The sequence below is a fragment of the Litorivivens sp. genome, from assembly GCF_057445395.1.
This window is the reverse complement of record NZ_JBVBUV010000013.1, coordinates 1-57,671: the sequence shown is the minus strand read 5'-3', so window position 1 is coordinate 57,671 and position 57,671 is coordinate 1. Positions and strand designations below refer to the sequence as shown.

Below are 57,671 nucleotides of genomic sequence, written 5' to 3'. Positions count from 1 at the left end.
CCCGAGGGATTGAGTTCGACGGTCGGATAGCTCTATCAGAACGTCTTCTCCTCGCCGGGGGACTAGCTTTTCTAGACTTCGAATTCCAGGATCACAAATTTGGTACCTGTATTCAGGATCAGGTGCCAGATCAACCGAATGGCATTAACTGCGACTACTCCGGAAAAACTAATCAGTACGCGGCGGACTATTCAGGCAATATTACATTGGCCTATGAGCGCGCCTTTGACGTCGGCTATATGCTCAGAGCTAATCTGGATACTATTTTCACGGATGATTATCACCCTTCGCCCAACCTTGATGAGCGCATTAAACAGGATGCGTACGTGCAATTTAATGGTAGGGTGTCTTTGTCGTCACTGGATGGTTTATGGGAGGTGGCGTTGTTGGCAAAAAACCTGACTGACGAGCTGGTTATTTTATACGGCGTAGACACGCCCGTCGCCAAAAAAGTGATCGCCGGTACAACCACTCACCACGGGTTTGTTAATGCACCGCGCAGCGTTGCTTTGCAAATGAGTTACCGCTGGTAATGCGCTAAAGTTGAGTGGGATATCTGGTCGACTCTCTATTTTTTCATCTAGTAAACGTAATATGTATTTTAAGTCAGGTTGTACAGAACTGTACGCGGGTTATTTAAATTGCCTAAATTCTAACTTGGCAGATTCGCGCCATCCTGTACGTATTGTCGGGCAGACCTCACTTTCAGGTTGTTGCTTGAAACAAGGAAGCTTCGCTGGAGAAGGAGTTCGTCGTCGTGGTACTGCGGCCTATGCTGTGGAAGAAATCCGATGCTCTAAGTTGTTATTTATTCCGACACAATGCTTTATATGAATTTTATAACTGGTTTCGTTGCTACAAAACGCACAATCTAGAGCTAGATATTTTATATAGAGTAAATTTCGGGGCAACGCAAAACAGTTTGCAGGGCGTAGCCGCTCGAAATTGGACTGACGCTTAAAACGGTGACTAAACATCCGCTGCGGGACAGGCCGCAGCTGCTCTTGCAGAGCATTTCGCGGCGGTTGTCCGGTCCTGTTTGGTTCACCACCGCCGAATAGAGGCCGCTGTCGCGCAGTTTCTTGGCGGCCGCATATCCAACTCCAATCAAACCAGGCTGTGACTATATAATTGTTATGTCCGCACGCTCCTTCGTTAGATCTTCTATTTGCGTTTTGCCGTCAGTTTCACCATCAGCTTAGAGTAGCCCCGCACGAAGTTGGACTGCACAAGCTCCGGTTCTCCAACAACCTCAATACTTTCAAACCGTTCCAGCAGCTCTTCCCACAAAATTCGTAGTTGGAGTTCGGCGAGTCGGTTACCCATGCAGCGGTGTATGCCGTAGCCAAAGGAAATATGATTTCGTGCGTTCTTGCGATCAATGATGAGGTGATCAGGATTATCGAACTTGCGCTCGTCCCGATTGCCCGAGGCATACCACATTAATACCTTGTCTCCTTTCTTGATTGTTTGACCTCGCAGCTCTACGTCCTGCGTAGCAACCCTACGCATATTTGCCAGTGGGGTTTGCCAGCGAATGATTTCCGAAACCATATTAGGAATTAGATCCGGGTTTGCCTTCAGCTTTTTGAATTCCTCGGGGAACTGATTCAAGGCCAGTACGCCGCCGCTCATGGAGTTGCGTGTAGTGTCGTTGCCACCAACGATAAGCAGTGCCAGATTTCCGATAAACTCCATTGGCCGGTTGATGAGGTCCTTTGTGTCTTCGTTGCTCTGCAACATGCTGATCAAATCGAAGCCAGGCTCTTCGCCCGCTTTGCGGCGGGCTTCCTTGTCACGCCATAGTGTGGAAAACGCCTTGGCCATGTCTGCCGCATCATTAAACATTGAGTCTTCGTCAGTAAATTCTCCGCCAGTCGCAGATGCTGAACCGGACAAGCGATCCGACCATTCAACTAGTTTGTGACGGTCTTCATAAGGGAAATCCAGCAGCGTAGCCAACATACGCCCTGTAAGTTCTTTTGACACAGCGGGCACCCAGTTAAAGGGTCTATCTAGGGGTAAGTTGTCGAGCACTTCAGCTGCGCGAGAGCGTATTAAGCCTTCCATTTCCTTGAGATTTTGCGGAGCTACCACACCCTGAACTGCCCGACGTTGTACGTCGTGCTTGGGCGGGTCCATAGCAATGAACATTTCTACCGACAGCCCTTCCGGTGGCTCACCCAAGATAATTTGGGGCTCAGAAGAAAACAGTTCATGACTCTTGTCCACGAATAATATGTCGTCATATCGCGTAATCGACCAGAAAGGCCCGAATGGACTATTCTTTTGGTAGTGCACCGGTGCCTCATCACGCAATCGCTTGAAATAGGCGCGCCACTTGTCTTGTCGGTATAAAAATGGGTTGCTGGTGTCGATGTCTTCGAGTGCCAAAGTGTCGACGTCTGGGACAGGCGTTTCGACGAAGTTAACCTGGGGGTGTCGAGAACCTACGGTCTTTTTCTTTGCCTTCATTAACGTCTTCAGCGTTTTGAGTTGCAGATGCATCGGCACGATTTTGGACGAAGCGTTGATTATTTTAGTCTGAAGAGCATCGGTTGAGCTTGTTTTCGTAGACATAGTGTCCTCCATGTTTACATCTGGAATACAGGCAAATGCACGGTCATGCCGTCCATCGCCTCTGTTGTTTCTACCTGGCACCCCAGGCGAGAGGTTTTCGTCCGCTCGGGTGTCATAGACAGCATCTGTTCTTCTGCATCACCCGCAGCGCCGGCATTTTCGAACCATTCGGCTGCCACAATTACGTGGCAGGTGCCGCAATCGCACTCCCCGCCGCAGTCCCCGTCGATGCCGGGAATGGCGTTATCGACGGCGACTTGCATCAGCGTTGTTCCTGCCTCGAATTCCGTGACATGCTTGGTGTTGCCATGCTCAATAAAAATAATTTTGCCCTATGTCTCTCTCCTGCGAGTAACTCACAATTTCATAGTGACTTCGCAAGACCATTTCGGGGAGGTCATTTCTTGACAGGAGGGGGGTCATTTAATGACAATATTCAATATTTTTAGTAGTGGCTCTGATGACGCAACCTGCAGACGCTTGGCAACTCCTGAAAGCCGAAATTCCATCGAACTATTCACGCCTTATTGCCCGAGAATTGGACCTGACGGCCGGCCAATTACCGACGTTGCTGCGTGGTACCGGTATTGAGGTCCAGCAGTTCATGAACGAGGACAGCCTGCTCACGGTGGCCCAGCAGGTAAGGATTCTGCACAACGCGCTGGCGCTGGGCGGTCAGCCCGAATTCGGTTTGCGCCTGGGAAAACGTCTGACGCCGGCTACCCACGGTGCCATGGGTTTTGCCGCTTCAAGCAGCCCGGACTTTTTCAGTGCGCTCCGCGCGATACACACCTTCTTGCCGACACAGCTCGGCGTGATCCAGTTGCATTTGAAGCAGATCGAAGATCACTTGGAATGCAGGCTGGTGGTCCAGGTTATGCTGGACGCCACTCTCGAGCGGTGTTTGTCGGAAACGCTGCTTATGGCGTTGCTTGCATTTGGTGAATTCATTGTCGGGCGTCCGTTACATGAGGCTGAAATCTGCTTTACTCACCCGGCACCCGAATACCATGCGATCTATTCCGAGTATATGCCCGGTCAGATCCATTTTGACTGCGATCAGTTAACGCTCCGATTACCAATAGCGCTGTGCCATGAACCCAACGCCTCTGCTAACCATGAAAACTACAGTCTGGCGCTGCAGCAGTGTGAAAATATGCTTGCACAACTTCAGAATGAGGAGTCAAGCTACCAGCTTCGACTCAAGAAGATGATGCTGTCCCGGCCACCTGGGACCCTCAGTGAGGGAGAGGCCGCAGCCTCCCTATTCATGAGCAAACGCACCTTAGCTCGCAAGCTGAAACAGGAACACTGCAGCTTTCGAAAAATTCGCGACGATATTATGTCCCAGCAGGCGGCAAGCTACGTGTGTGACGGCAAACTGTCGATCGAGGCCATTGCCGCGCTGATGAATTATCACGACAGCGCCAATTTCCGGCGCGCCTTCAAACGCTGGTTCGGCCATTCGCCCGAACAGTACAGGCAACGAGTCGGCTCCCCGGACGCTTTGCCGCGCGCCCCTTTGGAATGACTTGGTTAGCCTACCAAGCGAGTTGGCATGGGGTCTTTTGCACTCTGGAAAGGTAAGGAAGGAGCCGCGCTAAATTGCGATATCGGCAGGGCCGATTTTTAGTGTAGAGTCCGAATAATCTCATCAGAAACGATAGCTCGCTTCCAGCCCCCAGGTTCGCGGAGGCCCCGGAAGAAGCTGTGGTTTTGTTGTAGCGCGGGCAGCGCCACCTCCCTGAACACGCAGTGCCCGCCGTCCTTCGTCAAGGCCGACGATGGTTATTGCGATCTGGTCAGCCTTTACCAGCTCTACGAAAGTTTCGAGGGGCAGGGTGGCCTGCGCGCCGACCTACCACCCATGGAAGCGCGCTACCGACCCGAGCAGATTGATCTGGGCCGCTACCTGTTTTTCGACCCACGCCTGTCCGGCGATGGCACCCAGAGCTGCGCCAGTTGTCATCAACCTGACAAGGGCTTCAGCGACGGTTTGCCACGCAGCATCGGCGCCGGCCAGCGCGAACTGAAGCGCGGCGCGCCCAGCCTCTGGAATATCGGCTTTCAGCACTTGCTGATGTGGGATGGACGCAGCGAGTCGTTGCAGGCGCAGGCGCGATTGCCGCTGTTTTCCGAAGAGGAAATGAACACCACGCCTGAGCAACTGGAAGGGCGCATCAATGCCATTGCCGCCTACCGGCCACTGTTTGCGCAAGCCTTTTCAAGCGTGGGGGGCAGACCGATCACGACGGAGCATATCGCCCAGGCGCTGGCCGCTTTTCAGTCCAGTCTGGTATCGCTGAACAGCCGCTACGACCGTTATGTACACAGCAGTCAAAATGCGCTGAATGAACAGGAAATTCGCGGCCTTAAATTATTTCGCTCGTTTGACACCCGCTGCTCCCAGTGCCATACGCCACCGCTGTTCACCAACCAGCAGCTTGCGGTGACCGGTACACCGGAACCGGAGGGCTTGCCCTTCGACCGTGGCGCAGGCCCGGTGTTTGATGAGCCAACCCTGTTGGGCGCCTTCAAGATTCCGTCCTTGCGCAATGTCGCGCAGTCAGCGCCTTATATGCATTCCGGAGTATTTGCGGACCTCAAGGCGGTGGTGGGCTTCTACGCCAAGGGGCGTGGCAACGCAGCGCCAGTGGGTGTTGATCTGAAGATACACTGGCATATAGTAAATCCCGCTTTGAATGAGCAGGATCAGCGGGACCTGGTGGCTTTTTTGAAAACCTTGAATGATGAGACAGCGATGCCTGTCGAGCCTGATCTATCTCAGGTGATGCTTTATCCCTGAAATCTTCGCGAGCGGGGGCTTTCTTACAAACCCTCACCCTGTCCCTCTCCCAAAGGGAGAGGGAGCCCTCTTTGGCAGCCGAAAAATTACGGGAAACCAGAAATCCTTAATTTGAAAGTTGCTCTTCTGTAATCTGCGCTACAATGCAGATATAGATCATTATCCGCCACATCAACCAAGGGGGTTATCGATGGAAATGACATCTCGCGATTTCCTGCGACCTATGCTGTTTCTGGCGCTCTCCGGCGTGCTTGCTATCTGGAGCATATCCTTCATCGGTTACCACGCGCTTTCTGGAGAGCTCGCCAAGGTATTCGTCCCAACGCTTGGCGTCACGCTGTCTGCGCTTTGGATTCCGATTAGTGGGATACTAGTCTGCAACAAATTTTCCCATTGACTGCCCCCGGATTGGGCTTGGTCCCCTCAACGTAAATCCAGGCATCTCGATATGCGATGGTGACCGGCAGAAATGCATCCCTGTTGATCCGGCTCACCTACACTATATTTCTTCTCTTCCCACCGGTGGATCTTTCAGCCAATCGTCATCCTCCTGCGACCGACTGAAATCCGGCGATACTCCGGGGCCTTCCTTAAAGAATGAATCCCAAACACCCTCGCCTGTTCGGTGCTTGATGATTTCACACCGCGGAATACCGTGCCGGGTGATCTCATACACATCGACCTCTCCACGATCGATACACCCTACTAACTTACGGAATTCCCGCCTGGCCCGCGACAACGGTAGTGAGATACGTTTTGTCGTCACAATAGACCTCCTCTGGTACCTACGCGGTTTCCTGTTTGTATTTGGCATACATATCCAGTGACATAGCCTCGGCTAATTGCTCATCGGCCATATCAATCCCGAAAACCCTATCCGCCATTGCGGGAAACAACACCTCGGTGGGCTTGGCACCAATGAGTGTGGCTTTTTCACTCGTCAGCCTGACCAGAATCTCATTGGTTTGCGGGTTGCCGTAAACTGACCAGCATACCTGCGGGTCCTCTTTATCCTTAACGTCTTCCATGTAGGGAATTAGTTGCTGCGCGGCTTTAAGTGTCTCGAATTCATCGCTTGTCAGATAGCGCATGGTAAGGCTCCTTCAGTGTGTCGACGTGAATGGGTTTGCGGCTAGCGCTGCGTCGGTCCAGCCGGGATAGCCAGTCGTGGAGGTAGTGGCGTTTCTTGGGGTGATACCGCGCTGGCTTGAACATCGCCCGAATGAAGTGGGCAAGCTTGGGCGCATTGCGGTCCAGGGCGGCCAGCGGAGAGGCCAGTAGCTCAAGCCCTGCTGGCTCATGGGGCTGCCACTCCCCGCGTCCGGTGTAGGCGCCAGAGGCATGGGTGACGGTTTTGCCAATGTCGTGGACAACAATCAGCGCCCGCATCAGATCCTGCAGTATCGGCTCAAGAGTCGGCGGCTGGTGCTGCTGGAAGTCAATCAGCATGTCCACCGTGTGCTCAAGCAATCCGCCAGGGAAGGCATGATGGTGTCGACAGGAGGCCGGTACCGTTAACAGCCCGAGCGCGGTATTGGTATTGAGCAACACGTCGACCAGGAAGCGTCGGATCGCCCGGTGACTGACGGCGTTAAGGGACTGCAGCAGCAGGGTTAGTGCGGGGACTTGAGTGGGCACCACCCACGTTTGCGGGAGCAAGGCCTCAAAGCAGATTTCGTCTGGGTCCAGCAATCGGATCCGCTGAATCGCCAGCCTGGGTGTGCCGGGCTCGCGCCGCTGCGCCTCTTGTTCTGGCAAGGCCTTCACAGCCACCACATCACCGTAAGTAAGTGGATACTGCGGGTTCCCGCACTGATCAGGGCGCAACTGTGTTTCCAGCTGGTAGTGGCTATTGGCCAGCGCCAATACTGTGGCAGCCAGCCCGCTTTGGGTCCTGCCAGCACCCATAAACACGATCCGCAGTTGCTCGCGAATCAGTCCGTCAGGCTGCAACGGCGGCCAGACCTCGCCTGTCCCATTCTCCTTGATCATCGTCACACCTCCTCCAGCGCAAGCAGCGCTCGCTGCAGACGCTGCGCCAGCGATAGTGTGAGTTCAGATGGGTAGAAGGCGTAGCGGTCATCTTGAGCACGCACCCAATGGTAGAGGGCGCTCTCACCGCAAGCTGGCTTACCAAGTACCAGTCCCGCCGCTGCCTCCAATTTGTCGCGGTAGAGTGGCCCCGCCACCAGATACGCAATAGTTTCCGCCAGTCTCTGGCACTCAATATCGGTCAGGGGGATTCGCGGCAAACAATCGACGTTCTCCATCTGCGGTGCCCTGCACTGATGGAGTAGGGCCCATTGGTCTTCCAGGTAATCGTCGAAGAGCTCACGCAACCAACCCACGGCATTTGGTGCCAGCGAGGTGTCCTCCTCGGTTCGAGCCACTATCCAGGCACAAGTAGCCGCCAAGTTATCAGCTTCCCGGCCAGTCCCCACCAGAGCCACCAGTTCACGCCCATGAATGTCGTGGCGACCGGCCAGTAGTCGGTGGGCGATATAATCCACGATTTGATGTTCTAGTGATTTCATTCGGCCCCCTTTTCACGTGCGGTGTCGACTCCGTTTAGTGTCAGACGGCTTGCCAATACTCGCTCGATCGCTGAACCGTCTTGCCGGGTCAGGTTGGGCACATAACGTGAATACACATTGAAGAGCATCTGGGTGCTCGAATGGCCCATCTGACGCGCTATCCACTCGGGTGCCTCTCCGGAAGCAAGCCATAAGGTGGCGGCGGTATGTCGGGTTTGGTAGAGCCGGCGGTAGGGTAGTTCCAGCCGGAGAAGAGTTGGTCGCCAGACACGCTTGCCTACAATCGATATATCGAGGGGCTTACCTGTTCGGGTACAAAACACATATTCACCCAGATGAGCTGTCGCCTTGTATTGCTTTTGCAGTGCTTGGTAGACCGGTTCCGACATTTTGATCTCACGCTGAGATCCGTCGTTTTTCGTGTACTCGACCCGGCCCAGTGAGTACGTTTCTCGGACTAGAATTTCGCGCCGGTCAAAATCCACACAACGCCATTTAAGGCCGTGTACTTCGCCGCTGCGCATTCCAGTGAAGAAGCGAACCGTAAAATAGGGTTGGTAGTCGGCGCGGACAGCCTTAAGAAATCGCTCAACTTCGTCCAGGTTTAGCGGTTGAATGTCTTTCTTACGCACGCTCAGACGTTTGAGTCCCTCTCCGGGGTTTGAGAAATTGAAGCGAAGGGAGGCTTCCTTCAGGATGGCAACCAATGTCCCCATGATTTCATTGATGGTCTTCGGGGAGCGCTCGCGAATCCGGTCGCCGCTCTCGATCTCCGCTAAAGTCGACCGAAAGGACATCAGCTCGGCACGCGTAATCTCGTGAACGCGCCGGTGACCGAAGCGCGGCAATAGATGTTTGCGCATGTGGCAGCGATGCATCTTTTGGGTGTTTACTCGCCAAGCGATCTTGTTTTCCGAAAACCAGGTTTCGGCAAAGTCAGCGAAAGGGGGCGTGTCGATTTCGACTGCGGGTGCCGGCAGTTCCACTTCAGCTCTTTGAGAAGCCTGCTGTCGCTGCTTTTTGGTGAATTGCTCTGATCGACGACTACCGGGGAAGAAGGTTGCGTAATCGAAGGTGCCATCGACGATCGCCCGTTCGATTTTCTCCAGCACCTTTTCCATATTGCGACGATTGCGAGGAGTATCCTTGAGTGTGGTTTGCTCGCGGCAGCGAACTCCCATATACCGGAAATCAAAATACAGGCACTCGGTTTCTTTTCGTACGTTCACTCTAGACATGGCAAGCATCTCCCGAAGCCATAGGGATGGCAACGCGATCGTCAACTTCCCCCACCATATCTCGCTCGATATTTTCCCAGAGATATAGAATCTTCCGCCCGCCAAAAGGCCGAATATAGTGAATGCCTTCAAGCAAAACAGAGTCTTTGAGACTGGACCGAATCGTTGATGGCTCGTAGTGAATTCGCTCTGCAAGCGCCTCTGTAGTCAGGTATGTATAACTCATGTATATTCCCCTTCATATGAAGTTCTTTGGTTTCATGTGTAGCCATTTCGCTACACTTAAAGTCAAGAATACACATCAAAAATCAAAATGCAACTTCTTTTGAAGCCTAGTGACTACAAATATAGCGATATGATTAGAATAAAGTTTAAAGAAGTACTTGCTGAAAAGGAGTTTCAGGAGAAGCGTTCGATCACTCTGGGGGAGGTCGCCGAAGCGACAGGAATCCACCGAGTGACACTCTCAAAAATTGCCAACGACCACAGCTACAAACCGGGCCTTGACCTCATTGATCGCCTATTAGGTTACTTTAAGTGCGATTTAAATGACCTGTTGGTATACATTCCGGAAGAGTGACCAGTCAAAACCAACCGGTCAAAATTGATTGTTATTTGTTCAACTCTGAGGTTTGAATTTTGGCTGGTGGTCACAATCTGGGCACAGATTGGTCACAATATGGTCACAGGTGAATTCGGCAGACGAAAAAAAAGAGCTGCATTTCTGCAACTCTTTATTTTTACTGCTTTAAAGATGGTGGGTCGTGCTGGATTCGAACCAGCGACCAATTGGTTAAAAGCCAACTGCTCTACCAACTGAGCTAACGACCCTTAAAGAAGGCGCATATGGTACGGATTTCAGGAAAAAACACAAGCAAAAATTCAAAGAAAATTGCTCGCCGGCATAGAAATCAGCCCCGTGCCGCCCATATCACCGATACCCCAATAGGTTAGCGTAGCCTAACGTGATAGTAATGCCCCTAATAGGCCATTCTCGGTACCTTTCCCGAAAGGTTTAACACGCTAAGGTTGCGTGTTGTCAGCACAATAAAAACAGCAGGCTGCGACCATGTATACCAGACTCAAGCCCTACCAATGCCTTTGGCTAACCTTGGCGATCTGCGCCCTCGTCACAGACCACACTTACGCTCAACTTGAAGAGGTGATAGTTACGGCTCGTCGGCAGGTGGAAAACCTCCAAGATACTCCGGTTGCGGTGTCAGCTCTGAGCGAAACAGCCCTGCAGGAGGCGGGAATATCAACGATCACCGAGGTGAAGCAGGTTGTTCCAAGCCTGCAGATCACGACGAGTGGCGGCAAGGTGCCTACGGTTTATATTCGGGGCGTGGGTCAGCGAGCAGATCGGGCTGACCTTGATCCCGGTGTCGGCCAATACCTCAATGGGATTTTCATTCCCAGAACCGACAGCGCACTGCTCGACGCAGTAGATGTTGCGAGTATTCAGGTGCTGCGAGGACCTCAAGGCACGCTGTTTGGCAAGAACAGCACAGGCGGTGCCATGCTTATCAGCACGATACGCCCAGACCCACTCGAAACGGCGGCGGAACTCTCCGGAAAGATCGGCCAGAATGGCCGGCAAGACGTAAAGCTCAGCGTAAACACACCGCTGTTCGACAACAGGGCTGCGCTTCGCATGAGCATATTGCGCAAGCATTACGATGGCTATCTGGACAACGTAAGCACCAGCGACAGATACGGGGATGAGAACCGCCTTGCCGCAACACTGCGTGTGCTATTTGATATCAATGATAATTTTTCCAGCGATCTGTTTGCCTTCTGGACGAAGCAGGACGAAAACTCCGCTGGACTGACCTGTCGCTTCCAGAGCGACAATAATGTACTGATGGGTAGCGCTGTACTACCGGGGCAAAACCAGTTTGTGTCCATCGCAGAACGCTGCCGCACCAGTGAGCTGCTAGCGCAAGACTACAAGGTTTTGAACAATCCCGAAGAAGCCAGGATTCAGATGGAATCCACCATGCTTGCTTTTACAATACAAGGCCGGCTAGGCGAACTGGATCTGGAAAGCATCACCGCCTGGAGCCACCAATACAGCATAGAGCGCTACGAGGACCAGGATGGCGTAGATATGAATATTATCAGCCAATCCGGCCCCCTGCTGTTCGACCGGATGCGAGCCAGTTCAATCGATGTCCCGGATGAGGATCGCCATCAATACAGCCAGGAATTCAAGTTCAGCGGCAACAGTCTCGATGATCAGTTTGAATACACGCTCGGACTGTTCGGGGCCTACGAAAGCCTCAACAACAGTCCGCGTGCGCGTGGTATCGGTCCGGAGGGAATGTTCGGCCTTGACGCAGCAGACCTCGCCGGCCTGCTGGGGGGCTTCTCATCCGGGCTGCCAATCAATAGCGGCATTGTGCCCCTTGCTCTACCGCAAAACCTGGTGAGCGACCTGACCAACATCAGCATAGCTATATTTTCTCAATTCAATTGGAACCTGCGTCCGTGGCTGCAGCTAACCGCGGGCTTACGCTATACATCTGAAGAGAAAAGAAGAACAACAAAGGTCTACCAGACCGACTATGCAGGCTACGCCGGGTTACTGAATGAGCGACTACGCGCGCGCGGTAGCCTAGCCAGCACGGCGCATCTGGATGGCGGCGTATACAGCCCTATTCCCGTTGATGATTTCCATCTACTGGGGCCTAAGCCGCCGACTCAGATACTGCTGCCAACCCCGATCGAAGCCAAAAGCAGCAAACGGTTCAGCCAGCTTACTCCCTCGTTCACGGCAACCTTCTTTGCCACCGACAACCTGCTCGACTCATTAGCGCTCGATTCAGGCATGCTCTATATCACGACCAGCAGAGGCTTCAAGGCTGGCGGTCTCGACCTGCGTGGCACGGCTATACAGCCATTCGAGGCGGAGCTGGTCAACAACGCCGAGCTTGGAATGAAAGTGGACGCTGCGGACTCACGCGTTCGTATTAACGCAGCACTCTATCGCATGGACTATACCGACATTCAGGTAACGGTCGCCGAAACCGCGGGACTTACCCCGATCAACTATCTGACGAATGCCGGGAAGGCCCTGATTAAAGGAGCTGAACTCGAGCTGACACTCGCGCTAGATCGCTGGATGTTTCATTTAACCGCCGGTTATACCGATGCCGACTACCTTGACTACACCGTGGGCACCACCGAGGGCGATGAGGACAGGAGTGACGAACCATTTCCACTGGTTCCCGAAACCACAGCCTCATTGTCGGCGCACTATACCTTCACTGGCCCCTTTGGCAGTATCACACCGCGCCTGTTTTACTATTGGCGAGACAGTATTTATACCGGGCAAGATGGTGACGGCCCCCTATTTGACAGCACAACCATCGACGGACAGGGGACCCTCGGCGTGCGCATCCAGTACCTGGCTCCCGATGAGAAGATCCGCCTTACCGCGTACATAAACAATGCCACGGATGAGTTTTACTACGGGGGGGGCTTCGGTATCAGCCGTTCCTATGGCGCGGTTCTGCACGCCATCGCGCCACCACGGCAATACGGGCTGGAATTTCAATATCGGTTTTGAACTACTGATACCGGGTAGGATCAGCAACACCGGCAGATTGAAAACCTTGCTGCCGCAAAAAGCAGCTGTCACAGCGTCCGCAAGCGCGCCCCTCACTATCGGCCTGGTAGCACGATACGGTCAGTGCGTAGTCGACTCCCAACGCCTGCCCGCGACGAATGATGTCAGCCTTGCTAAGGTCGATCAGGGGCGTTCGAATGCGCAGGCGGTGACCTTCAACGCCGGCCTTGGTCGCTAGGTTGGCCATATCCTCATAGGCCTGAATATAGTCAGGCCGACAATCCGGATAACCCGAGTAGTCCACGGCGTTTACGCCGATAAAAATATCATCCGCGCCGAGCACTTCAGCCCAGCCCAGAGCAATGGAAAGAAACACGGTGTTGCGTGCTGGCACATAGGTGACAGGGATGCCGCCATCGTCGCTGTGATCCGGCACCGCGATACTGTTATCTGTAAGGGCCGAGCCGCCAATGGCGGTTAAATCCAACGGGATGACCTTATGCTCTGCCGCTCCCTGAGCCTGCGAAACGCGACGCGCCGCCAACAGCTCGGCTCGGTGCCTCTGCCCGTAATCAAAAGCCAGGGCATAGCATTCAAAGCCTTCTGCTTGCGCCATCGCCAGCACCGTAGCGGAATCTAGCCCACCGGAAACAAGAATTACGGCTTTTTTACTCATCGTCAGTGTCCCGGCTCGTCGCTCCAGAGAAGTTTGTGCAGCTGAAGTTGGAATCGCACTGGCAGATTGTCTTGCACTATCCAATCCGCCAGTTCGGTCGCATTCTGCTGTCCAAAGCTGGGAGAAATCAGTACCTGCCCCACTCGGGCTGCGAGGTTGTATTGATCCAGCTGCAGGCGCGCCCAGTCATAGTCTCGTCGCGAGCAGATCACGAACTTCACCTGGTCTTGTGGTCCCAGGTTATCGATATTTTCCCAGAGGTTTCTGGCACTCTCGCCGGAATCCGGTGTTTTCAGGTCCACCACCCGTGATACCCGCGAGTCGACATCGGCGACCGGCAAGGCACCGCTGGTTTCCAACGATACGCTATAACCGGCGTCACATAGCACGCTGAGCAAGGGCAAACACGCCGGCTGCGCCAGCGGTTCACCACCCGTGACGCACACGTAGCGAGGCTTATAGGAAGCCACCTGCGCCAGAATACTGGCCTGTGTCATGCGCTCACCGCCGTGGAAGGCGTACTCCGTATCGCAATAATGGCAACGCAGGGGGCAGCCCGTCAGGCGGACAAACACGGTGGGCAACCCTACCGTCAGCGCTTCGCCCTGCAGGGAATAGAAAATTTCAGTAATACGCAGGCTGGTGTCAGTCATATATACAAAAATCCCGGCAATTGCCGGGATTGGGGTTCCGGGGGGAGCAATGATACCCGATTGTCAGAAATTGTCCTGCAGGAATTGCCGGGCAAATTTGACCGCTGAACGGTTGCTGTCACCGTGCTTGGCAAGCAGCTCGTTCAATATCTTGCGAGATTGGGCCTTTTCGCCGGAGAGGAAATACACCTTACCCAGCTTGTACATGGCATCGGGCACTTTACTGTGGTCCGGGTACTTCTTGAGCAAGGTGGAAAAGGCACTTTCCGCCGATTTTAGATCCCGAGGCGAACTGACCAGTTGCAGCTCACCCTTCCAGTACAGAGCATTAGGCGCATAGGTACCGTCGGGAAACTTCTTCAGGAAAGTGTCGAAACCAACGATGGCCTGATCAAACTGCTTTGCCTTAACCAGCTCGTAGGCCTGTCGATAGGCGTCGATCTCTTCCGAGGGAACCGAGCCAACCGAGTTGCCGCTATCCGGGTCAGATTCAGCGCGCTTGGACTGACCACCACCGCCGGCGATGCGTCGGTCTAGCTCAATGTAGCGATCCAGGCTCTGTTGCTTCAGGGTTCTAAGCTCATGGCCCTGCTCTTCCACAATACCCCGCAGCTCCATCATCTCATTCTGCAGCATTTTAAGTTGCTGGTAGATCTCAAGTTGGAGGCTTTTTTCTTGCGGAATGGGGCTGGCGGACTGAGACTGACGTGGCGTCGTCGCTTGCTGTCGCGGTTGGCTGGCATCATAAATAGGTGCCTGAGCCAACAACAATTGTGCCGGCAGCACGAGGGCTGCCGGCAATAGGACTTTCAGGTTTTTCATGTCGCCTGAAATTAGCCTCTTATTACTTCAGTTCTACACGGCGGTTTTGTGACCAGGCAGATTCGCCTTGACCAAACGCCAGCGGACGCTCTTCACCGTAGCTAACGGTTTCGATGCGGTAGCGAGAGATGCCGTTCAGCACCATGTAGTCTGCAACCGCCTGCGCACGACGCTCGCCCAGTGCGATGTTGTACTCGCGAGTACCGCGCTCGTCAGCATGGCCTTCCAGACGGATCGTGCCAACTGAATCTTTCAGGAATGCAATTTGCGCATCCAGTGCCTGGCGTGCGTCGTAAGTCAGAGTTGAAGAGTCAAATTCGAAGTAAAAAACTGTTTTCAGTTTTTTCATCGCTTCTTCGCGATCAATCTCTGCCTGAGACTTTGCAGGCTTAGCGACAGAACCGTCAAAACCGGACAGCGACTGTCCGCTATCAACTTCCCCGCCTTCTTCAACATCGGTGCTAGAACAAGCCGCCAGCAATACAGCCGCGAACACCACACCCAACACCTTCAATTTTTTGATTTCCATGGACTTCCTCTGTTTCTCAACGAATGTATTGCCTAGACAATGACACACCCTTCAGGGTTGACAGGATGTGTCGGTTTTCGACTACTGTCAACGAAAACTCGTGAAGTAGCCGAGATTTACCATAAAAACTACTGCAAGAACGGCGACCAAGCCGGCTCTCTAACATCTCCATAATTGGACGGCAGCCGATAGTGCACATTGCCATCTACTGACACCGCCGCCAACACGCCTTGCCCCTGATATTTGGTGGCATAAAGCAGGATGGTATTGTTCGGTGCCATACTCGGCGACTCGTCCATCGTGGTCTCGGTCAGGATGGAAACACGATTGCGCTTCAAATCCTGCACCGCTATATGGAACTTACCATCTACGCGGTGCACCATCACGATGCCCTGACCACCTTCCATCACTCTTCCGCGGGCATTGTAATCACCCTCGAAAGTCACGCGCTGAACCCGCCCCGAGCCGAGTTCAACCCGGTAAATCTGTGGTTTGCCACCCCGATCCGAAGTAAATATCAGCGAATCGTTGTCAATCCAGTCCGGCTCTGTATCAATCGCGAAGTGATTGGTCACTCGCTTCAGTGCCTTTGTTGCAAGATCCATCACGTAGATCTCCGGGTTCCCGTCTTTGGACAATACCATCGCCATCGACTTACCGTCCGGCGACCAAACCGGGCCGCCGTTGATACCCGAGAAGTTCGTGAGCTGGACGCGCTGAGCCGTATCCAGGTTATGCAGGTATATCGCTGGACGCGTTGTCTCAAACGACACATACGCAATCAACCTGCCATTCGGGGCCCAAGTCGGTGCGAGTATCGGCTCTTTCTGTTCCAGCAGCACCTGCTCACGCGCCCCGTCGATATCGCTCATTACCAGGCGGAAGAGCTGCTCATTCCCTTGCAATCTGCGCGCAGAAACATACAGCAGTTTTGTGGCAAACGCGCCTTTGATGTTTGTGATTTTTTCATATATTCGGTTGCTTATGGCGTGGGCGATGTCGCGCGTGTTCGCCCGGCCACCCCGCTCCTCGCCGGTCAGCAATTTGCGCTGAAGGTTTACATCAAACAGGCTGTATTCCACCACAAACCCGCCCGACTCGCTGGTACGCGTTTTACCGATGACCAGATAATCCACCCCAATGGAGCGCCAGTCGCGGTAGTACACCTCCTGCTCGGTCTTTGGCTGGGCCAGCATGTCTGCCGGCGGCATGGGCTGAAACTGCCCGGTTCGGTGCAGATCGGAGCCGACGATTGTGGCTATATCCTCCGGCATAACCACACCCGGCTCCCAGCCAAATGGCACAATGGCGATAGACACAGGTTTATCACTGCCCCGGGTAATTTCAATGGTCAGCCCCGCATGCGCGAGGGAACTGAACAGCAGCACACAGGCCAGCAACACTCTCATCGCCGTAAATCCTCCGGTCGAAATTCAAAAATAAATGTTTCGAAATACTGTTTGAAAACCTGGTAGTCCTGGATCTCCTGAAGCTCAGGAAACCCTCCTACCTTTTGCACCGCACGTACAGCAGAACGATCAAATGCCGTATCGCCGCTGCTTTCTATTACCTGTACATCGATCACTTCGCCGGTACGGATCAGCTTAATTCGAAGTTTAACCCGCATCCCATTACGTGCACTCGGCGGCCGACTCCATGCCATGCTTACCGCGCGCGCGATCCTCGCCTCATAGCTTGCAGCCACCTGCCGATTTTCCTGGGCCTCAAGCAAAGCCTCATCTTCGGACAGGGCATTCATCAATTCCCGCTGCTGCTGTTCACGACGTTCCCGCTCAGCTTTTTCCGCCGCCTCCTTCTTGCGCTTCGCCTCCTCATCCACCTTGGGCTTGGGGTCAGGTTTTGGCGTTGGCTTGGGTTCTGGCTTCGGGGCGGGTTTGGGCTCCGGCTTTGGCTCCGGCTTTGGCTCCGGCTTGGGCTCCGGTTTGGGCTCGGGTTTCGGCTTCGGCGCTGGCTTAGGTTTCGGCTTTTCCAGCACCACCAGCTCAGCATTCACAAAGGTGGGCATCGGGCGCGTCAGCAGCTTGTCTTCAGGTGAAGGCAAGCCAAAAATGAGCAGCATGATACCCAAACCATGCATTAACAGCGTTATCAGAAGCGGCAGAAAGAAAGAGCGCCACATGACTATCGTGGGTTCTCGGTAACCAGGCCGACAGAGGGGGCTCCAGCGCCTTGCAGAGCCGCCATCAAGGTTACCACCTCGCCATAACGAACCGCTTGATCACCCCAGACCAGCACCTTGGTCTCCGGCTTTTGTTTCATGACCTTACGCACGCGCTCGGCGATATCTTCGAGCGGCCGCGCCTTTTCGGAGTCACCCATATTAATATAGAGGCTACCGTCCGCCTTGACCGATACGATTAGCGGCTCATCATCCTGCTCACCCATAGGTTCAGCCGGCGCCTTGGGCAGCTCAACCTGAACGCCCTGCATCAGCAGTGGCGCGGTCACCATAAACACAATGAGCAGAACCAACATAACGTCGATATAAGGTACGACATTCATGTCCGCCATTGGCTTACGTTTCTTACGCGAAGCTTTCATGGCTTAAACCTCAGCGGCTGTGTACCTGACGGTACAGGAGACTGGAAAATTCTTCGGCAAAGGTCTGGTATTTGTTTTCCAGCGAGTCAGCCTTGGCAGAAAAGCGGTTAAAGGCCACAACGGCTGGAATTGCCGCAAACAGGCCCATCGCTGTGGCGACCAGCGCCTCAGAGATACCTGGAGCGACTACCGCCAACGTTGCCTGATGCATAGTCGCCAAGCCCTGGAATGAACCCATGATGCCCCACACAGTTCCTAACAGACCAACATAGGGGCTAGTGGAGCCCACCGTTGCCAAGAAAGGCAGGTTCTGCTCAAGGCTGTCATCTTCTCTGGACATAGCCACACGCATGGCTCGCTCTGCGCCATCCATGATCACCTCCGGGCTGGCGTTCTTGCGTCGCAGGCGGCTGTATTCTTTGAAGCCCGACCGGAAAATGCTCTCGATACCAATCGCACGGTAGCCTTTTTCCGCCTTGCCGGAGCCTTCCTGATAGAGCTCACCCAGATCAACACCAGACCAGAATTGCTGCTCAAACTGCCGGTAAGCCCGTTCTGCTGCACTAAAGTAGGACCAACGCTGGACGATGATGAACCAGGACACCACCGATGCCAGCACCAGAATGCCCATAATGCACTGTACAAACAGGCTGGCATTCAGAATCAGATCCATTATCGTCAGTTCGTGGTTCACTTTATTCTCCGTTGTCCAATCGCGCGCGCATATCAGCAGGAATTCTGCGGGGTTTCAAGCTCTGTCGATCAACACAGGCCACCTGAACCGTACCATTACACAAAAATTCAGCACCACGTCTCACTGTCTGTTCGAAGGTGAGCGTGACACCTCGCACCTCAGAGACTGCGGCCGTGACGAGAAGTTCATCATCGAGGGTGGCAGGCTTCAGATACTTGATCGAGGTCTCAGTCACCACAAACATACTGTCATGACTGAAGATGGCTGTTTTACCGTAGCCAGCCGCGCGCATCAATTCGGTGCGGGCTCGCTCCATAAATTTGAGGTAGTTAACGTAGTAGACAATTCCACCGGCGTCAGTATCTTCGATATAAACCCTGACCGGCAGGGAATATTCACGCATTAATCCTCACCCCGTCTATCAGACAGCGGGAGTTGATCCTGCGACTGCGGCAACTTGAGCCCGAAATGACGGTAGGCGCTCTGGGTCACCATACGACCCCGTGGAGTACGCACAATATAGCCCTGCTGTATCAGATAGGGCTCCAACACATCTTCGATGGTGCCGCGCTCTTCGCTTATGGCCGCAGCAAGCGAATCCACCCCCACCGGGCCACCATCAAACCTCTCAATCATGGCCATCAGCAAGCGGCGGTCAAGGCGGTCGAACCCCAGCGCGTCCACCTTCAGCATATCCAGCGCACGGTCTGCTATAGCGCTGTCGATAAAACCGTTACCTTTTACTTCTGCATAGTCGCGCACCCGTCGCAGTAGCCGGTTGACGATACGCGGGGTGCCCCGCGCGCGGCGTGCAATTTCAAGCGCACCTTCATCGTCAATGCCAATGCCGAGAATACCCGCCGAGCGCTTGACGATGTGGGTCAGATCTTTCACCTGATAGAACTCAAGACGCTGCACGATGCCAAAACGATCACGCAGCGGCGAGGTCAGAAGCCCCGCACGAGTGGTGGCCCCGACCAGCGTAAACGGCGGCAAATCAAGTTTGATGGAGCGTGCTGCCGGTCCTTCGCCAATCATGATATCGAGCTGGTAGTCCTCCATCGCCGGGTATAACACCTCTTCCACGTGGGGGCTGAGACGATGAATCTCGTCGATAAAGAGCACGTCGCCCGGCTCAAGGTTGGTCATCAGTGCCGCCAGGTCACCCGCCTTTTCCAGTACAGGTCCTGAGGTGGTTTTCAGGGAAACCCCCATTTCATTAGCCAAAATGGACGCCAGCGTGGTTTTACCCAGGCCTGGCGGGCCAAATATCAGGGTGTGGTCGAGGGGCTCACTGCGCTTGCGGGCGGCGCTGACAAAGATTTCCATTTGCTCGCGCACGGCTTCCTGACCGACATAGTCCACCAGGGTTTTCGGGCGAATAGCGCGATCCAAGTTTTCTTCTTGGGGATCTTGCTGTTCGGGCGCTATTAGTCGGTCTGTTTCTATCATGGTATTCGCTGGGACACTGCTTCACTGAAACACGGGTTGCGGCAAGTGGCATTATCCCTCACCCCGGCCCTCTCCCCAAAGGAGAGGAGTTATTTGCTAATCATAGCCTTCAAGGCCTGACGAATTAAGTCTTCCACCACAAGACCGTCGCCGTCCACCGCGGCAATGGCGCGGGCGGCTTCCTGGGGTTTGTAGCCCAGAGCAATCAGGGCCTCTTCAGCCTCGCTGGCGGCATCCACCTTCAATGCCGCAGGCATCGCAGTCGATGCACCTGCCGCCGGCTCATAGTCTTTCAGCTTGTCGCGCATTTCTATCACCAGGCGCTCGGCTGTCTTCTTGCCAACCCCGGGCAATTTCACCAACGAGGCCGCATCACCCGCCAGCACCAGCGCTACAAACTCGCCAACATCCACCCCAGACAGCACTGTTAGCGCCAGCTTGGGGCCAACGCCGTTCACCTTGATAAGGTCGCGAAACAGGGCGCGACTAGAGTGATCGATAAAGCCAAATAATTGCTGGGCATCTTCGCGAACAACGTGGTGTGTTAGCAGAGTCGTTTCGGCACCCACCTCAGGCAATTGGTAGAGCGTGGTCATGGGCACCAGCACCTCGTAGCCAACGCCAGCGCAATCCACCAGAATTTCAGGTGCGCGCTTTTCAATCAGGGTTCCACGGATCCGACCTATCATTTACCTTCCTTACGACAAACGCCCACGGCGCATACGGCCGCGCACCGTCGGCTGATTCAATTTATTCACGCTGTGCTGACTGTGGGCATGACACAGGGCAGCTGCCAGCGCATCTGCCGCATCTTCCTGCGGGGCCGCCGGCAGCGACAATAGCGTCTTTACCATATGCTGCACCTGTTCTTTATTGGCAGCGCCAGTACCGACCACCGATTGTTTGATCTGGCGGGCAGTGTACTCGGCGACCGGCAAATTGCGGCTGACACAGGCGGTTACTGCCGCACCGCGCGCCTGACCAAGCTTGAGCGCGCTACCCGCACTTTTCGCCATAAATACTTCTTCCACCGCCACTTCGGTGGGGCGGTGCTCGGTCACAATCTCGGAAATACATTCGAAAATAACTTTCAGACGGGCAGGCAGGGGGCCAACGGGCAGGCGGATCACGCCGCTGCTGATATAGGTGTGCTTGCTGCCCTCACAGGCAATCAGGCCAAACCCGGTTTTTACTGAGCCGGGGTCTATCCCCAGAATAATGCGCATTGCCACCGCCTGCGACAGCCGGCCTTTTAGCAGGCCCGCCTTGATTATAACTATGCAGGGAAGTGTATCAGGAAAGCGCTTCCAGCACTGCTTCAGGGATATCGGCGTTGGTATAGACGTTTTGCACGTCATCGAGATCTTCGAGCATATCAATCAGCCCGAGAATGGTTTCTGCGCCACTCTGATCAAGCTCGACCGTGGTCGATGGCTGCATCGTCACCTCGGCATTGGCCGGCTCAAATCCCGCTGCAACAATCGCGTCTTTGACCGCCGTGAAATCTTCCCAAGGCGTGTAAAGGTCGACAGAGCCATCATCATTGGTCACCAGATCATCGGCACCGGCTTCCAGAGCGGCTTCCATCAGTGCATCTTCGTCCACACCGGGCTCAAAGCTTATTTGACCAACGCGACTGAAAAGGTAGGCAACCGATCCATCTGTCCCCAAGTTGCCCCCGCGCTTGCTGAAGGCGTGGCGCACTTCTGCGACAGTCCGGTTGCGGTTATCGGTCATACATTCAACCAATACCGCCACACCTCCAGCACCATAACCTTCATAGGTCACTTCTTCGTAGTTGCTGTCATCACCATCACCGGTACCGCGAGCTATTGCTTTCTCGATGGTGTCTTTCTTCATGTTGGCGGCCAGAGCCTTGTCCATCACCGCGCGCAGCCGGGGGTTATCCTCCGGCAAGCCGCCGCCCAGTTTGGCGGCAACCACAATTTCACGAATGATCTTAGTAAAGACCTTGCCCCGCTTGGCGTCCTGAGCTGCCTTACGGTGCTTGATATTGGCCCATTTACTGTGACCCGCCATGGTTTACCCCTGTTTTTCCTCAGTTTTGCGCAGACGGATATTAAGCTCGGTGAGCTGCTTGCTTTCCACCGTGCCGGGGGCGTCGGTCATCAGACAGGCCGCCGTCTGGGTTTTCGGGAAGGCAATGACGTCGCGAATCGATTTTGCACCGGTCATCAACATGACGATGCGATCAAGACCAAAGGCCAAGCCACCATGAGGCGGACAACCGTATTTCAGGGCATCCAGCAAGAAGCCAAACTTCTCGTCAGCCTCTTCCTTGCCAATACCCAGAATGCGGAATACCGCCTGCTGCATGTCGCTTTTATGAATACGAATGGAGCCGCCGCCCAACTCTGTGCCGTTCAACACCAGATCATAGGCTTTTGACAGGGCTGCACCGGGATCTGCTTCCAGCGCCTCTGGCGTGCAGGTTGGCGCAGTAAACGGATGATGCAGCGAGGTCCAGTTGCCGTTGCCGTCTTCCTCGAACATCGGGAAGTCCACCACCCACAGCGGCGCCCACTCGCGCTCGATCATGTTCAGATCTTCGCCCAGCTTTACGCGCAGCGCGCCCAGAGCCTCGTTAACCACGCTGGTTTTATCGGCACCGAAGAACACGATATCACCGTCGGCTACCGCCAGACGCTCCATCATCTGCAACACGATGTCGTCCGGCATGAACTTAAGAATTGGCGACTGCAGGCCTTCAACACCCTTGGCCAGCTCGTTCACTTTGATCCAGGCCAAACCTTTGGCGCCGTATATACCGACAAATTTGGTGTATTCGTCAATTTCCTTGCGCGAGAGCTTGGCACCGCCAGCCACTTTCAGGGCGCAGACGCGACCCTTGGGATCATTGGCCGGGCCATTAAAGACCTTGAAGTCCACCTGCTTCATCAAGTCTTCAACGTCGGTCAGCTCCAACGGAATGCGTAAATCCGGGCGATCACTGCCGAAGCGCTACATAGCTTCAGCGTATGTCATACGCGGCAGCTCACCCAGGTCCACGTTCAATACCTGCTGGAACAGCTCACGGATCATGCCTTCGGTGATGGCCATGATCTCGTCCTGATCCATAAAGGAGGTTTCCAGGTCGATCTGGGTGAATTCTGGCTGGCGATCAGCGCGAAGATCTTCGTCGCGGAAGCATTTGGCAATCTGGTAATAGCGGTCCATCCCCGCCACCATCAGCAGCTGCTTGAACAGTTGTGGCGACTGGGGCAGCGCAAAAAATTTGCCCGCATGGGTACGGCTTGGCACCAGATAGTCGCGAGCACCTTCAGGTGTAGCGCGCGTCAGGATCGGTGTTTCAATATCGAGAAAACCGTTACCGTCCAGGTAATTGCGCAGAATCGAGGTGATGCGCGAACGCAGGCGCAATTTGTCAGCGATATCGTTACGGCGCAGGTCGAGGAAACGGTAGCGCAAACGCACGTCTTCACCCACATCAGTGTGCGTATCAAGCTGGAACGGAGGTGTTTCAGAGGCATTGAGGATCTCAAGCTCCTTACCCAGCACCTCTATCTCGCCCGTACCCATATTGGGGTTCACAGTGCTCTCGGTACGGGCCCGTACCCGGCCTTTCACCTGCAACACGTATTCGCTGCGAACCTTGTCGGCCCGCTGGAAATGCTCTTCGGTATCGGGGTCAAACACCACCTGCACGATGCCATCGCGATCCCGCAGATCCAGGAAGATTACGCCGCCGTGGTCCCGGCGCCGATCTACCCAACCGCATAAGGTAACTTCCTGATCAATATCTTCCTTGCGGAGAGTACCGCAATAATGGCTTCGCATTCGTTCTGTCCTGTTTGAGTCTGTTTTGCCAGCAATTAGCTGGCGTCGGTGCTGCTGCCACTGGAGGCACCGGCACTACTACCCGAACTATCGCCGGCTATGTTCTTGCGATTACCGGATTTGAAGTCGGTTTCATACCAGCCACCACCCTTCAGGCGGAACGCTGGCGCAGAAATGCACTTTTTCAAGGCTGGTTTATTGCATTGAGGGCAATCCACCAACGGGTCATCGCTCATTTTCTGGATTGCTTCCAGCTCGTGAGCGCAGTCATCACACTTATATTCATAAATTGGCATAACGAGGTCCTCGCTACTTCAATGGGCTTATGGGGGAGGATGCCCCAAAAATGGACGCGGATTATACCGTAAACAACAGGGAGGGATAAATGCCGGAGTGAATCAGGGGGAGAAGCCGGCCCCGAGGGGCCGGCAATCAATCAGGAGGCGTACTCTTTCAGCTTCTTCAGAGGGCGCACTTTCACAGCAATGCTGGCAGGCTTAGCTTTGAAGGTGGTCTCTTCACCAGTGAAGGGGTTGATACCCTTGCGCGCCTTGCGGGCAGGTTTCTTCACGGTTACCACTTTCATCAAACCGGGCACAGTAAACTCACCCAAGCCTTTTTTGGACACGCTGCGAGCAATCAGAGATTCCAGCTCGTCCATCACCGCAGATACCTGCTTGCGATTCAGTTCGGTAGCTGTAGCAATCTCATTGAGAATCTGACTCTTGGTCATTTTCTCTTTGATTGGTCCAGTCGCTTTCTTGGGAGCCTTCGCAGCTACCTTTTTAGCGGGTGCTTTTTTAGCAGCTACCTTCTTGGCAGGTGCTTTTTTAGCAACAGCCTTTTTCTTGGCCGGTGCTTTCTTCTTGGGAGCAGCTTTCTTCGCCATATGTGAACTTTCCGTTTTGTTGTTTGAGTAGGTTTTCCCGACAGGTCGTTAGGCCTTCATACTGGGTGCTATCTGGTGATTTCACACTGCATATATAGAGCCTGCCGAAGATATAAGCCATCCCGCACTGCAATACAAGGGTTTTTCGGAAAAAAAGGATTAAATTTTGAGCTATTTGCGTCTAATAAGCGCCGTTCACAGCAGCGTTTGAAAAAACACTGCTCAATTTCAGTCAAACAGGGCTTTTTGCAACGCAGCCACACGCTCCTTCATTTCATCTGTTGAATAAGGCTTTGCAGGCACGACACCCCACACCGGTTTTGGCCAAGCGGCATCGTCGGTAAAGCGGGCAATATGATGCAAGTGCAATTGCGGAACCATATTACCCAATGCCGCTATATTCATTTTTTCAGCGTTAAATAGCGCCGACATACGCTCAGCAACGCGACTCGACTCCATCTGTAATTGCTGCTGGTCCGCATCCGACATTTCATAGATTTCCCGCAAATTGTCGCGCCGAGGCACCAGAATCACCCACGGATAATGGGCATCATTCATCAACAATACCCGGCACAATTCCAAGTCACCCAGCACTACCGTGTCGGCAGCCAATCGCTCATCCAGTTGAAACATCTCATCTCCTGCTGGTCAGCCCCTAACAATCGCATAGGGGAAGCGTGTAAAATGCGGCAAATTTATCCAGCAAGGCTAAGAGTCCCATGCGAGCCAGTCAATTTCTTATTGCCACCCAAAAGGAAACCCCTGCCGACGCAGAGGTTATCAGCCACCAACTTATGCTGCGCGCGGGACTTATTCGCAAGCTCGCTTCCGGGCTGTATACCTGGCTGCCGGCCGGCCTTCGGGTACTACAAAAGGTCGAAGCCATCATCCGCGAAGAGATGAACCGCAGTGGCGCACTGGAAGTGCTAATGCCCGTGGTGCAACCTTCTGAACTCTGGGAAGACTCGGGGCGCTGGCAGCAATACGGCCCGGAATTGCTGCGAATTAAAGACCGCCACGACCGCGATTTCTGCCTGGGACCAACACATGAAGAGGTCATCACGCACCTGGTGGCCAACGAAATCCGCAGCTATAAACAGCTGCCCATTAACCTCTATCAGATTCAAACCAAATTCCGCGACGAGATTCGCCCCCGCTTTGGCGTCATGCGCTCGCGCGAATTCATCATGAAAGACGCCTATTCCTTCCATCTGGACCAGGCATCACTGGTAGATACCTACGAACTGATGTACCGCACGTACTGCGCCATATTCGATCGGATTGGCCTGGATTTTCGCCCGGTTATTGCTGACAACGGCTCAATCGGGGGCACCGGCTCCCACGAATTTCACGTACTGGCCGATTCCGGAGAAGACGATATCGCTTTCTCCGACAGCAGCGATTATGCCGCCAATATCGAAATGGCCGAGGCGGTAGCTCTGGGTGAGCGCACAACACCGGGCCAAGAGCTGAGCAAGGTATCGACTCCAGCAGTAAAAACCATTGAGGAGGTTTGCAAAGCACTGGTAGTGGAAGCCTCTCGCACAGTGAAAACGCTGCTGGTCAAAGGGGTTAACGACGAAGGTGAAGCAGCGGGGCTGGTAGCGCTGGTACTGCGCGGCGATCATCAACTCAATGAGGTCAAAGCCGAGAAAATGCCCGGCGTACTGGCTCCGCTCACGATGGCCAGCGAAGAAGATATAAAGAAAACGCTTGGTTGCAGCGCCGGTTCGATCGGCCCCATTGGTTTATCAATGCCGGTCATTGTTGATCGCAGCGCCGCTACCCTGACCGACTTTGTCTGCGGTGCCAACGAGGATGACTATCACTACACTGGGGCCAACTGGGAACGCGACTGCGCACTGCCACAAACAGCCGACATCCGTAATGTTGAAGCCGGTGATCCGAGCCCGGACGGCAAAGGCACGCTATCGATCAAGCGCGGTATCGAAGTAGGGCACATATTCCAGCTGGGCTTGAAGTATTCCGAAGCTTTAAACGCCAAAGTACTGGATGAGTCCGGTAAAGAATCGACCGTGACCATGGGCTGCTACGGTATTGGCGTGACCCGCGTTGTCGCCGCCGCCATCGAACAGAACCACGATGCTCAGGGCATTATCTGGCCAGACGCCATTGCCCCCTTCCAGCTGGCACTCGTGCCGCTGAATATGCAGAAATCCGAACAGGTAAAAGAGACGACCGAAAAGCTCTACCAGGAACTCAGCGCTGCCGGTATCGACGTGTTGATGGACGATCGCAATGAACGCCCCGGCGTGAAGTTTGCCGACATCGAACTGATGGGCATTCCCCACCGCATCGTTATTGGCGATCGCGGTTTGGAAAAAGGTACACTGGAATACCGCCATCGCCGCGCCGATGCTAACGAGGATGTAAGCCTGACCAATGTTGTTAGCTTTATTAAGGAAAAACTGGCTGCTGCGTAGCCGCTCCTTGTCCAGACTGTTTCTGACGCTTGTACTGGCACTAACAGGGGCCGCGCAGGCGCAGATATCACCGGACACACAGGAAGGCGCTGAGCTACGCGCCTTCCTGCTAGATACCATCAACGAAGCCAGTAGCTTCAAAGACCGCTTCGACGCAGAAGTCTGGCTGCTGGATATGTCGGGCCGCCTCGAACGCTTCATCGACGATCCCCAACACCGCCTGGATCTGCTGCGCGCAGTGCACCAGGAAGCGCAGGCAGCCAATCTGAAACCGGACCTGGTACTGGCGTTGATCGAAGTGGAAAGTGCGTTTGACCGGTTCGCCGTGTCCAGCGCTGGCGCCCAGGGCCTGATGCAGGTAATGCCCTTCTGGAAAAACGAAATTGGTCGCCCCGAAGACAACCTCACCGATCCCTACACCAATTTGCGCTATGGCTGCCGGATTCTGCAATTCTATGTGGAAAAGGAAAAAGGTAACCTGATGCATGCGCTGGCACGCTATAACGGCAGCTATGGAAAATACTGGTATCCACGGCGCGTAATGGACGCCTGGGACCGTCGCTGGCGTGCGGGAAATTTGTAACTTGTGATAGACAGCTAGCGTTCGCGGGTCAGGAGCACTAGCTACGAGCCAGTGCGCCTACCCCTGAAATTCATAACGCCAACTATGGCCTTCCAGCCAACAGCGATTGCGCGCGCCCGGTACTGACCCATCGCCAATTTCGTATCCCGCATCTCCGGCGTAGAGCATACAGATTGTGTCATCCACGCTGGTCATTCGCGGCTCAATATAAGGCACCTGGCGCTGCTGATAGAAGGCTGCTGCCTCAGCGGTGGTGCGGCAGGCGGCCAATTCAGTCAGGGTAACAATGGTCGGAGGCAGCATCTTCAGTTCACCCGCCCGGTGGTCGTCAATCGCCTGAGACGGCGCACACCAACGATAGGCATCGATCTCTTGGTTATCTACCACGATTTCGCCGACTGACTGAGCACTGAGAAAAAACCAGGTAGAAAAACGCTTTTTAGACACCTCCGGTGCATCAGGTGTTGTCCAGTGAGAAATGAGTTGCAGCGACTCAGGCGCGACTTTAATGCCTGCTTCTTCCTGCGTCTCTCGCACAGCAGCCGCACGGGCCGCAATTTCTTCGTTATCACAGCTGGCATCCTGCTTTTCCACCACCCCACCGGGAAATACCCACGCCCCCTTTCCGCTTTTGCTTTTACGACGCAGCAGCAGGGTTTCAAGTGTGTTGGCCTGCTCGCGCAGCAATACCAATGTCGCAGCAGGTCGAATCAGGGGCTTATCAGTCATGCGTTTGCAGCTCCGCCATTCAATACCGCCAGAAACTCGGCGGGTTCAGGTCTTACACGGTAATTATCAGTCAGGTCACAATAAAGAATGCGACCCTCTTCATCGGTCATGATCACGGTGGGAAGCACCGTATCGGCCCCGTAGCCTCCGACACCAGCAGCAATGCCGTTTCGATGGAAGATATCCAGTGTCTTGGCTGCTCGAGCATTACGATCCACGCAAAACTGCATGGGCGCATCAAACTTTTGAGCCAATTCGCGGGTTTTCTTGTGGGGCTGAGGGCTGACCATCACAACCGTCACCCCAAGCTGCTCCAGCTCGCGGTATTGCCCAGCGATTTCTTTAATCTGGGCAACACACAAAGGGCACCAGTTGCCCCGATAAAACAGCAGCAACAGCTTACGGCCTAGGAATTTGCTGGAAGATATCGCATTGCCCTCAATATCCTCCAACTCGAACGCCGGAAGTTTCTCACCTCTAACCAGCACGCGATTAGGATCGCGCCCTAGGCGGGAATACCAGAACACATAGGCGACCACACCAACCACGCCGAGCAACCAGACATAAATCATGGCCAGTGCCGGCCGCTCGCCCAATAAGCTGATCACTGCAGCCAACGCAACCGCCCCGAGCTGCCAGGGCATCAGCGCTGAAGTACGCGCACGGGAAAATACGCCGAGGTAAATCATAAAGCCCAGCATGGGCCAAAGCGCCAGTGCCGCGCCATACCAGGCAGGGTCTGCCGGCTGCTGCGCAACGAGCACCCACAGCACATGTGCACTGCTTAACATGCAAGCGAGTAGATAAGGCACTACAAAATAGCGTTTCAGCGAATGCATCGGCCAGCCCCTATTATCGTTATGGGTTCATTATTCCCGACTGTGCGGGCTATTGCCAATTGTCTGCGGCGCCGCTGCGCGCCGCAGACATCCCCAATATGCCGGACTATTGAGGGAAGTAGCGGCTGATGGTATCCACCACACAGGCGGGTTTATCCTGCCCTTCTATCTCAACGGTAACGCGCACCACCGACTGAATACCGCCTTTTACTTCGTCGACCGACACCAGCTCACCACTGCCCCGGACTTTGGAGCCGACAGGCACCGGAGACGGAAAGCGGATTTTTTCGCAGCCGACATTCACGCCCATGGAAATCCCCTGCACATCGATGATTTCTGGCAGAAACTGGTTCACCAGCGACAGGGTCAGATAGCCATGCGCGATACATTTACCGAAAGGCCCGTCCTTGGCGCGCTCTGGATCAACGTGAATCCACTGGTGATCACCGGTTGCTTCGGCAAAAAGGTTGATGCGATTCTGGTCAATCTCCAGCCAGTTGCTGTAACCAAGATGTTCGCCAGCGGCGGCCTTCAGGTCGGCCGGGTGTTTGAAAACTCTGGTCATGCTCCCTTCCTATATGCTGTTTTTCAGATGGGCAGCACTATAACACCGGCACCTAATAGCGAATATCGTCCGTTTTTGCCATTCCAGCCTAACAGCGGCACCGCCTCGCAATAGCGCGTACAATAGCCTGCGCAAGCGGTAATTAGTCGGTAAGCCTCCGGTAATGATCACCCCTGCTGACCGTGCTATAACGCACTGTATTAAAATGAATTTTTCCGAGAGCGTCCCGTGGGCCAATTGTTCAAGAGTTTTTTCATCTCAGCCGTTATCCTCGGCTTGGCCATAGCGGGCGCCGTGACCCTCTATCTAAACCGTCCGGAGCCGGCAAAAGTCGAGATCGAAGCGACGCCGCTGGTCGTAGACGTCGCCGAAGTAGTAAAGCAGGACGTACCCGTCTCGGTGTCATCCCAGGGCACCATTAGCCCACGGACCCAGACCATTCTCATCGCCGAAGTGGGCGGGCGGGTAGTGAAGGTTTCTCCCAAATTCAAAGCCGGTGGTTTTTTTGAAGCCGGCGACATGTTGCTGCAAATTGATGATCGCGACTACCGCGCAGAACTAAAACGCGCTGAAGCCGCTGTCGCCAGCGCCCGCAGCAACCTGGCGCTTGAAAAAGGGCGCGCCGAAGTGGCCTATCGCGATTGGCTCAAGTTTTCCAACGGTGTAAAACGCAATGGTGAAGCCGACGCACTGGCACAGCGCAAACCGCAACTGGCCGAAGCCCAAGCCAGACTCGATTCAGCTGAAGCCGACCTGATTCGCGCCCGGGATGATCTGGATCGCACGACCATTCGCCTGCCCTACGCGGGCATGGTTCAGCAAAAGCAGGTCGATATCGGTCAGTACGTCACGCTAGGCACCCAACTCGGCAAGACCTTCGCCGTCGATGTAGCAGAGGTTCGGCTGCCCATTCCAGACGACCGTCTCAACTATGTGAACCTGCCAGCCATCAACGGCGATCTCACAACAGCGCCCTCTGTCACCCTGAGTACAACGCAAGGTGATCAGATCCACGAATGGCAGGCACAACTGGTACGCACAGAGGGCGTTCTGGACGAACGCAGTCGAGTACTGTTCGCCGTGGCGGAAATCAATGATCCCTACGGCCTGAAAACCCCGCGTGAAGCACCGCTGCGGATAGGCACCTTCGTGCAGGCCAACATAGCCGGCAAGACCATCTCCGATATCGTCGTACTGCCCCGCCACATCCTTCGCACAGGCAACCAGGTGTGGGTAGTCGATGACAGTAACCGCCTCATCAACCGCCAGGTGAAGCTGCTCAGAACTGATGGCGCGCTGGCGTATATCTACCAGGGCCTGGAATCCGGTGAACGGGTCTCCCTCTCTTCTGCCCCCTTCGCCGTGGCTGGCACGCAGGTGCTACTGAATAGTTCGATCAAAACCAGCACCTTGCTCAGCGAAAAATCCGTCACGCGTGAGAAGCGCAGCGCAACCAATAAAGGCGTGTAACAATGGAAGGTATCGATACCCAGCGCGGTCTGATTGCCTGGTTCGCGCGCAACTCTGTGGCCGCCAATCTGCTGATGATCCTGATTTTCTGCACTGGCGGCGCCGCACTGCTCACGCTGCCCAAGGTCATGCAGCCAAAGTTTGAATCAGCCACCATCCAAATTACCGTACCCTACCCCGGCGCCTCTCCCGAAGAAGTCGAGCTGGGTATCGCGCTGAAAATCGAAGAATCCCTGAAAGACATTAATGACCTGGAAAAGGTTCAGACTGTCTCTCAGGAGTCGGTTGCAATGATCTCCCTGCGCGTGGACGAAGAAGCCGACATCGACAAGGTGCTAGACGAAGTCAAAAGCGCTGTCGACGGCATATCGTCTTTCCCGGCAGAAGCTGAAAAACCCATCATCAAGCATCTGGAGTTTCACGAACACGCGGCCAACATCCAGATATGGGGCAACCTTTCCGAACGAGATATGAAATCTCTGGTCGACCAGGTAAAAAACGAATTGTTGCAGCTGCCGGAAATTCGTGTCGCTGAAGTGTTTGGCGGCCGCAACTACGAAGTGTCAGTAGAAGTGCCCGAAGCAACCCTGCTGAAATACAACCTGACATTGGCCGATGTTGCCAGTGCGATTCGCAGCTCATCTCTCAACTTGCCCGGCGGCGCCATTAAAACCGATACCGGCGAGATCATGCTCCGCACCAAAGGTCAGGCCTACCAGCAGCACGAATTTGAGCGCATTCCATTAATCAACTTCCCGGACGGTACGCGGCTCACACTGGGCGACGTCGCCACCATTAACGACGGCTTTGAAGAATCCACCGGGTTTTCGCTGTTCGATGGCGGTTTCAGCATGGGCGTAACCGTGTACGCGGTTGGCGATCAAGACCTGCTGGAAGTTGCCAATGCTGCAAAAGCCTATGTAGAGCGCAAACGCAATCAGATGCCTCAGGGCGTCAATATCGACTACTGGGCCGACGCCACCTATTACCTGGAAGGCCGGCTGTCCATGATGCTGAAAAACCTGGGCATGGGTGCGCTGCTGGTGTTTATCGTGCTCACGCTGTTTCTCGATATCAAACTGGCGTTCTGGGTCATGGTTGGTTTGCCGCTGTGCTTCCTCGGCACATTTGCCATGATGAGCACACCGATGATCGATATCAGCCTGAACATGATCAGTCTGTTCGGGTTTATATTGGTGTTAGGAATCGTGGTGGACGATGCCATTATTATCGGGGAGAGTGCCGGCAACTTTTCTGAAAAGTACGGCCATAGCACCGACTCGATTATCGCGGGTGCTAAGCGCGTAGCAACCCCGGCAACCTTTGGTGTATTGACGACCATCATGGCATTTTTGCCAACCTTGTTTGCCCAAGGGGTATTCGCGCCGTTCCCGGCCTCTTTCGGGTGGGTCGTTCTGTGCTGCCTGAGCTTTTCGCTTATCGAATCAAAGCTGATCCTGCCAGCGCATCTGATTCATTCCAAGCCTTCCAGCAAGGGGTTTTTCGCGCTGACTACCCGTCTGCAACAAACCTGTAATGGCATCCTGCAACGCTTTATTCGCACCATTTACCAGCCCTTCCTGATTCGCGCCATCGCCGCACGCTACATCACTACATCGGTATTTGTGGCGGCCATGATTCTCGCAGTCGGCCTGGTAGCAGGGGGGCTTGTTCGTCTGGTACTCCTGCCAGCACTGCCCAACGATTTTGTTCAGGCCTCACTGGAGATGGTAGAGGGCACCACCGAAGAACAGTTACTGGCCGGCTACCGTCAGTACGCCACCGCGCTTGAAGCGGTCAATAACGAATATATAGAAAACACCGGCAACCAGAATGGCCTGGTCAAACACGTCTTTGCCTATGCCTATGACGGTCGCTTTGTGAATTTCATGGCAGAGCTGACCAAAGCCGAAGAACGTACACTGCAAAGTGATGAACTATCCGAACTCTGGCGCGACAAGATCGGCAATGTGCCCGGCGCCCGGGTCATTTCGGTTTCAACCGCGCAAGATATGGGCGGCGGACAGGATGTTCAGTTCAAGCTGATCAGCAGCGACGACAACACCCTTAAAGCTGCGTCCAAAGAGTTTGCCGCCAAACTGGAAACCTACGACGGCGCCTACGATATTCGCAATAGCGCAGAAGTTTCGCAGGACGAAGTGGTGCTTACCACCAAACCCATGGCGGACTCCATTGGCATGACACTTTCAGATATTGCCACTCAGGTGCGACACGCCTTCTATGGCGTCGAGGCCCAGCGCATGCAGCGCGGTAACGATGAAGTCAAAGTGATGGTGCGTCTGCCCCGCGACGAACGTCGCGCCATTTCGGATCTGGAAAACCTCTACCTCAGCACCCGCAATGGCGAAACCATACCGTTCACGGTTCTTGCTAATGCTAACATCGAGCCCGGCTTTACCAAGGTTACTCGAATAGATGGCGAACGCGCAGTCACCGTCGGTGCGGCGGTCGATCGCAAATACGCCTCTCCCGACGACATCGCTAACGACCTGAAAGATAACTTTCTGCCACAGCTGACCCAGAAATACCCACGACTGAGTTTCAAGGTAGACGGCATGACGGAAGAATCCAACAAGGTCTTCGGCAGCCTGTTTGTCGGCATGGCGCTGGCATTGTTTGGCATCTATGCACTGCTTGCGGTGCCACTAAAATCCTATCTGCAGCCACTTATCATTATGGGTGTTATCCCCTTCGGCATTATCGGCGCACTGGTAGGCCACCTGGTGATGGGGCTACCCATCGATATGATGTCGTTTTTCGGCATTATTGCCCTGTCCGGCGTGGTCGTGAACGACAGCCTGATCATGGTGGATTTTATCAACCGTGCAATCGCCAATGGCACGCCCGTCATAGAAGCGGTAGTGCAATCCGGCACCCAGCGCTATCGCGCCATCATGCTCACGTCACTGACCACCTTTTTCGGTCTGGCGCCGATGCTGGCAGAAACCAGCGTGCAAGCGCAATTTATGATTCCGATGGCGGTATCACTTGGCTTTGGCATTATTTTCGCCACCGTAATCACACTGGTACTGATTCCCTGCCTCTACGTAATCCTTGAGGATGTCAAAACTCTGGGAACCAGGGAAGAGCCGCTGGAAGTGGAAACCGCTACCAGCTAAAACCCACACTTCCCTGGATAATGAGCCGCCACTAGCCTGCGGCTTTTTCTATCTGTCGCTTAATCCAGCGCCCCGCGTGGCCGCCGTCGCAATTGCCCGTGAGCTCAGCCGCGAGATCCGCAGCCGCTGACAGCTTCAGCAGATCGATACCCGTGTCAAAACCCATCTGATTGAGCATCAATACCACATCCTCTGTGGCCACATTGCCCGAGGCGCCCGGCGCGAACGGGCACCCACCCAGACCGCCAATAGACGCATCAAATTTGCGAATGCCACACTCCACGGCCGCATACACATCAGCAACCCCCATACCTCGAGTGTCATGGAAATGGCATGACAATTTTTCTGCGCCATAAGCAGCCACCAGTTTGGTCATCAGTGATTTCACCTGACCCGGGGAGGCCGCCCCAATGGTGTCGGCCAGTATCACTTCACTCGCACCATAGTCGAACAGTTTGCCGGTAATCTCGATCACTGCCTGTTCGTCGGCAATGCCTTCGAATGGACACTCCCAAGCAGTGGCAACGTAGGCAACCACATTTGCACCATCACACTTTGCCTGCGCTAGCACATCCTCACAAACGGCCAGCGCCTGTTCGGTAGTCATGCGCACGTTCTTTTCATTCATGGTATTGCTGGCCGCGATTACCAGCCCCATTGTGTTGATGCCTGCCGCCCTGGCAAGGTCGTAACCCTTGCGATTTGGGATCAATGCGGAGAAGCCAAACGCCTCACTAGAACTATCGCTGACAGGTAACTGAGCCGCCACCAGATCTGTTCCCGCCATCGCCGGCACTGCCTTGGGAGATACAAACGCGCCAACTTCAATATGGCGCACGCCCGCCTCTATCAGCTTTTCAATCAGCGCAACGCGTTCCTGCGGCGTAAGAATCTTTTCCTGGTTTTGCAGTCCATCACGTGGCCCTACGTCATTGATGATTATTTTTTCTTTCATCATTAACCAATCACCCCGCTCGCTTTCAGTTCAGCCGTACTGGCTTCGTCGTAACCCAGTACTTCACGCATCAGCTCATCAGTATTTTCACCGAGCAAAGGAGCCGGCTTATAACTCTCTTCATTGGTGCGTGACAGCTTGATTGGGCAACCCGGACCTTTGGTGGATTTGCCCGACGGGTGACCAAGTTCAACCACCATATTGCGATACTGCACCTGCTCATCTGCCAACGCCCGACTAAAGGTGTTTACCGGCGCCGCCGGGATACGCTTTTCGTTAAGCTTGGTCAGCCAGTTATCGGTGGTGTCCTGCTTGAAGATATCTGCCAGGGTAGAATCAATGTACGCTTTGTCGGCAAGGCGGCCGGGCTGGCCATCGTATTCAGGCTTATCGAACCCCGGACAGTTAACCACCTGTTTCAGATTTTGCCAGAAGTTGTCGGTAATCACGCAGATCACCAAGTGGCCATCGGCAGTGGGATAACTGTTGTAAGGCACATGAACAAAATGGCTGTTGCCTATCGGGTGAGGGTCATCACCTGACAGGAAATACATGGTCGCCATATAGTTAAGCAGCGAAATCTGCACATCCAGCATGGAAATATCAATGTGCTGCCCAACACCTGACCGGTCGCGCTCTACCAACGCGGCTAGCACACCCATAATGCCAAACATGCCACCACCGAGATCGCCAATGGGGATACCAGCACGCATGGGGTGAGCGGCATCTTCACCAGTAATGGACATGCCGCCGCCAAAGGCCTGCGCTACCTGGTCGAAGGCCGGACGCGTCGCGCCCGGTCCCTGCTCGCCAAAACCGGTAATCGAGCAGGTAATGATTTTCGGGTTGATCTTGGACAGGTGCTCGTAATCTATCTTCAGCTTGGATGGCACACCCGCGGCAAAATTATTGATCACCACATCAGACTTGGCCACTAGCTCATAAAACAGCTCCAGACCGCGCTCGGTTTTAAGATCCATCGACATCGTGCGCTTGTTGCGATTCAGCGTAATAAAATAAGCACCCATACCGTCGATGGAGTTTCGCGGATCGGTGGCGAGCAGTTTACGGGTACCTTCACCGGACAGCGGTTCCACCTTGATCATGTCTGCCCCGAGATCAGCCAGGGTCATGGTACAAAAGGGTCCGGACAGCATATGTGTCAGATCGAGGACGCGGATGCCCGCAAGTGGTTTGTTCATCAGTTTGCCCTTTCCTTACTATCAGGGTGTTCGGCGCTGGACTTGCCATGTAACGCCATAAAGATATAATGTTATTACTTTATAGCTTATTATGCTAGCATAGCATCACGCATGCAAGGTGACCGCGAGACTATGGGCAGCACCCTGATAGAAAAAATACTGAGCGACCACAGCGCCATTGATCTGGGCGACCGCCGCCGACTGATTTATATAGACCGCATTTTTCTGCACGAGCGCACCGGCAGCATTGCCCTTCAAAGCCTGCAGGAAAGCGGCCGCCAGGTTGCTCGTCCGCAGCAGGTGTTCTGCACCATGGACCATATCGTCGACACCTTCCCCGGGCGCGGCGACGAGACCCTCATGCCCTCAGGCACCCAGTTTATTCAGGCAACCCGCAAGGAAGCACATCACGCCGGCATTCATCTGTTCGACGTGCGCGATGAGAATCAGGGCATTGCCCATGTCGTGGCTGCCGAACAGGGCATTGCCCTGCCAGGCCTGACCCTGGTGTGCCCCGACAGCCACACGTGCACGCTCGGCGGTCTGGGAGCACTGGCTTGGGGAATTGGCTCCACAGAGGCAGAACACGCGTTAACAACACGCACCCTGGAATTGCGTATAGCGAAAACCCTGCGGGTAAATTTCGAAGGTACACTCGGCTTCGGCGTCACCGCCAAGGACATGATTCTTCATCTGATCGCCCAGCACGGCGCAGACGGCGGTGCAGGCTATGTGGTGGAATTTGCCGGCAGCGCTATCCGCGCACTGGATGTGGAACAGCGGATGACACTGTGCAATATGGCCGTAGAATTTTCCGCTGTCAGCGGTCTGATCGCCCCGGATGAGAAAACCATCGACTATGTCCGTGATCGCCCCTTTTCCCCCAGAGGCGAGCAGTGGGACAAAGCCGTAGCCTACTGGCAACAATTACGCAGCGATGACGACGCCGTGTTTGATCGCGAAATTTCCATCGACGTCAGCACCATTGCACCGGCGATCAGCTGGGGAATTAATCCTGAACAGACGATTGCTGTAGACGCTTCCATCCCCGCACCGATCGGAGAGAAAAGCGCCTACATGCAAAAGGCCATCGACTACATCAAGCTTAAACCCGGCACACCCATTGCCGGCACGCCCATTGATGCTGCGTTTATCGGCTCGTGCACCAACAGCCGGCTCAGCGATCTGCGCGCGGTGGCTGAGTTTCTACAAGACAAACACATCGCCCCCGGCGTAGCGGCAGTGTGCGTACCCGGCTCTACACAGGTAAAGCGGGCTGCCGAAGCGGAAGGGCTACATCTGACATTCCAGCGCGCCGGGTTTGAATGGCGCGAATCGGGCTGCTCCATGTGTTTTTACGCCGGCGGCGAAACCTTTGGTGCTGGCAAGCGCGTAGTGTCTACAACAAACCGTAACTTTGAAAATCGACAGGGGCCCGGCGTCAAAACCCATATAGCCAGCCCATTGACGGTTGCCGCGTCAGCAGTGGCCGGCGCCATCACTGACCCAAGGCAAATGCTGACAGAACAAGCCCCTACCCGCCGGGAGCATCAGCTATGAGTATCGAGCCCTTTACTGTTCACACCGGTGTTGCTGCTCCGATGTTACAGGCTAATATCGACACCGACGCCATTATTCCTTCGCGAGAAATGAAACTGGTCTCCAAACAGGGGCTCGGCGAGGGGCTGTTCGCCGCCTGGCGCTATAAGCTCCCCGGCAGTCGTGAAATCAACCCTGACTTCATCCTCAACACGCCTCCCTACGAAAACACCACCATACTGCTTGGCGGACCCAACTTCGGCTGCGGATCGTCCCGAGAGCACGCTGTCTGGGCGCTGGCGGAATACGGTATTCGGGCCATTATCGCACCGGGCTTCGGTTCGATTTTCTATAACAACTGCATTGGCAACGGCCTGCTGCCGGTGGTGCTCTCCGAAGCTACCATCCGCCGTCTGGCGCAGGCCATTGAAGCATCTCCGCAACAGCAGAAACTGCGCGTCGATCTGCAACAACAGCAGGTCTGCACCCCTCAGGGCGACTGCTTTGCATTTACGATCGAAAAAGATGCGCGCGATATGCTACTAAACGGACTGGACCGAATCGGTGCCACCCTGCAATACCAGACGCAGATTGACGCCTTTGAAAAAGAGGATCGAAAACGTCGCAGCTGGGCCTACCTTTAAGCACTTACCCATCTAAACATCGGCGCTTACTAAGAAGCCTCGACTGAATTCCACATTCGTTACCCGGTCGCTTTCCGTTATACTTTTAGTGCCACGCAAACGAAACGCGCCAAAATCCGCTAACGGAGCCGGGAATGACTATCGGCAACAGAATAATTTACAAAGCCACGCTCATCTTGGGACTGGCGCTTCTCCTGCAAGGCTGCGCACAATTACGCGCCATAGAACAAGCCGGATACACCGCAAGCGCGCCACAATGGAGAGCCTTCTTTGAGCAAATGGAAGGCTTTCAGGACACAATTGAACAGTCAGCGCCCAACTTTGTGGGCTACCTATCGCTGCTGAGCAATGAGCGAGCATTTATTGCTACTGCCCTCGAGAATGACAGCCTATTCCAAGCCCAGGGAAACTACTCGCCTCCCCGCGTACCCGCAGCAATGGTTATGCAAACCCGCTTTCGCTATTTCGCACTGACAAGCAGTTTGCGCGACTATCAACGCGCTGTATGCGAGCACGAATTGCAAAGTTTGTTGGCAAGTACGCAGAGGCCGATTAACTCGACCGCACAATGGCTCAACTACCAGCGGAGCATGACAACCCGTGCTGCTGAGATGGAAGCCTCACTACTGGCAACACCTGAGTTGCCAGGCATGCCACTGTGCGTCGAGGAACCTTTTCGCGCAAAAATTAACGCGGCGATTTCAGAACACGCACAGCACACCGACAACCAACTTGCCCAATCGCTTAAAAGCCGAACACCGGCGCTGCGCGACAGAGAATATCTGGAGGAAATTCACGCTTTAGGTCAACTACTTCAGCAAGTAAATCCTAACGCATCAGAAGTGCTGAGATTAAGCGAACTGGCGCTGCGCGTGATCGAGAAGAAAACCGAAATAGCGAGAAACACCCAGCAATTCGAATCGGCTATGGCTGATTGTCGGGCCGCCCGCCCCAAACCTCGCGCCAGAGAAACCTTCTGGGACGAGAAATTTATCCACAGTTATCTGGGCATGGTGGTTATCGTAGAGCCTCTAGACCGTTTTTATTGCCGCGGCCTGCAGTCCGGCCAGAATATCGAAAGCATCCGCTTTTCTTCCGGCGGCAAGGTCGCCACGGTGACAGTGTCTGACCCGGATGATCAAGACCGCAAAACTTTCAAGCTCGGCTGGAACAACGAACACCGTGCCTGGACGCTGCAATCCTGGGTACTGCCCCAAGACTCACCGCGCATGAGCCTGGTCAAGGAGTTTGAAATTCTGAAACGTCTGTTCAACCCACCGGAAATCTAGACAGCAGGTGAGTTACTGACCACCTGCTCTCACAATTCCATCAGCCAGCAAGGCTTCGATATCCGACTCGCTGAGCCCCGCCTGCGCCAGCGCCGCGCGCGAGTGCTCACCCTCTTTCGGCAAATCCTGACGCAAGGCAAAACGCCGACCACCCATATGTACCGGCAGTCCAGGTAATTTGGTTTTTTCACCATTGTGCGGCAAGGTCACATCTACCAGGCCACCTGACTCATTCAGGTGCACATCATCGAACAAGTCCGAGGGCTTGTTAATCGGCGCGAAAGGCAGGCCCGTCTGGTCCAGCTTGGCCATCAGCGCCTCCTTACTCAAAGCCGAGAAACGCTCGCGTATTACCGGTAAAATACGCTCGCGCTGCTTCACGCGCTCAGTGTTACCATCCAGGGTGCTGTCCTGCGCAAACTCGGTCAGCTCAAAGGCTTCACAGAACAACCGCCACTGGGTATCACTCACCACGCCGACAAATACTTGGTCGCCATCGGCGGTATCAAAAATATCGTAAACCGCCCAGGCGGAGGTACGTACCGACATCGGCTTGGGCTCATTGCCACTCACAGCCTGCTGAGCCATGTGCTGCCCCACCATAAAGGCCGTGCTTTCAAACAGGGAACTTTTAACTTCCTGCCCTTTACCCGTTCGGTGACGTTCTTCCAGCGCGGCAAGCACCCCTATTACCCCAAACATACCGCCGGCGATATCAACAACCGATGAACCCGCACGCATGGGCTTCCCGGGCAAACCGGTCATGTACGCCAGCCCGCCCATCATTTGGGTGACTTCATCAAGCGCCGTACGATGCTGGTAGGGACCATCGAGAAAACCCTTTAGCGAGCAGTAAATTAACTGTGGGTTTTTCTCGCTCATGGCCTCGTAACCAAAGCCCAGTTTGTCCATCGCGCCGGGCCGAAAATTCTCAATCAGCACATCCGCACCTTCTATCAACTTTTGCGCCGCTGCATGACCTTTGTCATTTTTCAGGTCGATACACAAACTCTGTTTGTTACGGTTGTACATCGGGAAATAGCCGGCGCCGGACCCCATCAGGCGACGCGTGTTATCGCCCTTCAGCGGCTCCACTTTGATCACTTCAGCGCCCAGGTCGGCCAGTATCAGACCCACGGTCGGCCCCATTACCATATGGGTAAATTCAACAACTTTGATACCGGACAACGGCAGATTGGCTTGTTCAGTCACGCGATTCACCTGTCTTGTTCTGGGTATTGTGCGGGTGGCATTTGCCAGCCACACGAGCTACAATTGCTATTATGTTATATCTTTATATCTTTTGATTCAACAGGCGTGTTTATCCCTACATGACAAACATCGATATCGAAATTAGCGAAGTAGGTCCCCGCGACGGTCTGCAAAGCATCAAATCCATCATGTCCACCGAGGACAAAAAGGCCTGGATAGCGGCAGAAGCCGCCGCTGGCGTACCGGAGATTGAAGTGGGCTCTTTTGTTCCGCCCAGCGTGATTCCACAGCTGGCCGATACCGCTGAAATCGTCAGCTATGCGCGCACTATACCGGGTCTGGCAGTCGCTGCCCTGGTGCCCAACCTGCGCGGGGCCGAGAATGCTATTGCTGCCGGTGCCCACAAAATTTCCATCCCCCTGTCAGTCAGCGAGACTCACAGTCTGAAAAATGTGAAGCGCACCCACGTACAGATGCTGGAAGAAATCGACCGCATAGTGCAGCGTATTCGAGAACTGCCCGAGGCAGATCGGCCAAAATTTGAAGTAGGCCTTTCAACGGCTTTCGGCTGTACGATTGAGGGGCCTGTGTCTGAAGATCTTGTCGTTCAATTGGCCGTTAAAGCCGTGGCGTTGGGCGTAGATGAAGTAGGGTTGTCGGATACCACCGGCTACGGCAACCCCGCTCAGCTAAAGCGTTTGACCAAAAGAATCTGGGAAAACTGCGGTCGCGAAAAATTAAATGGTGTGCATCTGCATAACACCCGCGGTCAGGGACTAGCGAATGCGTTAGCCGCTGTGGATATCGGCTTGACCACGATAGACAGCTCTCTGGGAGGCATCGGCGGCTGCCCGTTTGCGCCCGGCGCCAGTGGTAACATCGTGACGGAAGACCTCGTGTTTATGCTGGAGGCGATGGGCCTGAAAACCGGAATTGATATTGAAAAGCTGCTGGCAGTACGGAAACTGGTACAGCAGGCACTGCCGGACGAAGAGATGTACGGATTTACCCCGGAAGCCGGACTACCGAAGGGTTTTGCACGAGCGAGCTGACCGCTCGCCGCCCCCCTCTTTTCTTCAGAGAGAAAAATCCACCCTGCCACTTGAAACCAAGGGCAGGGTGATGGCATTACTGCTGAGCCTTCCAGCAATCCAGAACCTCTCCCGCCCCGGCACTCCAGACCCCATCCTGCGACGTAATATAGTCCAACGCCTTTTCCAGTCGTGCGATTCGGTGCGGCTGCCCCAGCAACCAGGGGTGAATATTCAACGCCAGAATCCGGCCACCCTGCTCACTTGCTTCGTGCAACAAAAAGTCACAGGCATCACACACCTGCTCTACCCAGCTTCCCTCTGAATGACCGTTATTCTGGATCACGAAAAAGTCTTCCAGTTCGGTGGAAAGCGGCATGGCGATAAGCTCGCCACTTTCGGTACGAAAGCCATACGGCATATCGTCATTCACCCAATCACAGAAATACTCGATACCATTTGCAGCGAGCAGATCCGGGGTATTGGCCGACTCGCTTTTGGCCGGTGAAATCCAACCCCGAATATTCTGACCACTGAGTTTGCGCAAACTTTCCAGTGCTCGCTCAATTTGGTCCGACTCTTCGGCTTTGTCCTGCCCGCCGTAGTGCAGCGCATCCATATGCTCGCCGTGACAAAGAATTTCTTCGCCGCGCTCCTTCAATACATCCATGAGATAGGGCGTGCGTTCGGCCAGGCGGCTATTGACCGCAAACGTCGGCGTTACGCCATAGCGATCAAAGGCTTTCAGAAAACGGTAAATACCGACGCGATTGCCATAGTCGCGCAGGGAGTAGTGTCGCAAGTCCGGGTACGGCATCGTCATTCCGCCCGGCACCTTAAAAGGCTTTCCCTGCTGATTCAGAGGGAAAAACTGCAAACCCACATTCACCCACAGTGCCAATTTACTGCCGTTGGGCCACTGAACAGGCTTGCGCTCGGTCAGCATAGACCAGTCATAGCGGTCGTGATCCATGCCATAGCTGCGTTCGGAATATTCCAGATAGCTCTTATCCAACGATGAAGTATCCAGACTCATGCGGCACCTTCCTGTTTCGCTGCAATATCCGCCAGCGCGATGTCATAGTAGTTTTCAATAAAGAATTCCGCTATCTCACGCCCTGTCGTCACCCACACGTCGGGATGGCCGGTGATGTATTCCAAAGCTTCCTCGAAGGCTTTAAGCCGATGCGGGCAGCTCACCTGATAATTATGGGTGGGGATACACATGATGGTGCCGCTGTCCGCGCCCTCCTGATACAAGCGATCGAAGTTGTCCTTAATGTTCTGGCCGTAGCGGCGCGGCTCAATCTTGTTTACCACATAGGCAATGGTGTCATTCATCTCAAGCGAATAAGGGATCGAGACAAACTTTTTGCCACTGCGCAAACGTATCGGTGTGGGCTGGTCATCGTGAAAAAGATCACAGGTATAGATGCCACCCTCATCGCCAAACAGTTCACTGCCTACCTCGGCAAACAAGTCGAGGGTTTTTTCGGAGTGAGACAACGCCGGTGCGAGGTAACCGGCGCACTTCTGCCCGGTATGTTTGTAGATGCTTTCCATGGAGTCGCGAATCATCTCGCGCTCCTGGGCCTCACTCATACCATAGGTATAGCGGGTGTTATATATACCGTGACTGAAGAATTCCCAGTCTCGCTCTTTGCAAAGCTCAATAATTTCCGGATGGTGGTCGCACAGGGCAGTGCTCAGCGAAATGGAACCGCGCACACCGTATTTCTCCAGCACCTGCATTTGCCGCATATGACCAACACGGTTGCCGTAGTCGCGAATACTGTAACCCGCCACTGCCGGACTCGCTTGCGGCCAGGGTTTACGATGGGGGTTATCCGGCGGGTTCAACTCGTAAAATTCTATATTCGGTGCCACCCAGAACGCCACTTTTGCACCGTTAGGCCATTCAATCTTTGGCCGGTTCTGGTAGGCCCAGTAATCGTAAAACCCCGGGTCTTCTTTCATGCTCTTAACCCTTTGCGTCTAGCCAATCAAAGACTTCCTGCACTCCTAGAACATCCGCGTATTTCAGCGAGAGGTCAGTGAGATTGGCGTAATGGTAGCTTTCATGCTTATCGGCCACACACTCCTCGGGCACAATGGTGCGATAGCCGCGTGACAGGGATTCCACCGCCGTAGCCCGAATGCAGCCAGACGTTGACCCCCCCGTCAGGATAACCGTATCCACCTTGTGCCACACACACAGCGACTGAAGCTGGGTTTCAAAAAACGCAGATGGCATCTTTTTCAGATATATGACGTCGTTGACCTCGTCAATTTCGAGACGGTCATCGAATTCGCTTCGCTCAGAGCCAAATTTGATGTTCTGCAAACTATCTGGAGTATCAGTGCGTGTACCCCAGATTCCGGCATCTTCACCAGACTCCATATAGGCCACATGCGTCCACACTACTGGCCAGCCCATCGCGCGAAAGCGTTTGGCCAGCTCGTTGATATACTCCAACTGACGCGGATCGGTTTCGTAGGCCGTTTTAAAGAGGTCGGTTCGAGTATAGGCCTTCTGCGGATCAATATTGACCAGAATGGCTTTCTCACCAAAGCCGAAGCGTTTACGCGCCGGGTTGGCTTTTACCTCAAGATAGATTTCCTTGGCGGTCTTTGTCGTTGTTTCCATAGCCCCTCCTCAAACGCTCGTTATTGCACGGCAAGACTGTCTCGCAGGCAGTTGAGCATGGCCCGCTCCATTAAAAAGGCCTTGGCCTTTACGGGATCGCTCGCAGTGTCCATCAGCATGGCCTGCCGTTTTTGTTGAATATCCGGATCTGTCGATTCCATGAGCTTTTTATTTTCGATAGTGTGCTTCTGCACAAAATCTACCGCCAGCTCTCTACGTTGACGATCGTACTGCCCAAATTCTGCCAAATGATCTCCGCCATCCTGCATAAGGCGAACCAGCCGTTGGGCCAAATTGAAAGCATCATGCAAGCCACCATTCATCCCCATGCCGCCAAGCGGATTATTGATATGACAAGCATCACCCGCCAATACAATGCGGTCTTTAAAATAGGTTTCCGACACGCGCTGATGCACGTTGTACAGGGTACGATGACCTATTTCGTAGTCATCGCCTTTATCGTAAAGGTGTTTCAACCGCGATTGAATAAAGTCGTCAGACAGTAATTTTTCATCACTGTCGCCAGGTTCCGTTGGCCACAGTACCCGCCATATCTTGTCGGTGCGCAAAATCACGCACCACTCGTCGGGATCCGACACGTAATTCACATAGGACAGGTTGTCGAACACCTCTTCAAAGGGAAATGGCGTACTGGCAACCAGAAATTTCTCATCGTACGTGAAGCCCCCAAAGCCAATGGCCGCCGACTTACGCACATTGCTCGACGCTCCATCTGCACCAACACAAAAGCTGCCTTTAAGCGTTGTTTTGCCGGCGGCTGTGCGCACATCGACTTCGACGCCATCTGCCACATTGCGCGCTTCAATTACTTCGTGTCCAAACTTTACCTGCACATGAGGGAAGGCTTTTAGTCGCTCCCCAACAATATGTGTCATTTCATACTGCTCAAGCTGGAGTCGAAACGGGAACGGGGTTTCATCTGCAATCAGCTTCATATCGAATTCCGCCACCTCATCGGTGCGGCGATCGCGATACTGGTACTTATCGACCTTGAGCCCCTTGGCAAACATCTCGTCGGTCAGTCCCACCTCTGCCAGCATTTCCAGTGACGGCGGATGGAAGGTCGAAGCGCGCAGGTCAATCGGCAGGCTATCGGCTTTTTCCAGCAGGATAACCGGAACATCATGCTGGGCCAGATACAGTGTGAGCAGCGAGCCGGCGGGGCCTGAACCGGCGACGATAATCGGATTGTTGTGTTGCATTGTTGCCTCTCGTTAATTGTCTATACTGGCAAAACCCGCTGGCCGCCCCCGCCTGCCGTGGGTATTACCGAGAACGTTTAGCCGCCTTTATACTCATCCATACTCAGACTCATCCGATACTGGAAGCGTTTTGGGTTGTACTGGCAATACAGAATATCCACCAGTTTGTCATCACTGGTATAGGAGTGACGAACCAGTGTCAGTGTTGGTTCGCCGGGTTTCATTTCCAGTTCCCGCGCCACTTCCAACGAGGCCTTGTCCGCTCCAAGGTACTGTTCCACCTTTGTCAGGTTGAGCCCGTTTTCTTTAATGATGTCCAGGCGTACACCTTTTTCCAGCTCTCGCTTGGTAAAGCCCTTTTGTATGCCAACGGTCCAGCTGATGTAGTAAGCGAAGGGTTCTCCTTCTTCGCTGCTGCGCACGCGAATTATCCGGTGTGCTTTTTCACCGGCCGCCAGTTTGAGCTCGGCGCGTATATCGCCTGGTGGTACCACTCTCTCCACATCGAGCACTTTGACGCGCGTGTGGCGCCCCATGCTCGCCAGCTTCTCCAGCATACCCACCAGCGGTGCCTGTACCGGCTCCGGCGCGTAGTGGTGGGTCACATGTGTACCCTTGCCACGGCGGCGCTCTACCAACTCCTCGGCCGCGAGTTCGTCCATAGCGCGTTTGGCGGTAATACGCGATACACCAAACATCTCCGCCAATTGCTGCTCAGTTGGCATTTGGGTACCGTGAGCAATTGTCCCGTCCATAATGCGGCTCTTCAGCAGCGTATACATCTGGTGATAAAGCGGGGTCGGTGTATCACCCTGCATTAATTCCAGATCGCGTTTGCTGAACAGCGGATCCATAGCGCTCATGATCTTGTTATCTCCTTGTCTCCCACGGGGCCGAACGTCGCCGCCCAACCAAAAGCTATATCATTATAGCTTAGAGACATTGTGATCTCGCCCTCTACTTTTTACAAACCCCGTATGGTCGTCAGCACTTCCTGCATGGCGATGACATCCGCATATTTAGCGTGCATGTCGTGCAGGTTAGCTTCGTGAGCCTGAGGGTTGCGATCTCCCACCGCCTCGCGCGGTACTACCACCGGGTAGTTGTGCTGCAGTCCGTCCACCACCGTCGCCCGAACACAGCCACTGGTCGTGAGCCCGGTTACCACCAGCGAATCGGCACCTGAACTTTGCAAGCGCACGGCCAGGTCGGTGCCAAAAAAACTACTGGCCCAACACTTTTCGATAAGCGCTTCGCCCTCGCGCGGGGTAAGCGACGAATCAACCTGCACCCATTGAGAGTCTGGAGTGAGGCAGTTCAACGCCTGAATACGGTTGCGAAATACGCTGGCCTGATCGGGATTTCGATAAACCACCGTCGTAAAAAATATCGGCAGATTGCGGGCGCGAAAACCCTCCAGCAACGCTGCGTTCGCCGCGACCACTTCCGGGCAATCAGTACCCAGGGGACAGGCAGAGCTGGTAAAGCCCTTGATCATATCGACCAGTATCAGGGCCGGACGCTGACCAATACCCACACTGTTACGTTCCAGATCCATTGTCAGTTTCCTTTGCACGCGCGCGAAAAAAAGGCTTTCAGGTGCGCACCAATCTCATTGGCATAGAGATCACAGGCATAGGTGCGCGCACCCTGTATAACCTGTTTTTCGCCCTTGGCGAGCAGGCCATATGCGGCGTCAAGCTGCCCGTAAAGAGGGTCGCCGTCACCGGCAAACACCAACACCGGACAAGTCAACGCCTGCAACTGCTCACCAAAAGGCTGCTCAATGACAGCGCGATACGCATCAGGGTATGCCTCGCCCACAGCCAGGCCCAACAGCGTTTCCCGCAGGGTCAGTGCCAGCGGCGCGTCGGGCTCCTTATCACGCATGCGTTGCCACATACTCAACAGGTGACTGCCATCGGCGCTCAAGGGAAATGGCTTGGCCTTTTCTGGCAATATATTCTTCAAGGCATCACTCAGCAGGGTTGGCCCCGATAAGGCCAGCGCCACAACCTGCTGTGGATGGTCGTGGGCAAGCTGTACTGCAACGGACGCACCGGTGTGATGACCAAACACCAACGCTTGTTCAATCTCAAGCGCATCGAGGAACTGCTGGATCGCCCGCGCATAGGCGACAATCGAGACCGGTTCGCTCAGTGGGTCGCTCTGACCAAAGCCGGGTGTGTCGGGCGCAAGCAACCAATAGTCGTCACCCAGTACTTGCATCAGCGCTTCATACATCACAGAACTGCTCGGACTCTGATGCAGTAAAAGCAGGGGCAATTTGTCGCGGCTTCCCGCTTGGCGGTAATGCAGCTGCCCACCATCGATATCGCAGTAGCCGCGCCTGATCACTGCCCTAACTCCACGCTGATCCATTTCAACTCGGTGAACTCATCGGTACTGTAATGGCCACCGCTGCGACCCATGCCCGATAAACCGAGACCGCCGACAGGCGCCATCGCATTGCTCTGGAAAGCGTGCATGCCAATGTGCACGGCGCCGCTGCGAATGGCGCGCGCCGCCTTAAATCCCAGCTGAATATCACGGGTGAGAACGCCGGCCGAAAGACCGTACTCACTGTCATTCGCCAGCGCGATTGCCTCGTCGAAATCTGCCACCTTGACGACACTGGTCATCGGTCCGAAGCTTTCATCACGCCAGGCGCTGCTGTCTCGCGGCGGTTCAAGCAGCACCGTGGGTTCAAACACCAATCCCTGCTTCACCTTGCCGCCGGTGAGAACGGTGGCACCACGCTGCAAGGCATCACTCAAGTGGGCTTCGACTTTCTCCACGGCGCGACGATTAATCAGCGGTCCGTAAACACATTCAGTATCGCGTTGATCGCCAATCTTGAGATTTTCACAAACCTGCTTCATGGCATTACAGAAGGCATCAAACACAGGTGCTTCAACCACAATTCGGGAATTGGCCATGCAAATCTGGCCGGCGTGATTGAACATGCCTTGCACCGCAATCTCGGCCGCCTGTTGCGGGTCAAAATCTTTCAGCACCACCAGCGCGCTTTTGCCACCCAGCTCCAGCTGCACCCGCTTCATCTGCTGCATGGCTTGCGCACCAATCACCTGACCCGTGGCCGTGGAGCCCGTCAGTGCAATGGCATCAACCCCACTGTGACTTACTAGGGGGGCACCGCACTCTTGACCAAAACCCGTAACGACACTGACGGCATTAGCCGGCACGCCGGCTTCTACCAGCAGCTTGCCAAAGGCTACGGCGATCAGGGGTGTTTCTTCCGAGGGTTTGATGACGACACTGTTTCCCGCCGCCAGTGGAAAGGCGGTCATTTTCGCGAGCAGTGCCAGCGGCGCATTATAGGGCGACACAATACCAACCACGCCCAGAGGTTCGCGAAATACCATGCTCATACGCGCTGGATTGTCATTGGGAAAAGTATCGCCATAGAGGCGACGTACTTCGCCTGCAGCCGTGCGCAAGAGATCAACGGTATAGTAAATTTCGTGGCGGGCTTTATTGATAACGGAGCCACTTTCATCGATCAGCAGGTCGAGATAACGCTGCTCCCCCGTCGTAGCCATCAAATCTGCGGCGCGCAGCAGTGTCGCTTCACGCTCTTTCGGCGCTAATGCCGACCATTCGTGATAACCCTGCCGTGCGGCCGCAACTGCAAGTTCGACGTCGGCATTGCCGGCACGGGCCGATTGGCCCATCACCTGTTCCGTCGCCGGCGAGAGCACATCAAAATACTCACCGCTCTGCGCTTTCTGGTCACGACCGCCGATCAGCAGATCACTTTTGTGAAAGTCAGGCATCATCTAACTCCGGTTTTCCGGCCACGCCGATAATGCGGGTACCGCGGAAAAACTCGAAGGTTTCTACAACACCTTCGTCGCCGAGACCACTTAGCCCCCAGGCCGGACGCGGGGCCATCGGGTTCAGATTCAGCATGCTCACCGCGTTAATCTTGATATTACCTGCACGGATGCCGCTGGCGACCGTCCACGCATGAGGCTCCGCACCAAACACATAGGCTGCCAAGCCAAAGGGCGTACCGTTAGCCTGTGCAACTGCCTGGGCATCATCGGAAAAGGTATGCACCGTCGCAACCGGACCAAAGATCTCCTCGCTGGCCTGCGCTGCATCAAGCCCGGTAATCAGGGTAGGCGCGATAAAATAGCCAGCCAGATCCGGCAGCGCACTCCAACTGCGCGCGGTACCGCCGATGCTCTCGTAGTGAGCCACCGCCTGCTTGATAAGTTCATAGTGGCCTTTGTGGACAACCGGCCCCATATCGCTATCGACGTCCAGCACATGCCCAAGTCGTATCTGCGACAGCCGACTTGCTATAGCCTCAAGTAGCGTATCGGCGATCGATTCGTGAACCAGCAGACGACCCAGCGCCCGACACCACTGCCCGTTCAAGGTGGTCAGCCCTGCCACCACACCATCTGCTGCTGCCTCGACGTTGGCGTCTTCAAGCACCACGATCGGGTTGTTTCCACCGAGTTCAAGCTGAGCCGGTTTGATATCTTTTGCACATGCACTGGCAACGGCTCTGCCGCCCTGCAGCCCACCGGTAAATGACACCGCGGCGATTCGGGAATCTTCCACCAATGCCGCACCGGTAGTCCCATTGCCGTGTACTAATTGAAAGACACCCGCCGGCAAACCAGCTTCGGCGACAGCCTCGGCGATCAGCTGGCCCGATTGAGGCGCCCATTCCGAGGGTTTCACAATCACCGGGCAGCCAGCGGCGAGTGCCGATGCGAGCTTGTGGCAGGTAATGCCGGAGGGCGCATTCCATGGCGCAATAATTGCGGCGGGGCCCAACGGCAGGCGCTCTACAATTACCTCGCCATGTGGGCCATCAAAAGGCTTTCGCACTGGCGGGTTGCGCAACAGTGCCGACGCGGCCTTGAAAGCCAACACACAAATCTGAGCCACTTGCGACGTTGTTTTTAACAACACGCCCGTGCACGCGGCATCGGCTTCTGCAATTGCTTCGATGCGCGTTGCAATAGCGTCTGCAATCGCGTCCAGTTTTGTCGCCCGTTCGCTGTTAGCCAGTGCCGCCCAGTCGCCACGCAAATGTGCCGCGTGTGATGCTGCCAGGGCAGCTTCTATCTGCTGCGGATCGCTGGCCATCTGATGAAACAGCGGCGTGCCTTCACTGGCGTGAAAGACCTGGCTATCCAGCCTCTGCGCCGGTGCCTGCCAGGTGTCATTGATATAGTTTGTCAGGGGCATCGGATCAGCCTTTACCGAAGGCGTTCTGTTCCTCGCCTTCGATCACCAGGCTGGCGGTATCCAAGCGGCCCTTCTCAGCCGGGAAGGCTTGCACCAGCCCCATTGCCAGATCACGCAAGGCACGCGAATAGGGCGTGCTGAACATGGTGCCGGAAGTCCCGGCACACTTCAGCGCTGCAATGGCAACCTGGAAACTGTGCTCAGCAATCTGGCCCTTACAGGTTCGCCAGAATTTAACCACCTCGTCTTTGGACACCATCGGCGGTTCGCTGCTTTCAATCTGAATCTGGCGACGCGCCCACAACAAAGCCGTCTGCAAGTTAGCGTACATCTCGCCAATGATCTGCTGCTGGTAAGGGCCAGTGCCGACCGGCTTACCGGTGTCGACGAATTTCTTGTCCTTCATCAATTTGACGGCAGACTGGTAGGCCGCAACAGCGCCGCCCATGTAGATTACTGACGCTGCTACCTGATTGCCCACAAAACTTGAACGGCTCATCTGGCAGCTGCGAGCAAAGGCGCCCGGGATACCCAACGCATCGTCATCCGCCACAAAAACATCTTCCAGCACCAGCCCTTCAGTGGCGGTACCACGCATACCCATGGCATCCCACTCAATCCGTCCGCGCGTGCCCTTGGCATCGCGATTGACAATAAAAGTGCTCAGCGCGCTTGCATCGCTAATACCTTTTAGCGCAGCAGTGACCAGATACTGATCCGCAACACCTGTGGCACAGCCAAAGGATTTTTCACCGTTCAGCAGCCAGCCCCCATCGACTTTCTCAGCCTGCGTGGTGATGGTGATTGCTGAGTGCTCCGACTTTACCGATTCGCTGGCATAGTTAGCCAACCACTTGGCGTCTCGGCCCATGGTGTAAAGCACTTTTTCGGCAAAGGCTTTTACCTTGGGCGCCTCTTCCGCGTTAAAGAGCCCTTCTTCTAGCGCTGACAGCGCCAGCGTGCCGCGAGAAGCGGAGGTGTTGTGAAAGAAGTACGCCAAACCTGTGGACGGGCATACCGTTCCAATCGCAAAACAGGCTGCGGCCCAGTCGCGCAAACCGCCACCCAGGCCGCCGTACTGTTTGGGTACTACCAATCCAAGCAAGCCTGCATCGGCCAGCAATCTGACGTTGTCGGGGTTGAACCGACCTTCCTTGTCGGTGGCCGTGGCACGCTCGCGCAAAGTTGGCAGGATGCTCTCCACGCGTTCAGCGCGTTCGCGCTCCTCTGCCGTCATGTCTTCAACGAGAAGTTCTGAAATCATTTTGCTCATGGGTGTTCCTCTGAATCTTATTCCGGGCGTAGGAAACCTTCCCTCACCCCGACCCTCTCTCTGAGGGAGAGGGGGCGCAATGTTCTACTGTGGCGTAATCATCTCCCTCCCTCAGGGAGAGAACCGGGTGAAAGTGGTGTTTAAGCACTCACCTCACGCAGAGCAGCAATCTGCTTGTCTGCCGCCTCTTGCCCCACCAACGGGCCAATGCGCTGCCAAACTGGATCAACTTCGGCATTAAAAATTGCGTACTTATTGCGCTTGTCGCGCGCCGCAAGCTCTTGCGGCGTGACATCTTCCAACGCCTGCGCAGATACACCTTTCATCACCAACTCAAACCAGTGATCGAGATAGGCGTCGACTGCGACCTGAATTTTCTCAAACGCTTCAGGCGTGGCGCGGTTGGCCAACATCCAGGGCGACATGATGGCGTACTGGCGCGGCGACAGGTGCGCCGGCTCCAGACCTTCAATTTTACGGGCTTGTTCGCAAACCTCTGTCAGGGGCTGATAGACCTCATTGAGATAATTCAAGCGCGACCCGATATCGAGCCGCGGGATAAGATCCAGGTGAAAAGCGTGGTGCTCGCCGGCCTGAACCGAGTCAACCGTATAGTGCGGTACCGGACTGTCGGAGGGGGTAAACGCAAATACCATATGCGAATCGAGCTGCATCGCCGGCACCACGATGCTTGAGGTCAACACCTGAAAGAGCGGGCCACCAGTAAACTTTCGCATTCCGCCAACGCTGCCCTCATGCATTGGCAGGTGACTTTCCAGCGGCAGAAACGGTCCGCCTTCCTCGTTCAATACCTCAGTCATACCGAAGGTATCAACGATACGGTTCAGTACGTGGTCGTGCAGGGCTTTGGGCAATGAAGTCATCGATCGTCCTTACTGTGACAACAGTGGCTGTAGCAAATGCCAGGGCCGACTGTTGATAACATGGGTGCGGAGGGAAACCACTTTGTTCTCGGCATTCTTCGGGTGCAGTGTTACCTGCGTAACACCCGCGTCAGCCGCTGCATAGGTCATCATGGGATAGGTCAGCACGCCATCAAACTGGCGGGTTTTCCACTCACCAAAAATTGTAAAATCTTCGTGTAGGGCAGCGCTAAAACTCGCACCAAGTTCACCGGGCTGCATCGCAGCCAACAAGTTCACGCGGTTCTCGCCAGCGCGCTCAATCAAACCGGTGGTCAGCTCCCAGCTCTCCAGTGGCGCCAGTGGCACGGCCACAACATCTGCGCCCTGCATAGCAATCAAACGGAAGCTTTCCGGATACAGGGAATCGTCAGTGCACAGCAGGCCCAGACGGCCAAACGGCGTGGCGTAGGTATCAAAGCTGTCACTCAAAACCGACCAGGAGAATCGTTCGCTGTAATGAACCTGGCCCTGACGTGCCAACAATCCCTGACTGGAGATCGCGACAGCACAATGCTGCCTACCCGCCTCTGCCGGCAGCACCAGAGAGGTGGTAACAATAGCGTCGCCAGCCACCGCACTCAGGCTATGAATAGCCTGTTGCGATTGCTCAAGCGCGGCATCCGAGGCCGCATCGTCAATGCAGAACAAAGGCGGCAAGCTAACAAGTGCCGCGCCATCGGACACCGCGGCCTGCACCTTCTGGGCCGCCTCATCCAATACCTGAGATCCCACACTCGATAGCTGGATCAGCGCAGCGTTCAAATCCTTCGCCCCGGTAAATTCGGGCTCTGGCTGATTCTCCGGGTTTTCACCCAAGGATTTATAGAGCTCAGGGCGGCGGCTCGCGAAAATATCGGTGCCATCCGGGCGCAATTTATTGCGGGCGGCGGCGGGTTCAATTTCCGCAAAAACCACTTCTTCTTCGCGGGTTTTCGCCATTGCGAGAACCGTACCGTCGGGCGCAACAATCTGACTTTCCCCAGCACCATTTAAGAACTCGACCGGGATATTGGTGGCTGCGCTAATGCCTTCCATCATGGCCTCAGGAACCAAAGGCCCCACTTTATTAGCAGCAACCACAAACACCTTGTTCTCTGCGGCGCGGACTGGAATATGGAGAGAGCCTTCGTCCGGTGCAAACGAATTGAGGCTGTTGAGCATGATGTCAGCGCCACGCAGCGCCAGGCACCGCGGTGTCTCATTGATGACACCGTCCATGCACATGTAGAGCCCCAGACGTCCCAACTCGGTATCGATTACCGCACCAGGTTCAGTGGCTCGTTCCAGAAAATCATTCTCATGACCAATTAGCACCTGTTTGTCGCTGAGACCGAGAAGTTCACCTTCGCGAGAGTACAACAGGTTGCTGCCAGTCACCTTGCCATTGTCACGCTGCAAGGTAACGCCAACCACCACAAAGGCATTGATCTGGCGAGCCTTGTCAGCAATGGCTTTGAGAAAATCACCTTCGAGCTGCAGCGATACACCAAAGCAGTGATCTGCATCGTCATACCAAGAGAGATGGTTACAGAACTCAGGCAGGACAACGATATCAGGATTCTGCTCAGCAGCTTTATCCAACACTCGTAAACAGCTTGCCAGATTGGTTTCGATATCGCTGCCCACATGAAACTGGGCAGCAGCGGCTTTTATGCGTTGTGTCACGTCCCGCATCCTATCCATCGGTGGAGTGGCAATAACCACTCCATCTCATTAAAAGTAGGTGTATTTGATGGTGGCGCCGAAGCTGCGACGAGAGCCCATACCCACCATGTACTGGTTGAATACGCCGATCACAAAGGCACTTGCCGGATAGTTTTCGTCAGTAATGTTCTTACCCCAAAAACTGATATCCCAATGATCGTTTGGCCCGAGCGCATTCAGCGACAGGTTCATCACGGTGCGCGCAGGAACCCACCCCAGGTTAAGCGGCGTCAGGAACTGCTTGGACTGATAGTTGGCATCAAGACGTCCGGTCAACAGCCAGCCAGAATCTAAATCCTGCTGCACATTAATGCCTATTGAAGCCTGCTCTTTAGAACCGCGGGCAAGCTGATTACCCCCCACTTCGCCATCAGTGGGACAGGTCACGCCGTCACAACCAACACCGGTTGAAGCGTCCTGACGACCCGGCGAATATTTCACCCCGTCGTCGTAGGTGGCGTCGTTGTATGTCAAACCAACATCAACTGAGAAGTTGCGGTTAAACCGATAAGCCGCTTCCAGTTCGATACCAAGGCTGGTTGCGTTACCGATATTGGTCACCACGTCTGAAGAAGACAGCGAAGCCTCTTGCGGTGGTACCGAACCTTGCAGGCCGGTCCAGTCGATGTAGAACAGGGCGCCATTCAAGGTCAATGCGGCGTCTAGCAATTTGTTCTTGCTGCCAATTTCGTAAGTCCAGTTGGTTGCTTCATCGTACACCAGCTGACTCTTGCTCTCTGCGTTGTTGAAGCCGCCAGTTTTCAAACCCTTGGCCACCGAGAAATACACCATCTGATCGTCGTTAAGACTCCAGTTAACAATGCCACGGGGCGTGAAGTACAAAAACTGCTCGTCGTCTTCCGGCACGATAATCGAGCTGGTCACGGTATCCGCCAGACCCGGCACGACGGGATCTTCCGGCAGACGATAGGTAACCGACTCACCAAACGCCAGACCAAAGGGGTCCGCATGACGGAACACGTATTTGTCTTCGTGAGTCAGACGACCTTCGAAGGTCATATCGATGTTATCGCGCACCAGGTATGAGGTTGAAAAGAATAGTGCAATGATTTCATCTTCAAAGCTTGTATCTTCCAGGCGAGTGTTGGCGTGCTGCCGAGTAACCTGGTCGTAAACAATACCGGTCGTCAAACGGCCTGGATCTGGCACAGCTGAAGACGGCGTAGACATTGGCTCTGAACAATTCTGACGCTGCTCTTCCGTGAAAGGAGAACACACGTCGCTAATGAATACGGTTGAATGCTCGCGGTCTTCTGTTTTTGAGTAGTACGCACCCAGACTCATTCGGTAGCGATCGCCGCTGTCGAAATCAAAGCGCAGTTCGTGGGAGAAAGACTCCAGCACGGAGTTTGGCCGACCACTAAAAGTATTTGCGTACTTGTAGCCGTTCGGGTTCTGATTGTCTGCCGCGTTGAGCACGAAGTCCGCCGCAATACTACGCCCCACCAGGGGGTCTTCGCCGCCGGGGCCACCGGTGGAATAGGTTTCGTGATCCGCATAACCAAACAGGTAGTGCGCACTCCAGCTCTCGCTGAGCTCATAGTCAGCAGTAAATGTTACGACCTCTGTTGTCGCCACCTGACCGATACCGCGCGGGTCAATTAGAATACCATCTTGAGTTCTAGGGCCTTCCGCGCCCGCCGCTGTGGTTGGCAGCTCGCCGCACCAAGCCGAATATCCAGAATGTGCGGCTGTTGGAGAGGGGTTACCGATATCGTTAACGGTGCGCCAGTTACAGTTCAAATCCAGCTGATCGTCAAAGCGCATGCCAAAGCGTGCGACGTTTACACCAGAAATGCTGTAGCCTGCGCCTGTTTCTTTCTCTGCGTTATTTTTGTAATAGCTCGTGCGCAACATTAGTGCATCGGTTGGCTCATATGCCAGCATCAAACTGTAGATTTCATCATCCCAGCCACCCAGGTTACCCGTGGTACTCGGCCCAGAGGGGTCTGCATCCGCCATGGGGTGATCATTCTTGGTATGACCATCGTATTGAGAGAAACCAAAGGTAGCTTTAGCAAGCAGCCGGCCGTCCAATGCTATCGGACCATTAAAACTCGCTTTCACATCCTGGCGTTCGTTATCCCCCACAGTGACCGCGATATAGGCTTCGGGCTCAGCTTTTGGCTTTGCCGTAATGTAATTCACCGCACCGGCAAATGCGTTGCGCCCAAATAG

General features: G+C 54.6%; 56 protein-coding genes, 1 tRNA gene and 1 pseudogene (1 of these 58 running past the window's edge). 13 read left to right on the top strand and 45 right to left on the bottom strand.

The window, feature by feature from the left end; all coding sequences use genetic code 11:
- On the top strand, positions 1–533 hold the end of the coding sequence (locus AC222A_RS06270) for a TonB-dependent receptor (protein WP_486774752.1). 2,029 nt of this gene lie to the left of the window's left edge; 533 of the gene's 2,562 nt are visible here — the last part of the coding sequence; the start codon falls outside the window, past its left edge; its stop codon occupies positions 531–533.
- Positions 534–1,164: 631 nt separating this feature from the next.
- Here AC222A_RS06270 and AC222A_RS06265 read toward each other — a convergent pair.
- Together AC222A_RS06265 and AC222A_RS06260 are read right to left on the bottom strand one after the other, a co-directional pair.
- A complete protein-coding gene (locus tag AC222A_RS06265; protein WP_372747141.1) occupies positions 1,165–2,580 on the bottom strand; it encodes a cytochrome P450 in 1,416 nt (471 codons plus the stop codon).
- Positions 2,581–2,594: 14 nt separating this feature from the next.
- A complete protein-coding gene (locus AC222A_RS06260) occupies positions 2,595–2,906 on the bottom strand; it encodes a 2Fe-2S iron-sulfur cluster-binding protein (protein WP_372747151.1) in 312 nt (103 codons plus the stop codon).
- 134 nt (positions 2,907–3,040) lie between these two features.
- Between AC222A_RS06260 and cypR the strand changes: the two genes are divergently transcribed.
- A complete protein-coding gene (cypR, locus tag AC222A_RS06255) occupies positions 3,041–4,111 on the top strand; it encodes a transcriptional regulator CypR (RefSeq protein ID WP_372747142.1) in 1,071 nt (356 codons plus the stop codon).
- A gap of 336 nt (positions 4,112–4,447) precedes the next feature.
- Positions 4,448–5,386, top strand: coding sequence for a cytochrome-c peroxidase (locus AC222A_RS06250; RefSeq protein WP_372747143.1), 939 nt, complete (start codon positions 4,448–4,450; stop codon positions 5,384–5,386).
- Positions 5,387–5,885: 499 nt separating this feature from the next.
- Here AC222A_RS06250 and AC222A_RS06245 read toward each other — a convergent pair whose 3' ends face one another.
- From AC222A_RS06245 to AC222A_RS06220, 6 genes are read right to left on the bottom strand one after another with little or no spacing between them, the layout of a single operon-like run.
- On the bottom strand, positions 5,886–6,152 hold the full coding sequence (locus tag AC222A_RS06245) for a hypothetical protein (RefSeq protein WP_372747144.1): 267 nt from the start codon (positions 6,150–6,152) through the stop codon (positions 5,886–5,888).
- Positions 6,153–6,171: 19 nt separating this feature from the next.
- Positions 6,172–6,477 carry a hypothetical protein gene (locus AC222A_RS06240; protein ID WP_372747145.1) on the bottom strand — a complete coding sequence of 102 codons (306 nt, stop codon included), beginning with the start codon at positions 6,475–6,477 and terminating at the stop codon, positions 6,172–6,174.
- Positions 6,455–7,378 (bottom strand): hypothetical protein, encoded by a 924-nt coding sequence (locus tag AC222A_RS06235; protein ID WP_372747146.1) that lies wholly within the window; start codon positions 7,376–7,378, stop codon positions 6,455–6,457. The genes AC222A_RS06240 and AC222A_RS06235 overlap by 23 nt, the downstream gene beginning before the upstream one ends.
- A gap of 2 nt (positions 7,379–7,380) precedes the next feature.
- A complete protein-coding gene (locus tag AC222A_RS06230; RefSeq protein ID WP_372747147.1) occupies positions 7,381–7,920 on the bottom strand; it encodes a hypothetical protein in 540 nt (179 codons plus the stop codon).
- Positions 7,917–9,158: an Arm DNA-binding domain-containing protein gene (locus AC222A_RS06225; RefSeq protein WP_372747148.1), complete on the bottom strand. Its 1,242-nt coding sequence runs from the start codon at positions 9,156–9,158 to the stop codon at positions 7,917–7,919. The genes AC222A_RS06230 and AC222A_RS06225 overlap by 4 nt, the downstream gene beginning before the upstream one ends.
- Complete coding sequence (locus tag AC222A_RS06220; RefSeq protein WP_372747149.1) at positions 9,151–9,384, bottom strand: hypothetical protein; 234 nt, start codon at positions 9,382–9,384, stop codon at positions 9,151–9,153. The genes AC222A_RS06225 and AC222A_RS06220 overlap by 8 nt, the downstream gene beginning before the upstream one ends.
- A gap of 129 nt (positions 9,385–9,513) precedes the next feature.
- On the opposite strand from AC222A_RS06220, the gene AC222A_RS06215 reads away from it, so the two are divergent.
- The gene (locus AC222A_RS06215; protein ID WP_372747150.1) at positions 9,514–9,738 is read left to right on the top strand and encodes a helix-turn-helix domain-containing protein; all 225 of its coding nucleotides are present in this window, start codon (positions 9,514–9,516) and stop codon (positions 9,736–9,738) included.
- Positions 9,739–9,913: 175 nt separating this feature from the next.
- On the opposite strand, the gene AC222A_RS06210 is transcribed toward AC222A_RS06215, so the two are convergent.
- Positions 9,914–9,989: transfer RNA gene (locus AC222A_RS06210), tRNA-Lys, on the bottom strand.
- Between the two features lie 238 nt (positions 9,990–10,227).
- On the opposite strand from AC222A_RS06210, the gene AC222A_RS06205 reads away from it, so the two are divergent.
- Positions 10,228–12,729, top strand: a complete 2,502-nt coding sequence (locus tag AC222A_RS06205; RefSeq protein WP_486774751.1) for a TonB-dependent receptor — start codon at positions 10,228–10,230, stop codon at positions 12,727–12,729.
- A 1-nt stretch (position 12,730) separates the two neighbouring features.
- On the opposite strand, the gene queC is transcribed toward AC222A_RS06205, so the two are convergent.
- The 17 genes and pseudogenes from queC to AC222A_RS06120 all read right to left on the bottom strand — a co-directional run bounded on the left by queC (position 12,731) and on the right by AC222A_RS06120 (position 25,458).
- On the bottom strand, positions 12,731–13,405 hold the full coding sequence (queC, locus tag AC222A_RS06200; RefSeq protein ID WP_372750583.1) for a 7-cyano-7-deazaguanine synthase QueC: 675 nt from the start codon (positions 13,403–13,405) through the stop codon (positions 12,731–12,733).
- A 2-nt stretch (positions 13,406–13,407) separates the two neighbouring features.
- Positions 13,408–14,058 carry a 7-carboxy-7-deazaguanine synthase QueE gene (gene queE / locus AC222A_RS06195; protein ID WP_372750582.1) on the bottom strand — a complete coding sequence of 217 codons (651 nt, stop codon included), beginning with the start codon at positions 14,056–14,058 and terminating at the stop codon, positions 13,408–13,410.
- Between the two features lie 63 nt (positions 14,059–14,121).
- On the bottom strand, positions 14,122–14,880 hold the full coding sequence (gene ybgF / locus AC222A_RS06190) for a tol-pal system protein YbgF (protein WP_372758607.1): 759 nt from the start codon (positions 14,878–14,880) through the stop codon (positions 14,122–14,124).
- Positions 14,881–14,902: 22 nt separating this feature from the next.
- Positions 14,903–15,409, bottom strand: coding sequence for a peptidoglycan-associated lipoprotein Pal (gene pal / locus AC222A_RS06185; RefSeq protein ID WP_372749780.1), 507 nt, complete (start codon positions 15,407–15,409; stop codon positions 14,903–14,905).
- A gap of 128 nt (positions 15,410–15,537) precedes the next feature.
- The gene (tolB, locus tag AC222A_RS06180) at positions 15,538–16,818 is read right to left on the bottom strand and encodes a Tol-Pal system beta propeller repeat protein TolB (protein ID WP_372749779.1); all 1,281 of its coding nucleotides are present in this window, start codon (positions 16,816–16,818) and stop codon (positions 15,538–15,540) included.
- Complete coding sequence (tolA, locus tag AC222A_RS06175) at positions 16,815–17,549, bottom strand: cell envelope integrity protein TolA (RefSeq protein ID WP_486774750.1); 735 nt, start codon at positions 17,547–17,549, stop codon at positions 16,815–16,817. Before tolA ends, tolB begins: the two co-directional genes overlap by 4 nt.
- A 2-nt stretch (positions 17,550–17,551) precedes the next feature.
- Complete coding sequence (gene tolR / locus AC222A_RS06170; RefSeq protein WP_372749777.1) at positions 17,552–17,971, bottom strand: protein TolR; 420 nt, start codon at positions 17,969–17,971, stop codon at positions 17,552–17,554.
- A 10-nt stretch (positions 17,972–17,981) separates the two neighbouring features.
- Positions 17,982–18,665, bottom strand: a complete 684-nt coding sequence (gene tolQ, locus AC222A_RS06165) for a protein TolQ (RefSeq protein ID WP_372782744.1) — start codon at positions 18,663–18,665, stop codon at positions 17,982–17,984.
- Between the two features lies 1 nt (position 18,666).
- The gene (ybgC, locus tag AC222A_RS06160; protein WP_372758608.1) at positions 18,667–19,068 is read right to left on the bottom strand and encodes a tol-pal system-associated acyl-CoA thioesterase; all 402 of its coding nucleotides are present in this window, start codon (positions 19,066–19,068) and stop codon (positions 18,667–18,669) included.
- Complete coding sequence (gene ruvB, locus AC222A_RS06155; protein ID WP_372758609.1) at positions 19,068–20,117, bottom strand: Holliday junction branch migration DNA helicase RuvB; 1,050 nt, start codon at positions 20,115–20,117, stop codon at positions 19,068–19,070. Before ruvB ends, ybgC begins: the two co-directional genes overlap by 1 nt.
- Positions 20,118–20,206: 89 nt before the next feature.
- Positions 20,207–20,806, bottom strand: a complete 600-nt coding sequence (gene ruvA / locus AC222A_RS06150; protein ID WP_372750315.1) for a Holliday junction branch migration protein RuvA — start codon at positions 20,804–20,806, stop codon at positions 20,207–20,209.
- Between the two features lie 9 nt (positions 20,807–20,815).
- On the bottom strand, positions 20,816–21,343 hold the full coding sequence (gene ruvC / locus AC222A_RS06145; RefSeq protein WP_372760409.1) for a crossover junction endodeoxyribonuclease RuvC: 528 nt from the start codon (positions 21,341–21,343) through the stop codon (positions 20,816–20,818).
- 67 nt (positions 21,344–21,410) lie between these two features.
- Positions 21,411–22,157 carry a YebC/PmpR family DNA-binding transcriptional regulator gene (locus tag AC222A_RS06140; RefSeq protein WP_372750313.1) on the bottom strand — a complete coding sequence of 249 codons (747 nt, stop codon included), beginning with the start codon at positions 22,155–22,157 and terminating at the stop codon, positions 21,411–21,413.
- A 3-nt stretch (positions 22,158–22,160) separates the two neighbouring features.
- Positions 22,161–23,936: pseudogene (gene aspS, locus AC222A_RS06135) on the bottom strand (aspartate--tRNA ligase).
- Between the two features lie 35 nt (positions 23,937–23,971).
- Positions 23,972–24,232: an FmdB family zinc ribbon protein gene (locus AC222A_RS06130; protein WP_372798192.1), complete on the bottom strand. Its 261-nt coding sequence runs from the start codon at positions 24,230–24,232 to the stop codon at positions 23,972–23,974.
- Between the two features lie 140 nt (positions 24,233–24,372).
- Entirely contained in the window at positions 24,373–24,825 is a 453-nt protein-coding gene (locus AC222A_RS06125) for an HU family DNA-binding protein (protein ID WP_372749423.1), read from the bottom strand.
- Positions 24,826–25,053: 228 nt separating this feature from the next.
- Positions 25,054–25,458: an HIT domain-containing protein gene (locus AC222A_RS06120; protein WP_372759440.1), complete on the bottom strand. Its 405-nt coding sequence runs from the start codon at positions 25,456–25,458 to the stop codon at positions 25,054–25,056.
- Positions 25,459–25,544: 86 nt separating this feature from the next.
- On the opposite strand from AC222A_RS06120, the gene AC222A_RS06115 reads away from it, so the two are divergent.
- Both AC222A_RS06115 and AC222A_RS06110 read left to right on the top strand, forming a co-directional pair.
- Entirely contained in the window at positions 25,545–27,269 is a 1,725-nt protein-coding gene (locus tag AC222A_RS06115) for a proline--tRNA ligase (RefSeq protein WP_372759439.1), read from the top strand.
- Between the two features lie 7 nt (positions 27,270–27,276).
- Positions 27,277–27,852 (top strand): lytic transglycosylase domain-containing protein, encoded by a 576-nt coding sequence (locus tag AC222A_RS06110; RefSeq protein ID WP_372749426.1) that lies wholly within the window; start codon positions 27,277–27,279, stop codon positions 27,850–27,852.
- 57 nt (positions 27,853–27,909) lie between these two features.
- Here the strand turns inward: AC222A_RS06110 and AC222A_RS06105 are convergent, their stop codons facing one another.
- The 3 genes from AC222A_RS06105 to AC222A_RS06095 form a co-directional block, all read right to left on the bottom strand.
- The gene (locus AC222A_RS06105; RefSeq protein ID WP_486774749.1) at positions 27,910–28,581 is read right to left on the bottom strand and encodes an NUDIX hydrolase; all 672 of its coding nucleotides are present in this window, start codon (positions 28,579–28,581) and stop codon (positions 27,910–27,912) included.
- The gene (locus AC222A_RS06100; protein WP_486774748.1) at positions 28,578–29,420 is read right to left on the bottom strand and encodes a peroxiredoxin family protein; all 843 of its coding nucleotides are present in this window, start codon (positions 29,418–29,420) and stop codon (positions 28,578–28,580) included. The genes AC222A_RS06105 and AC222A_RS06100 overlap by 4 nt, the downstream gene beginning before the upstream one ends.
- A gap of 106 nt (positions 29,421–29,526) precedes the next feature.
- The gene (locus tag AC222A_RS06095) at positions 29,527–29,985 is read right to left on the bottom strand and encodes a MaoC family dehydratase (protein ID WP_372748424.1); all 459 of its coding nucleotides are present in this window, start codon (positions 29,983–29,985) and stop codon (positions 29,527–29,529) included.
- Positions 29,986–30,213: 228 nt separating this feature from the next.
- On the opposite strand from AC222A_RS06095, the gene AC222A_RS06090 reads away from it, so the two are divergent.
- Both AC222A_RS06090 and AC222A_RS06085 read left to right on the top strand, forming a co-directional pair.
- The gene (locus AC222A_RS06090) at positions 30,214–31,455 is read left to right on the top strand and encodes an efflux RND transporter periplasmic adaptor subunit (RefSeq protein WP_372748423.1); all 1,242 of its coding nucleotides are present in this window, start codon (positions 30,214–30,216) and stop codon (positions 31,453–31,455) included.
- 2 nt (positions 31,456–31,457) lie between these two features.
- Complete coding sequence (locus AC222A_RS06085) at positions 31,458–34,595, top strand: efflux RND transporter permease subunit (RefSeq protein ID WP_486774747.1); 3,138 nt, start codon at positions 31,458–31,460, stop codon at positions 34,593–34,595.
- 31 nt (positions 34,596–34,626) lie between these two features.
- Here the strand turns inward: AC222A_RS06085 and AC222A_RS06080 are convergent, their stop codons facing one another.
- Complete coding sequence (locus tag AC222A_RS06080) at positions 34,627–35,553, bottom strand: hydroxymethylglutaryl-CoA lyase (protein WP_486774746.1); 927 nt, start codon at positions 35,551–35,553, stop codon at positions 34,627–34,629.
- Positions 35,553–36,752 (bottom strand): CaiB/BaiF CoA transferase family protein, encoded by a 1,200-nt coding sequence (locus tag AC222A_RS06075; RefSeq protein ID WP_486774745.1) that lies wholly within the window; start codon positions 36,750–36,752, stop codon positions 35,553–35,555. The genes AC222A_RS06080 and AC222A_RS06075 overlap by 1 nt, the downstream gene beginning before the upstream one ends.
- A gap of 132 nt (positions 36,753–36,884) precedes the next feature.
- On the opposite strand from AC222A_RS06075, the gene AC222A_RS06070 reads away from it, so the two are divergent.
- The 3 genes from AC222A_RS06070 (at position 36,885) to AC222A_RS06060 (ending at position 40,224) form a co-directional block, all read left to right on the top strand.
- A complete protein-coding gene (locus tag AC222A_RS06070; protein WP_372781739.1) occupies positions 36,885–38,312 on the top strand; it encodes a 3-isopropylmalate dehydratase large subunit in 1,428 nt (475 codons plus the stop codon).
- Between the two features lie 2 nt (positions 38,313–38,314).
- Positions 38,315–38,935 (top strand): 3-isopropylmalate dehydratase small subunit, encoded by a 621-nt coding sequence (gene leuD / locus AC222A_RS06065; protein WP_372781751.1) that lies wholly within the window; start codon positions 38,315–38,317, stop codon positions 38,933–38,935.
- A 134-nt stretch (positions 38,936–39,069) separates the two neighbouring features.
- Positions 39,070–40,224: a hypothetical protein gene (locus tag AC222A_RS06060; RefSeq protein WP_372748262.1), complete on the top strand. Its 1,155-nt coding sequence runs from the start codon at positions 39,070–39,072 to the stop codon at positions 40,222–40,224.
- Positions 40,225–40,236: 12 nt separating this feature from the next.
- Here AC222A_RS06060 and AC222A_RS06055 read toward each other — a convergent pair whose 3' ends face one another.
- A complete protein-coding gene (locus AC222A_RS06055) occupies positions 40,237–41,436 on the bottom strand; it encodes a CaiB/BaiF CoA transferase family protein (RefSeq protein ID WP_372748263.1) in 1,200 nt (399 codons plus the stop codon).
- A 119-nt stretch (positions 41,437–41,555) separates the two neighbouring features.
- Between AC222A_RS06055 and AC222A_RS06050 the strand changes: the two genes are divergently transcribed.
- Positions 41,556–42,488 (top strand): hydroxymethylglutaryl-CoA lyase, encoded by a 933-nt coding sequence (locus AC222A_RS06050; protein ID WP_372781741.1) that lies wholly within the window; start codon positions 41,556–41,558, stop codon positions 42,486–42,488.
- 76 nt (positions 42,489–42,564) lie between these two features.
- Here AC222A_RS06050 and AC222A_RS06045 read toward each other — a convergent pair whose 3' ends face one another.
- The 13 genes from AC222A_RS06045 to AC222A_RS05985 all read right to left on the bottom strand — a co-directional run.
- Positions 42,565–43,503: a polysaccharide deacetylase family protein gene (locus AC222A_RS06045; RefSeq protein ID WP_486774744.1), complete on the bottom strand. Its 939-nt coding sequence runs from the start codon at positions 43,501–43,503 to the stop codon at positions 42,565–42,567.
- Positions 43,500–44,444, bottom strand: a complete 945-nt coding sequence (locus AC222A_RS06040) for a polysaccharide deacetylase family protein (RefSeq protein WP_372748266.1) — start codon at positions 44,442–44,444, stop codon at positions 43,500–43,502. The genes AC222A_RS06045 and AC222A_RS06040 overlap by 4 nt, the downstream gene beginning before the upstream one ends.
- 4 nt (positions 44,445–44,448) lie before the next feature.
- On the bottom strand, positions 44,449–45,114 hold the full coding sequence (locus AC222A_RS06035; RefSeq protein ID WP_372748267.1) for an isochorismatase family protein: 666 nt from the start codon (positions 45,112–45,114) through the stop codon (positions 44,449–44,451).
- Between the two features lie 20 nt (positions 45,115–45,134).
- Entirely contained in the window at positions 45,135–46,337 is a 1,203-nt protein-coding gene (locus AC222A_RS06030; protein ID WP_372748268.1) for an FAD-dependent oxidoreductase, read from the bottom strand.
- 77 nt (positions 46,338–46,414) lie between these two features.
- Positions 46,415–47,200, bottom strand: coding sequence for a GntR family transcriptional regulator (locus tag AC222A_RS06025; protein ID WP_372748269.1), 786 nt, complete (start codon positions 47,198–47,200; stop codon positions 46,415–46,417).
- 101 nt (positions 47,201–47,301) lie between these two features.
- A complete protein-coding gene (locus tag AC222A_RS06020; protein WP_372748270.1) occupies positions 47,302–47,895 on the bottom strand; it encodes an isochorismatase family protein in 594 nt (197 codons plus the stop codon).
- Between the two features lie 2 nt (positions 47,896–47,897).
- Positions 47,898–48,695 (bottom strand): alpha/beta fold hydrolase, encoded by a 798-nt coding sequence (locus AC222A_RS06015; RefSeq protein WP_372748271.1) that lies wholly within the window; start codon positions 48,693–48,695, stop codon positions 47,898–47,900.
- Positions 48,692–50,137, bottom strand: coding sequence for an aldehyde dehydrogenase family protein (locus tag AC222A_RS06010; RefSeq protein WP_486774743.1), 1,446 nt, complete (start codon positions 50,135–50,137; stop codon positions 48,692–48,694). The genes AC222A_RS06015 and AC222A_RS06010 overlap by 4 nt, the downstream gene beginning before the upstream one ends.
- Complete coding sequence (locus AC222A_RS06005; protein ID WP_486774742.1) at positions 50,127–51,569, bottom strand: aldehyde dehydrogenase family protein; 1,443 nt, start codon at positions 51,567–51,569, stop codon at positions 50,127–50,129. The genes AC222A_RS06010 and AC222A_RS06005 overlap by 11 nt, the downstream gene beginning before the upstream one ends.
- 4 nt (positions 51,570–51,573) lie before the next feature.
- Positions 51,574–52,842 (bottom strand): acyl-CoA dehydrogenase family protein, encoded by a 1,269-nt coding sequence (locus AC222A_RS06000; RefSeq protein ID WP_372759377.1) that lies wholly within the window; start codon positions 52,840–52,842, stop codon positions 51,574–51,576.
- Positions 52,843–52,982: 140 nt separating this feature from the next.
- Positions 52,983–53,726 carry a hypothetical protein gene (locus AC222A_RS05995; protein WP_372749851.1) on the bottom strand — a complete coding sequence of 248 codons (744 nt, stop codon included), beginning with the start codon at positions 53,724–53,726 and terminating at the stop codon, positions 52,983–52,985.
- Between the two features lie 9 nt (positions 53,727–53,735).
- A complete protein-coding gene (locus AC222A_RS05990) occupies positions 53,736–55,433 on the bottom strand; it encodes a carbon-nitrogen hydrolase family protein (protein ID WP_372782679.1) in 1,698 nt (565 codons plus the stop codon).
- 48 nt (positions 55,434–55,481) lie between these two features.
- A partial coding sequence (locus tag AC222A_RS05985) for a TonB-dependent receptor domain-containing protein (RefSeq protein ID WP_486774741.1) occupies positions 55,482–57,671 on the bottom strand: 2,190 nt, incomplete at its 5' end.

Excerpts from the sequence above, each read along its gene's own strand:
- AC222A_RS06010 (WP_486774743.1), bottom strand. The coding sequence starts at position 50,137 with ATGATGCCTGACTTTCACAAAAGTGATCTGCTGATCGGCGGTCGTGAC.
- AC222A_RS06030 (WP_372748268.1), bottom strand. The coding sequence starts at position 46,337 with ATGCAACACAACAATCCGATTATCGTCGCCGGTTCAGGCCCCGCCGGC.
- ruvA (WP_372750315.1), bottom strand. The coding sequence starts at position 20,806 with ATGATAGGTCGGATCCGTGGAACCCTGATTGAAAAGCGCGCACCTGAA.
- ruvC (WP_372760409.1), bottom strand. The coding sequence starts at position 21,343 with ATGCGCATTATTCTGGGGATAGACCCCGGCTCAGTAAAAACCGGGTTT.
- AC222A_RS06085 (WP_486774747.1), top strand. The coding sequence starts at position 31,458 with ATGGAAGGTATCGATACCCAGCGCGGTCTGATTGCCTGGTTCGCGCGC.
- ybgF (WP_372758607.1), bottom strand. The coding sequence starts at position 14,880 with ATGAAAAACCTGAAAGTCCTATTGCCGGCAGCCCTCGTGCTGCCGGCA.
- ruvB (WP_372758609.1), bottom strand. The coding sequence starts at position 20,117 with ATGATAGAAACAGACCGACTAATAGCGCCCGAACAGCAAGATCCCCAA.
- AC222A_RS06000 (WP_372759377.1), bottom strand. The coding sequence starts at position 52,842 with ATGAGCAAAATGATTTCAGAACTTCTCGTTGAAGACATGACGGCAGAG.
- queC (WP_372750583.1), bottom strand. The coding sequence starts at position 13,405 with ATGAGTAAAAAAGCCGTAATTCTTGTTTCCGGTGGGCTAGATTCCGCT.
- queE (WP_372750582.1), bottom strand. The coding sequence starts at position 14,058 with ATGACTGACACCAGCCTGCGTATTACTGAAATTTTCTATTCCCTGCAG.
- tolR (WP_372749777.1), bottom strand. The coding sequence starts at position 17,971 with ATGAAAGCTTCGCGTAAGAAACGTAAGCCAATGGCGGACATGAATGTC.
- AC222A_RS06120 (WP_372759440.1), bottom strand. The coding sequence starts at position 25,458 with ATGTTTCAACTGGATGAGCGATTGGCTGCCGACACGGTAGTGCTGGGT.
- AC222A_RS06230 (WP_372747147.1), bottom strand. The coding sequence starts at position 7,920 with ATGAAATCACTAGAACATCAAATCGTGGATTATATCGCCCACCGACTA.
- AC222A_RS06045 (WP_486774744.1), bottom strand. The coding sequence starts at position 43,503 with ATGAGTCTGGATACTTCATCGTTGGATAAGAGCTATCTGGAATATTCC.
- AC222A_RS06250 (WP_372747143.1), top strand. The coding sequence starts at position 4,448 with ATGGAAGCGCGCTACCGACCCGAGCAGATTGATCTGGGCCGCTACCTG.
- AC222A_RS06265 (WP_372747141.1), bottom strand. The coding sequence starts at position 2,580 with ATGTCTACGAAAACAAGCTCAACCGATGCTCTTCAGACTAAAATAATC.
- AC222A_RS06140 (WP_372750313.1), bottom strand. The coding sequence starts at position 22,157 with ATGGCGGGTCACAGTAAATGGGCCAATATCAAGCACCGTAAGGCAGCT.
- AC222A_RS06115 (WP_372759439.1), top strand. The coding sequence starts at position 25,545 with ATGCGAGCCAGTCAATTTCTTATTGCCACCCAAAAGGAAACCCCTGCC.
- AC222A_RS06075 (WP_486774745.1), bottom strand. The coding sequence starts at position 36,752 with ATGAACAAACCACTTGCGGGCATCCGCGTCCTCGATCTGACACATATG.
- AC222A_RS06240 (WP_372747145.1), bottom strand. The coding sequence starts at position 6,477 with ATGCGCTATCTGACAAGCGATGAATTCGAGACACTTAAAGCCGCGCAG.
- AC222A_RS06080 (WP_486774746.1), bottom strand. The coding sequence starts at position 35,553 with ATGATGAAAGAAAAAATAATCATCAATGACGTAGGGCCACGTGATGGA.
- AC222A_RS06070 (WP_372781739.1), top strand. The coding sequence starts at position 36,885 with ATGGGCAGCACCCTGATAGAAAAAATACTGAGCGACCACAGCGCCATT.
- AC222A_RS06225 (WP_372747148.1), bottom strand. The coding sequence starts at position 9,158 with ATGTCTAGAGTGAACGTACGAAAAGAAACCGAGTGCCTGTATTTTGAT.
- pal (WP_372749780.1), bottom strand. The coding sequence starts at position 15,409 with ATGGAAATCAAAAAATTGAAGGTGTTGGGTGTGGTGTTCGCGGCTGTA.
- ybgC (WP_372758608.1), bottom strand. The coding sequence starts at position 19,068 with ATGCGTGAATATTCCCTGCCGGTCAGGGTTTATATCGAAGATACTGAC.
- tolA (WP_486774750.1), bottom strand. The coding sequence starts at position 17,549 with ATGTGGCGCTCTTTCTTTCTGCCGCTTCTGATAACGCTGTTAATGCAT.
- AC222A_RS06025 (WP_372748269.1), bottom strand. The coding sequence starts at position 47,200 with ATGAGCGCTATGGATCCGCTGTTCAGCAAACGCGATCTGGAATTAATG.
- AC222A_RS06060 (WP_372748262.1), top strand. The coding sequence starts at position 39,070 with ATGACTATCGGCAACAGAATAATTTACAAAGCCACGCTCATCTTGGGA.
- AC222A_RS06095 (WP_372748424.1), bottom strand. The coding sequence starts at position 29,985 with ATGACCAGAGTTTTCAAACACCCGGCCGACCTGAAGGCCGCCGCTGGC.
- AC222A_RS05995 (WP_372749851.1), bottom strand. The coding sequence starts at position 53,726 with ATGACTTCATTGCCCAAAGCCCTGCACGACCACGTACTGAACCGTATC.
- AC222A_RS06100 (WP_486774748.1), bottom strand. The coding sequence starts at position 29,420 with ATGCATTCGCTGAAACGCTATTTTGTAGTGCCTTATCTACTCGCTTGC.
- AC222A_RS06130 (WP_372798192.1), bottom strand. The coding sequence starts at position 24,232 with ATGCCAATTTATGAATATAAGTGTGATGACTGCGCTCACGAGCTGGAA.
- AC222A_RS06215 (WP_372747150.1), top strand. The coding sequence starts at position 9,514 with ATGATTAGAATAAAGTTTAAAGAAGTACTTGCTGAAAAGGAGTTTCAG.
- AC222A_RS06125 (WP_372749423.1), bottom strand. The coding sequence starts at position 24,825 with ATGGCGAAGAAAGCTGCTCCCAAGAAGAAAGCACCGGCCAAGAAAAAG.
- tolB (WP_372749779.1), bottom strand. The coding sequence starts at position 16,818 with ATGAGAGTGTTGCTGGCCTGTGTGCTGCTGTTCAGTTCCCTCGCGCAT.
- AC222A_RS06105 (WP_486774749.1), bottom strand. The coding sequence starts at position 28,581 with ATGACTGATAAGCCCCTGATTCGACCTGCTGCGACATTGGTATTGCTG.
- AC222A_RS06205 (WP_486774751.1), top strand. The coding sequence starts at position 10,228 with ATGTATACCAGACTCAAGCCCTACCAATGCCTTTGGCTAACCTTGGCG.
- AC222A_RS06005 (WP_486774742.1), bottom strand. The coding sequence starts at position 51,569 with ATGCCCCTGACAAACTATATCAATGACACCTGGCAGGCACCGGCGCAG.
- cypR (WP_372747142.1), top strand. The coding sequence starts at position 3,041 with ATGACGCAACCTGCAGACGCTTGGCAACTCCTGAAAGCCGAAATTCCA.
- AC222A_RS06020 (WP_372748270.1), bottom strand. The coding sequence starts at position 47,895 with ATGGATCTGGAACGTAACAGTGTGGGTATTGGTCAGCGTCCGGCCCTG.
- AC222A_RS06235 (WP_372747146.1), bottom strand. The coding sequence starts at position 7,378 with ATGATCAAGGAGAATGGGACAGGCGAGGTCTGGCCGCCGTTGCAGCCT.
- AC222A_RS06050 (WP_372781741.1), top strand. The coding sequence starts at position 41,556 with ATGACAAACATCGATATCGAAATTAGCGAAGTAGGTCCCCGCGACGGT.
- AC222A_RS06220 (WP_372747149.1), bottom strand. The coding sequence starts at position 9,384 with ATGAGTTATACATACCTGACTACAGAGGCGCTTGCAGAGCGAATTCAC.
- AC222A_RS06035 (WP_372748267.1), bottom strand. The coding sequence starts at position 45,114 with ATGGAAACAACGACAAAGACCGCCAAGGAAATCTATCTTGAGGTAAAA.
- AC222A_RS06040 (WP_372748266.1), bottom strand. The coding sequence starts at position 44,444 with ATGAAAGAAGACCCGGGGTTTTACGATTACTGGGCCTACCAGAACCGG.